This window comes from Streptomyces platensis (assembly GCF_008704855.1).
Classification (GTDB): domain Bacteria; phylum Actinomycetota; class Actinomycetes; order Streptomycetales; family Streptomycetaceae; genus Streptomyces; species Streptomyces platensis.
Genome location: NZ_CP023691.1, coordinates 8,354,192 through 8,411,862, shown reverse-complemented (window position 1 = coordinate 8,411,862; position 57,671 = coordinate 8,354,192). Strand labels below are relative to the sequence as shown.

The window sequence follows — 57,671 nt, the reverse complement described above, 5'->3', positions numbered from 1 at the left end:
GCCAGGCGCCCTCCGGCTGCATGCCGATGATCTCGGAGTGGGAGTGCTGGGCGATCTGGCGCAGCACCATGCGGCGGTAGCCGTCGGGCATCCAGTCGCGCGGCTCGATCTGCCGGCCGGCGGCCAGGAGCGCCTCGAAGTGCGCGTGGAGGTCGTCCTCACTCGGCCCGTGCACAGTACCTCCTTCGTCGGGTGGTGCCGGGTCTTCCCCGGCCCTTCCGTCCGATGGCCCGGCCCGTCAGCAACGGGTTCCGGGGGGACGGCGGGGTGGGGAAGACCTGCTTCACCTGCTCAGGAGTGCGCCGCCCGGGTCGTCTATCCCTGGGCGGTGGGTGACGAAGGCCACGCGGGCCGGACGGAGAGCCGGCCGGCCGCCGCGCCTCTTCTCACGGCAAGGAACCCGCCAAGGAAGGGCAACGCATGAGTACCGTACGGGAGATGCTGGTCGAGCTGACCGGCACTCGGGAGTTCGCCGACGTCCTCGGTGAAGACACCGACCTCAGTGCCAGCGGCATCGACTCGGGAGACCTGGTGCGCCTGGTTCTGCTCATCGAGCAGCACACCGGGGTGGAGGTCACCGGCAAGGATATGGAGGGGCTGACCACCCTCGGCGACTACGAGCGCTTCGTCGCCGAGCGCGGCGGCACCTCCCCCGGCGGCTCGTGATGTGGCTCGCCCAGCTTCTGGAGCGCAACGGGCAGTGTTTCCCGCACCGCACGGCCCTGGTGGACGAGCACCGCTCGGTCACCTGGGCCGAGTTCCGGGACCGGACCGTATGCCTGGCACATGGGCTGGCTGCGCGCGGCATAGGACGCGGCGACCGGGTGGCGGTGCTCTCGCTGGACCGCATCGAGGTCCTGGAGACGTACTTCGCGCTGGCTCGCCTGGGGGCGCTCTTCGTGCCCCTGAATCACAGCCTGACCCCCGCCGAGGTGACGGGCGTCGTGGAGCGCACCGAGCCGGTCGCGGTGATCGGTGAGGCGGCGCTGCTGGACCGCCACCCCGATCTGCCGGTGCGCCTCCGTCTCGCCTTGGACGGCGCGGAGTTCGCCGCCCTCGGCGCGGAGTCCACGGGCACCGAAGCGCTGCCGGACATCCCGGACGACGCGCTCGCGGCGATCCTGCACACCTCGGCGACCACCGGCCGGGCCAAGGGAGTCACCGTCGACCACGCCTCCTTCCGGGCCATCGCCCTCGGCTGGCTGGCCGTGGCCCGGCCCGTCGATGAGATGGTGCTGGTCAACTGCTGCCCGCTCTACCACGGCAGCATGGTGGTGTCGCTGACCTATATGGCCGCGGGCGCCACCGTGGTGTTGCTGCCGGGGTTCACGCCGCAGGCCTCGTTCGCGGCGATCGAGGCCAACCGGGCCACCCACATCTGGCTCGTACCGCAGATGCTGCGCTTCCTGCTTCGGACGAAGGGCTTCGAGCGCACCGATCTGTCCTCCCTGCGCGAGATCCTCTACGGGGCCTCGCCGATGCCCGTCGATGTCTACGCCGAGGCCGCCCGTCGGCTCGGCTGCGGCTTCCGCCAGGTCTACGGCATGACTGAGGTCGGCGGCCCGTTCGTCACCCTCGGCCCGGAGGAACACCCGGCACCGGAGCGCATGGCCGAGCGGCTCCCGAGCGGACGCGTCATCCCCGGGATGTCCGTCCGCGCCCTCGACCGGCGCGGTCGGCAGGTGCCCCCGGGCGCCATCGGCGAAATCTGTGTCCGCGGGCCCGGTGTGATGCGTGGCTACTGGAACGACGAGTCGGCCACCGCCGAGATCACGGTCGACGGCTGGACCCGCACCGGCGACCTCGGCTTCCTCGACCCCGACGGCCGCATTCACCTCGTCGACCGCAGCAAGGATCTGATCATCCGCGCCGGGCAGAACGTCTACCCGACCGAGATCGAACGGGCCCTGACCACTCACCCCGCGGTGCACGAAGCCGCCGTCATCGGCATCCCCGACGACGATTACGGCCAGGTTCCGCTCGCCTTCGTCGTGGCCGACGAAGACGTCGGCACCGCGGAGTTGCTACGGCACGCCGCCGGGCAGCTCGCCCCCTACAAGCGGCCCCGGCGCATCGCCTTCATCGACCAGGTGCCGAGGAACCCGGCCGGGAAAGTGCTCAAGAAGCTGCTCCGGGAGTAGGGCACCGGAGATACCGACCGGGTCCGCCGAGGACCGGGCGCGGGCCGGGCAGCAGCTGCTCGCACCGGCCCGGTCCTCGCCGCATCCGGACTCGCCCTGGGCACCGCCCTCGCCGGGGGGAGCGCGGCTCGGCCGCCGTGCCCGGCTGTCCACCGCTGGAGGTGCGGGTGCATCCGGTCGGGCCCGGTGCCTTCAGCCGGGCCACCACGGAGGAGCGGTGCTTGTGGGGCGGAGGAGCGGTGCTTGTGGGGGCGCGACCGACGGTCGGCCGACGACTACACGGGACGGGCTTCCGCGAGGTCCGCAACGATCCGCCCGACCACCTCCGTCACCGCCTGCTGGAAGTAGAAGTGGCCGCCCGGGAAGAGCCGCAGCCCGAGCCAGCACGTCGTCCACCGCTCCCAGCCGGCCAGCAACGGCGCGGTCACGGCCGGGTCGCCCGCCCCGCCGTACACCGAGAGCGGCACCGCGAGCGGCGGCAGCGCGGTGTCCGGCTGCCAGTGCTCGGCGGCTGCGAAGTCGTTCCGCAGCAGCGGCTCGATCAGCCCCCACAGCGACGGCTCGTCCAGCACCTCGCGGGGCGTCCCGCCGATCCGCGCAAGCTCCTCCTTGAGTTCGCCGTCGGGCAGATGGCTGCGGTGGTGGACGGCCTCGGGGCCGGCGTGCGGCGGTCGCACCGCGGAGATGCCCAGCCAGCGCGGGAGTGCCCGCCCCTCCGCCTGGAGCAGGCGGGTCAGCTCGTAGGCGGCCATCGCGCCCAGGCTGTGCCCGAAAATGCCGAACGGCCGGTCCGACAGGGGCTCTACGGCGTTGGCCGCCCACCGCGCCAGACCGCCGACGGCCGGGTGCGGCGCCAGCCGGCGGAGCCGGCCGCGCCCCGGCGCCTCGATCAGACAGAGCTCCCAGTCGGCCGGTAGGTTCCCGGCCCACTCACGGTAGGCGAGGTGGGAGCCGCCGGCGTGGTGGAGGAGGAACAGGCGCATCACCGGTGCCTCCACCGGCCGCGGCCGGACGACGGCGCCGTCCGGCGGTATGGCGGGGACGGGCGCGCCGGGCGGGTGGGGAGGAGTCATGGATCGATACCCTTCACTGGTGTTCGGCCCGGCTCGGTCATCTCCCGCAGCCGGGCGTCGAGTTCGGCAGCCACGGCCGAGAGCGCCTCGCCACTGAGCACGCCGTGGTGGTCACAGGGCAATGCGTGATTCCTCACCGTGCCCCGGACGAACGGCTTCCACCGCGTCGCGGGCGCCGTCTCCCCAAGGGGGTGACTCTCGACGGCGGTGAAGGCCAGCAGATCGCCCCCGACCGTACCCGGCGCATGGCCGGACAGCAGCCCGACGTTGTGCAGCATGACGTCCGCGATCCGGCGCACCGCCGCCTCGTCGAGCCCGGAGAGCACGCTGCCCGAGCCGCGCAACGCACGCAGCATCGAGGCCCGGTCCCCAGAGGGCTCCTCCGATCCGGCCGTCACGCCGGCGTCGGCCGGCAGCGCCCGCAGGAGGAACGCGTCGACCTCCTCGGCGGTGGGCAGTTCGACACGCTCGTCCGGGGCGGCCGGGAAGGCGTCCAGCACCGCCAGCAGCCCCACTTTTTCCCCGTCCCGTTCCAGCCGCTCGGCCGCCGCGTGCGCGACCAGTCCGCCGAACGACCAGCCGGCCAGTGCGTACGGCCCGGACGGCTGGACGGTGCGGATCATGCGGACGTAGTCGTCGGCCATCTCCCCGACCGTCCGCGGCATGGCGTCCGGCTCGGTGAGCCCCCGGCTCTGGATGCCATAGACCGGGAAGCGTGCGTCGATGCCCGGGAGCAGCTTGGCATAGGGCCAGGCGATGCCGCCCGCGGGGTGGATGCAGAACAGCGGGGTGCCGTCGTCCTGCTTCCCGTCCGAGGCCGGGCGCAGCGGTACCACGACGTCGAGTGCGTTGGAGGGTGCGCCGCTGTCGATGTGCTCGGCCAGTGCGGCGATTGTGGGGTGTTCGACGAGGAGGGCGACGCTCACGGTGGTGCCCAGTGCGGCGCCGATGCGGCTGACGAGTTGGAGCGCCAGCAGTGAATCACCCCGTAGGTCGAAGAAGTTGTCGTGGACGCCGATGCCCTCGATGCCCAGCACGTGTTGCCAGTGCTGGAGGAGGTCCCGTTCGAGGTCGGTGCGGGGCGGTTCGGATTGAGTGTCCAGGGCCGGGCGCCGGGCGTGCCGTTCGGCTGCGGGGGGCTGCGTCACGGCGGTCTCCCCGTCGGGACCGAGCGGGGAGCCGGCGGTCGCCGGGGCGTGTGTGACCGGTGGGGTGCTCCGGCCCACGGCCCGTTCGATCCAGTGCCGGGTCCGCTCGAAGGGGTACCCCGGCAGCGGAACGCGGCGCCGGCCGGCCGGCGGCTTCGTCGTGACGGGCACGCCGGCCGCCCACAACTGTCCGATCCCGTCCAGCAGTGTGCCGGCATCCGAGCGGGTGGCCCGGGCGTGCCGCATCATCGGGACGACGGTCGCCCGCTCCCCCAGCTCGGCCCGCGCGTGCCGGGTCAGGCCGTGGCCGGGGCCGGCCTCGGCGAAGGTGCGGTGGCCGGAGCGGGCCAGCTCGCCGAGCCCGTCCGCGAACCGGGCCGTGTGCCGCATGTGCGTGACCCAGTACCCGGGGTCGGTGGCCTGCTCCGGCGTGATCCACGTGCCGGTGACGTTGGAGAGGTAGGGGATGCGGGGCGGGTGCAGGCTCACCCCGGCAACCGCCGCCGCGAACTCCGGCAGCACCGGGTCGAGCAGCCGCGAGTGGGCGGCCAGGCTCAGCCGGATCCGGGAGCACCCCACGCCGTCTGCCGTCAGCCGCCGCTCCAGTGCGTCGACGGCCTCCTCGGAGCCGGAGACCGTGCACGAGATCGGGGAGTTGACGGTGGCGAGATCCACGTCGCCGCCGTCCAGGTACGGCAGCAGTTCCGCTTCCGCCAGCCACACCCCGAGCGTCGCCCCGCCGGCCTGCCGGGCCAGCTGCTCACGCCGGTGCACCAGGCGCAGCGTATCGTCGAACGACATCACGCCCGCCAGGTACGCGGCGGTGTACTCGCCGAGCGAGTGCCCCAGCAGCGCGGCGGGCGTGACCCCGTGGGAGGCCAGCAGCCGCACCACCGCGCACTCGACGGCCACCAGCGAGGCGAACTCCGCCTGCTCGGGCGGTCGTAGCCCGCCGTAGAGCGCTTCGGTGAGCGCGTAGCCGAGGACCGGGCGCAGCGCGGCCGCGGCACGGTCCATCTCGGCGCGGAAGACGGGCCGGGTGCGGTAGAGCCCGGCGCCCATCTCCGGGTACTGGGCGCCGCCGCCGGGCAGCAGGAACACCGGCTGATGGGCGTCGCCGGACACCGCCGTAGGGGTGCCCGTCACCTCCCGCAGCTGCCGGGCCGCGTCCTCGGCGGTGCGGCCGGCCACCGCCCGGCGGTGGGCGAACACCCGGCGGCCGGTGTCGAGAGTGTGGGCGACGTCCCCGAGCGGCTGTTCCGGGTGCGTATCGAGGTGGTCGGCCAACCGTGTGCAGAGCGCGTCGAGTTGGGACGGGGTACGGGCGGATACGCGCAGCAGCTCGTGATCGCCGGGCAAGGCGTCCTGCGCCGCGTCGGCCGGCCCGGGGCGGGGCGGCTCCTCGACGATCAGATGCGCGTTGGTGCCGCCCACGCCGAAGGAGCTCACGCCCGCCCGTAGAGGGGAACCGTCGGACGACCGCCACGGCATCGCCTCGCCACTCACCCGGAAGGGAGTGGCGGCGAAGTCGATGGCCGGGTTGGGCCGGGTGAACCCCACGGTCGCGGGAACCACGCCGTGCTCCATGGCGAGCAGCACCTTGATCAGACCGGTGACGCCGGCCGCTGCATCCGTGTGCCCGACATTGGACTTCACCGACCCCAGCAGACAGAAGCCCGTGCGGTCCGTGCTCTCCCGGAACGCCCGGGTCAGGGCGGCGACCTCGATCGGGTCGCCGACCGGGGTGCCGGTGCCGTGCGCCTCGACATAGCTGATGCTGTCGGCCGGCACCTCGGCCGCGAGCTGCGCGGCAAGGATGGCCTCGGCCTGCCCCTCCGGGCTCGGGGCGGTGAAACCCGGCTTGCGCCGGCCGTCGTTGTTGATCGCCGAGCCCTTGATCACGCCCCAGACGCGGTCGCCGTCCTGGAGCGCGTCCTCCAGCCGGCGCAGCACGACCGCGGCCACGCCGTCACCGCGGATGGTGCCGCGTGCCTCCGCGGCGAATGCCCGGGTCCGGCCGTCGGGCGACAACACCCCCTGCTCCACGTACCGGTAGCCCCGGGCCGCCGACGGATTGAGCGCCGAGCCGCCCGCCAGTGCCGTGTCACAGCGGTAGTTGAGCAGGTCCTGGCAGGCAAGGTGCACGGCCACCAGAGAACTGGAGCAGGCCGTCTGCACCGACACGCTGGGCCCGGTCAGATCCAGCTCGTACGAGACGCGGGTGGCGAACGAGTCCGGCAGGTTGGCCGACTTGGCGGCCAGCAGGTGCAGCGAGCCCGGCTCGCCCGCGTACCGGGGGTGGATGTGGCTCAGGTAGTACTCGCTCTGGCTCGTGCCCGCGTAAACTCCGAACTGGCCGCCTGAACGCGCCGGGTCGTATCCCGCGTGTTCCAGGGCGTGGTGGCAGACCTCCAGGAAGTGCCGCTGCTGCGGATCGAGCAGCCGGGACTCCGCCGGGGAGTAGCCGAAGAATTCCCCGTCGAAGCGGTCGATGCCGTCGATGGTGGAGGCCATTTTGACCAGGCTCGGATCGTCGAGGTCCGCGGCGGTCCCGCCGGCGGCCAGCAGGGCCGGGCCGGGAATGGGCGTGGCCGACTCGTGCCCGTCCAGCAGGTTCTGCCAGAACTGCCCGATGTCCGCAGCGTCCGCCCACCGCCCGGTCATGCCGACCACGGCGATTCCGAGGCCGTCGCTGTCGTCCCGGTACTCATCCATTGCGGTGTCGGTCCTTTCGGGCGGCGGCTCGGCTGCGTGTGCGTGCCTGCCGCTGGCGGCGGGCCCGCTCGGCACCCGCGGCGGAGTCGAGCGCCGGCCCGGCTCCCTTGCCGAGGTGACGGGCCATGGCGGTGGGCGTCGGGTGGGTGAACAGGTCCGCGAGCTGGAGATCGATCCCGAGCCGCCGGTGGGCCAGGGAACGGACGGTGACCAGCAGGATCGAGTGGCCGCCGAGGTCGAAGAAGCTGTCGTCCGGGCCGACGTCCGCGCGCTCCAGCACCTCGGACCAGATCGCGGTCAGTTCCTTCGTCAACCGGGCCTGTGCTCCGGCGGGCGCCGAGGGGGCGGCCGGTGTGGCGTGCTCCTCCGGTGAGGCGATGGCGACCGCGCACGGCACCGGTGTGCCGAAGGCATCCGGCAGGGTGGTGTCGGCCGGTACGGCTTCCGGACCCTTCGTGCGACCGGTGACGGTCACCGTGGCGGTGAGCCGTTCCAGGGGCAGCGCCGGCCCCGTCGTGTGGGCACGCACCCACGGGGCGGCGGGGTTCAGCCCGATGAGTACGGACGGCAGGTCATGGCCGAGTGCCGGGGCGAGGGAGGCGAGGGCGTCCTCGGCCGGCAGTACGCGGTAGCCGCGGGCCTCGGTCAGCTCCCGCAGGGCGAAGCCGCGACTCATGCCCGTCTCCTGCCACATGCTCCACGCCAGGCTGACGCCGCGCAGGCCCAGCGCGCGCTGCCGTACGGCCAGTGCGTCCAGAGCCGCGTTGGCCGCCGCGTAGGCGCCCGTCGCGGCGCCGCCGAAGAAGCCGTTGACGGAGGAGAAGGAGACGAACGGCATGCCCTGCCGGTGCCGCAGCGCGTGCGTCAGGTGATGGGCGCCGGTCACCTTGGCATGCCAGACGCTCCGCCAGCGCTCCGGTGCGGCCTCGGCGGCGGGGAACTCGGTGCTCTCCCCGGCCAGGTGCCACACCGCGTCCGGCTCCCCGGACTCCCACAACAGGCGGCGCACCTCGTCCGCGTCGCCTATGTCGGCCGCCACGTACCGCACGTCGCCCAAGGACTGAAGGGCGCGCAGGGCCTCGGTCCGGGGGTGGTTCCCGGCCCGGGAGCGGCCCACGAGCGTGAGCCGGACGCCGTGCCGGGTGAGGAGGTGGCGGGCGAGCTCGACGCCGATCCCACCGAGGCCGCCGGTGATCAGATGGTGGCCGCCCGGGACCGGCGCCGGCCCGTCGGGAGCGGGCTCCGCGGGAAGCTCGGTGAGCCGTGGGACCAGGCGCTGTCCCTCCTCGGTGAGGGCCACATGCGGCTCGGCGGAGGGGCCGAGCAACTCGGTGTGGAGCCGCTCGGCCAGGACGTCGACGGCGCCGGCCGGGTCGCCGTGCACCTCGACGAAGCGTCCGGTGAGGCCCGGGGCCTCCTGGAGCGCGCTCTTCAGCAGCGCCGCCTCGGCGGCGCTCTCCGCCCCCGGGGTGCCGACAACGGTGAGGGAGGCGCACCGGCTGCCCGGGGTGGACAGGACGCCGAGCAGCCCGGCGAGGGCGATCGGCCGTCCGGGCGCCGGGGGCTCGCTGCCGGTGGCGTGGTCGTACGCGGCGAGCGCGGTCAGGTCGATGACGTGGGCGGGCGTGTCCAGGGACGGGAGCGACCGGGCGGGCTCCGCGTCGACGACGGTGCTGCGGCCACCGTGCGCGTCGACCAGCCGGGCCAGGGCGCCGGCCAGTGCCCGTTGGCCCGCCGCCAGCAGGACCACCCGCGCGCCGCACCAGTCCGCGGCGGCCGGCAGCGCCTGGGCGGGCTGCCAGGCCGGGCGGTGGAACCAGGAGGGCACGGGGGGCTGCGGGGCCGGGGCGACCGTCACCGTGGCCGTGCCGAGGGACGGGTCGTCGAGCAGGCGGTCGCGCCAGGCGGCCCGCACTCCCTCGTCGAGCACGGGCAGTGCGCTGAGCATCTCGGTGTCCACCGCGCCGTCCGCGGTACGCGGCAGCGTGGAGACCAGCACCACGTGCAGCGGCAACTTCCGGTCGGGCAGGGCACGTTGCGCGGCCTCGGCCACCCGGGCGGCCTCCACGGGGCGTTCGGGCACCGCGTGGACGACCAGACTGGGCAGCCCCGCCGCGTCCGCTCGCCGGGTCACGACGCACTCGCGCACGCCCGGCACGGTGAGGACGGCCGCGGGCACGGCGGTGACATCAGAGGCGTCGTGGCTCTCGGCCGCCGGACCGTGGGGGCCGCCGTCGAGCGCCGACAGCCGACGTGAGGCGTCCTGGGCCACCCCGTCCAGCACCCGGTGGACCAGCGCGACGAGCTGCTCGGCGGTTTCGGTGTCGAAGAGGTCGGTGCTGTACTCCACGGCAAGGTCCAGGCCGTCGGGGGAGCCGTCCGCCGCCCGATGCTCGGAGAAGTTGAACGCGAGGTCGAACTTGGCCACGTCCACATGCATCCGCTCCCACTGGGAGACCGCGTCGCCCAGCTCGACGACGCTGGACGCGGCGTCGTGCAGCCCCAGGGACACCTGGAAGAGCGGGTGCCGGGCCAGGTGCCGGGGCGGGTTGATCCGCTCGACGAGTTGCTCGAACGGCAGGTCCTGGTGGGTGTGGGCGGCCGCGGTGGCCTCCCGCACGCGGTGCAGCAGGTCGGTGAAGGCCGGATCGCCGGAGGTGTCCGTGCGCAGCACGAGGGTGTTGACGAAGAATCCGACCAAGGGGTCGAGCACGGGAACCGGCCGGCCGCCCATGACCGTGCCGAGCGGTACGTCCTCACCGGCCCCGGAGCGGGTCAGCGCAGCTGCCAGTGCGGCTTGGACGACCATGAACAGCGTGGCGTGGTGCTGCCGGGCCAGCTCGGCCAGCCGGCGGTGCAGCTCCGCGTCGCAGGTGCGGTGGATCAGCCGCCCCTGGCGGCTTGGTGTCATGGGGCGGGGCCGGTCGTACGGCAGGGCCAGTTCGTCCGGCAGGCCGGTGAGCCGCCGCTCCCAGTAGGCGAGTTGCTCGGCCGCCCGGCTACCGGGATCGTTCGCGTCGCCAAGGAGCTCGCGCTGCCACAGCGCGTAGTCGGCGTACTGGACGGGCAGGTCGTCCCACGCCGGGGAGCGCCCCTCGGCGCGGGCCGAGTAGGCCGTGGACAGATCCGTGGCCAGTGGGCCCAGGGACCCGCCGTCGGCCGCGATGTGATGCAGCACCAGCAGCAGCACGCTGGTGTCGTCCGGCAGGTGGAACAGGTGGGCGCGCAGCGGTGGATCGGTCTCCAGCGCGAAGCCCAGCCGGGCCGCCGAGCGGAGGTGCTCGTCGAGCAGCCGCTGAGGTATCTCGGCCACGAACAGGTCCGGCTCGGCCTCGTCGGCATCCAGCACCTGCTGGGTGGGCGTGTTGCCGCGTTCCGGGAACAGGGTGCGCAGCGCCTCGTGGCGGGCCACGACATCGGTCAGGGCCTGCCGCAGCACCCGGCCGTCGAGCCGGTTCGGGAAGCGCGCGACAACCGGGATGTTGTAGGTCGGGCCGGGGCCTTCCAGCCGGTCGATGAACCACAGACGGGTCTGGGCGAGCGAGAGCGGCAGCGGCTCGGGACGGGCCCGGCGGGTCAGCGGAGGGTGGCTCGGCTCCGTGGCGCCGGCCTCGGCTAGTTCGGCGATGCTGGGCCGGGCGAACAGCTCGGCGACGGTGAACTCCCGCCCCACGGCCGTACGAATCCTGCCGACCAGCCGGGTGGCGAGCAGCGAATGCCCGCCGAGCGCGAAGAAGTTGTCGTGCCGGCCGACGCGGTCGATCCCCAGGACGTCGCACCACACCTCGGCGAGTGCCTTCTCCAGGGGGGTGGCCGGCTCGCCGTCCCCGGAACCGGCGGACGGGGCCGCCGGGGCGTCGGCGGTCGGCAGCTCGTCGACCCGCTGCACCCGGCACGGCACGGGGGTGCCGAAGGCGTCCGGCTCCGTGAGTTCCGCGGCGGACTCCGGGGCACTGCCCGTGATGTGGCCGACAAGTTCGTGCAGTGGTACGGCGGGCGCGTCGGTCCTGCTGCGGACCCAGGGAGCCGTCGGGTCGAGGCCGACCAGGACATGCCCCGGTGTGTGCAGGGCGACGGCCAGCGACCGCGCCCCCTCGGGCCGGCTGATCAGCCGGAATCCGCGGGCCCGGGTCAGCTCCTTGAGGGCGTAGCCTTCGCTGGCGCCGAGCTCGTCCCACATGCTCCAGGCGACGCTGTGGGCGCGCAGCCCAAGGGCGCGTTGGTGTGCGGTGAGCGCGTCGAGGTAGGCGTTGGCGGCCGCGTAGGCGGCGGCCATGCTGCCGCCGAAGAAGCCGTTGACGGAGGAGAAGGAGACGAACAGCGTGCCCGGCCGGTCGCGCAGGACGTCGGTGAGGACCGCCGCACCGACTGCCTTGGCGGCCAGGACGGCCTCCCAGTGCGCCGCGTCGGCCTCGGCCAACGGCCGTTCGGCGAAGTGTGCGGCCAGGTGCAGCACCCCGTCGACCGGGCCGTAGTCGGACTCCGCCGCGGCGAGGAGACGGCGTACCACCGCGGGGTCGGTGACATCCGCGGTCAGGTACCGCACGTCGCCGAGCGCCGCCAGCGCGTCGAAGGCCGCAGCCTTGTCCGGGGCATCCTCGAGCGGGGTGCGGCCGGTGAGGGTGAGCCGGACACGGTGGCGGGTCAGCAGGGTGCGGGCCAGCTCGGTACCGACGCCGCCCAGGCCACCCGTCAGCAGATAGTGACCGCCCGCGCGGAACACGGGCGCGGCGTCGGTGCCTGCCTCCGGTGCGGGCAGCGGGGCGAGGCGGCTGACGAGGCGGGCGCCGTCGCGCAGGGCGACCAGTACCTCTCCGCCCGGGGCGGAAATCTCGGCGTGGATCGCCTTCGCGGTCTCGTCCGGGCCGTGGTCGAGGAGGGCGGCGTCGGCGACATCGGTCCACCGGCCGGTGAGCCAGGGCAGTTCCTGCACCGCGCTCTTGAGCACGGCCACCGCCGCGGCGCGTTCCGGCAGCACCGTCTCGTCCGGGAGGGCCGCACAGCTGCCGGTGGCGACCACGTCGAGGGTGACGGGCCGTTCGTCCGCGGCGAGCGCGGTGATCAGGGCGGCGAGTCGGCGGGCCGCCGCGCCGGCCCCGGCCGGGTCGAGCGAGACCGGCCGCGGGTCGGCCTCGGTGAGGTCGACGACGCGGGCGACCGGCACGCCCACCGAGCCGAGCAGGCCCTTCCATGCCGCCGCCTCGGTCCATGCCCCGGACTGCTCCGGGACGACGACACTGCTCGTCCCGCCGGCGGCGGCGATCCGCGCGGCCAGCCGGTCGGCCGGTGCGCGCCGCGGGCCCGTGAGGATCAGGGTGTGCTCGGTGGTGCTGCGCGGGTCGGCCGCGTGGAACCTCTCGGCGCGCCGCCAGACCGGCCGGTGGAACCAGTCCGGCACGGTGCGCTCGTTGCCGAGCAGTAGATCCGTGCGGCGCAGCACGTCGGCATACGCACCGTCTTCGAACCGCCGGCGCAGCAACGTGCGCTGGATTTTGCCGATCTCCGTCTTGGGGAGGTCCCGCGCCGTCACCGGCAGGACGACCGCGGGGGTGACGCCGAACTCACGCGCCACCCTGCCGGTGAGCGCGGTCACGGCGCGCCGGGGGTCCGCCTCGGGGGACAGCACACAGAACACGGCGAGCTCATCGGTGGTGGCGGCGGCCGAGGTCCGTACCGCGACGGCTGCGGTGAACGACCGCTCCACACCGCTGATTTCCTCGACCGTCGCCTCGATCTCCTGGCTGGAGTGGTTGACGCCGTTGACGATGATGACGTCCTTCGCCCGGCCGGTGAGGGTGACCGCGCCGTGCCGCAGAAAGGCGAGGTCGCCGGTGTCGAACCAGCCGCCGGCACGGAACGCCTCGGCATTGTGGTGCGGAGCCCGGTGGTAGCCGTCGGTCACGGCCGCGCCGCGCACCTGCATACGGCCCACCCGGCCCTCGGGCAGCAGATTCCCGTCCTCGTCCACCACCCGGACGGCGAAGCCGGGGTGCGGGCGGCCACAGCTGACGTGCGGGTCGTCGTCGCGGCTGGTGCCCAGCGTCAGCACGCCGTCGGTCTCGCCCGAACTGGTCTCGGACATGCCCCACACCGCGTGCATGGCGTCGTCCGGCAGTCCGAACGGCTGGAGCGCGGCCAGGAAGCGGCGGGCCGTACGGGCCACGACGGCCTCCCCACCGTTGACGGCCAGCCGCAGGCAGGAAAGGTCCCAGTGCTGCTCCGGCTCGGCGGCGAGCCGGTCGGCGACCAGCCCGTAGGCGAAGTTGGGTGCCCAGGTGCTGGCGGCACGGTGCCGGTCGACGGCGTCGAACCAGCGCAGCGGGTCCTCCAGCACCCAGGTGGTGGGGGCGAGCACCTGGCAGGCCCCGAGCACCACGTCCCGCAGATGAAACATCACCACACCGCCGACGTGGTCGAGCGGCATCCAGTTGAAGGACGGGTCGGCGGCGGTCAGCCCGTGCTGCTGCACGGCCGAGGCGGTGTGCGTGAGCACATTGCGGTGGCGCTGTTCAACGGCCTTGGGCCGTCCCGTGCTGCCGGAGGTGAGCAGCAGCAGCACCAGGTCGTCGGGGGTGGCCGGGTGCCAGTTGCGGTCCTGCGGGCTGCCGAGGAGCGCGTCGATCGCGGCAACCCTGGGCCGCTCGTCGCTGTGCCGGCCGAGCGCGGCGGCGAGGCCGTCCCGGGCGGTGGCCGGCGCCAGCACCCACGGCTGCTCCAGCGCCGTCCAGGCGTCGGTCAGGCGCGTGAGCTGGGTGCTCTCCCGCTCGTAGCCACCGGGCGGGGCGGCGAGCGGCACAGCCGCCAAACCACCGAGCACACAGGCCCAGAAGCCGGTCACGAACTGCCGGGTGTCCGGCAGCTGGAGGAGCACGGCGTCGCCGGGCCGGGCCCCGGCCGCGCGCAGTCCGTGCAGCACTCGGGAGGCGTCCTCGGCGAGCTCGGCGTAGGACTGCCGCTCCTCGTCGCCGTCGGGGCGGATGTGCACCAGCTCGCCACTGGACTCCGCGGCGGCCCGCAGCGCCTCCCCCAGCGTGCCGAAGGCGGAACCCTTCAGGGGCGGCCCCTCACTCAGCGAGAGCCGGGACTCCCCCGCCGCCTCCGGCCCCGCGCCCGCCTCCGGCCGGCCGGCGCTCTCGTCCGGCGCGCCGGATGCGGTGCCGAGGCCGCCGAGGTGGAGGCGGCCGGGTGCGGGAGGTTCGACGGGGCGTACGGCGACCGCCGTGCCGGTCACCCCGGGCTCCGCGCGCAGCCGCTTCTCCCAGGCGGTGGCCACCTGGCCGTCCGGGACGGGTAGGGCGGACAACGCTTCGGCGTCCACCGCCCCCTCAGCGGTACGCGGCAGCGCCGAGACGAGGACGATGCGCAACGGCGGGGATTCCGGCGGGAGTGCGGCCCGTCCGGCGACGGCGAGCCGGGCGGGGTCGACGGGGGCGTCCGGCACCACATGGGCGACGGGCCCGGGTATGCCGGTGCGTGAGGTGCGCACCGAGACCAGACATTCGTGCACGCCGTCCTGGGCCAGCAGCGCCCGCTCGCACGCGGCCGGGCTTCCGGCGAGGGCGCGCGCCGCTTCCCCGGCCGGCAGCAACCGGGACAGCGCGCGGGCGGGGTCGGCAGCCGCGCTCACCAGGACACTGCGCAGCCGTTCGACCAGGGCGTCGACCGTGGCCCGTGCGAACAACTCGGTGCTGAACTCCACGGAGCCAGTCATTCCGGCGGCCTCGCCCGCCGGGCCGTACCGCTCGGTGAGCGACAGCGTGAGGTCGAACCGGGAGACCCCCACGTCCATGGGCTCCAGCCGCGCCGTGGCCCCCGCCATGTCCAGCTGTGCCTGCCCCGCGTTCTGTAGTACCAGCATGACCTGGAACAGGGGGTGACGGCCCACCGCGCGGGGTGGGTTGAGCCGGTCGACGAGCCAGTCGAAGGGCACGTCCTGCCGTTCGTGCGCGGCGAGGTCGGCGTCCCGCACCCGCTCCAGCAGCGCGGTGAAGGACGGATCACCGGAGGTGTCGGTGCGCAGTACCAGGGTGTTGCTGAAGAAGCCGACGAGGTGGTCCAGGGCGGTGTCGTCCCGGCCGGCGACGGCCGTGCCCAGCGGGATGTCGGTGCCCGTGCCGGACAGCGTGAGGGTGGCGGCCAGCGCGGCGTGCAGCACCATGAAGACCGTGGCCCGGTGCGCGGCGGCCAGGTCGCTCAGCGCGCGGTGCGCCTCGGCGTCGAAGGCCAGCGGCACCGCGTCACCCGCGTACTGGTGGGTGCGCCCCCGCAGCCGGTCGTACGGCAGGTCGAGCTGGTCGGGCAGCGACGCCAGGGTCCGTTCCCAGGAGGCGAGTTGCCGGCCGGCCCGGCTGTCGGTGTCGGCGGGCTCGCCGAGCAGCGCGCGCTGCCAGAGCGTGTAGTCGGCGTACTGCACGGGCAGCGGCGCCCAGCCGGGGGCGTGGCCCGCCACCCGCGCCGTGTACGCCGCCGCCAGGTCCTCGGCCAACGGCACCAGAGACCAGCCGTCGGCTGCGATGTGGTGCAGCACCAGCAGCAGCACGGTGCGGCCGTCGTCGACGCGGAACAGGTGGCAGCGCAGCGGCAGTTCTGTGCCGAGGTCGAATCCGGCGATGGCCGCCGTCCGCACCCGGGAGTCCAGCTCGCCGGACGGCACGTCCACAACCTCGGGTACGGGCCGGGTGCGCGGATCGTCGGGGCCGAGCACGAGCTGCCGGGGGTCGCCCTCGGCATCCGGGAAGAGGGTGCGCAGCGCCTCATGACGTGCGCAGACATCGGCGAGGGCGGCGCGCAGCGCCCCCGCGTCGAGAGCGGTGTCGAGGGTGAGGACGCACGGGATGTGGTAGGTCGGGCCGGTTCCCTCCAGCCGGTCGAGGAACCAGATGCGGGCCTGAGCGGGCGAGAGCGGCAACTGCTCCGGCCGCGCGGCCGGCAGCAGCGGCGGCCGCTCCCCGCCGCCGGCACCTGTGCCGTCCGGCAGTGTGGCGATGAGCCCGGCGAGCGCGCCGGGGCGCGGCGTGTCGAAGACCGCCGTCATGCTGATCTCCACGCCGAGGTCCGCCCGCATCCGCGTCAGCAGCCGGGTGGCCAGCAGCGAATGTCCACCGAGGTCGAAGAAGTCGTCGTCGACGCCGACCGTTCCCTCGGACAGCCGCAGCACCTCCTCGAAGAGCCGGCAGAGCCGTTCCTCGGCCGCGGTGGCGGCGCCCCGACCGCTCGCGGCAGCGGCGAAGTCGGGCGCGGGCAGCGCCTTGACGTCCAACTTGCCGTTGTACGTCAGCGGCAGGGCCGGCAGCAGCACACACGCGCTCGGCACCATGTGTGCGGGGAGCCGGGCCGCCAGGTGGCCGCGCAGCTCCGGCGGTTCGGGAGCGCGGCCGGTCTCGGGCACGGCGTAGGCGACGAGGGTACGGTCGCCGTCGTCGCCCTCGCGGGCCACCACGGCGGCCTGGGCCACGCCGGGGTGGTCCACCAGGACCGCCTCGATCTCCCCGGGCTCGATGCGGAAGCCGCGGATCTTCACCTGCTGGTCGGCGCGGCCGGCGTACTCCAGCGTGCCGTCCGGCAGCCGACGGGCCAGATCGCCGGTGCGGTACATCTGCTCGCCGGGCGCGCCGAACGGGTCGTCCAGGAACCGTTCCGCGGTCAGCCCCGGCCGCCCGAGGTAGCCCCGGGCCACGCCGGGGCCCGCCACGTACATCTCGCCCACCCAGCCGGGCGGTACCGACTGCCGGCAGTGGTCGAGGACGTACACCCGCAGGTCGGGCAGCGCCGAGCCGATGAGGCTAGGCGGCCGCTCCTGCTCGACGAGGGCACGGGTCACGCGGTGGTGGGTGACGTGCACGGTCGTCTCGGTGATGCCGTACATGTTGACCAGCGCCGGCGCCTGGTCGCCGTACCGCTCGACCCAGCCACGCAGCTGCGCCGGCTCCAGCGCCTCGCCGCCGAACACCACATGACGCAGGCCGAGCGGCGGGTGGGTCGCTCCGCGCCGGTGGCACTCACCGTCCGCCCGGATCAGCTGCTGGAAGGCGGAGGGCGTCTGGTTGAGGACCGTGACCCGCTCGTCCCGCAGCAGCTGGAGGAAGTCGGCCGGCGAGCGGGTGACGTCCTCGGGGACGACGACGAGTCGGCCGCCGTGCAGCAGGGCGCCCCAGATCTCCCAGACGGAGAAGTCGAAGGCGTAGGAGTGGAAGAGGGTCCACACGTCCTCGGGGCCGAAGTCGAAGTGTGCGGCGGAGGTCTCGAAGAGCCGGACGACGTTGGAGTGCGGGACCACCACGCCCTTGGGGCGGCCCGTGGAGCCCGAGGTGTGGATGATGTACGCGGTGTCGCCCGGGGTGAGCGGCGCGGTGCGCTCGGCGTCGGTGAGGTCGTCGGCCCGGAGGCCGGCCAGGGCCGACTCCAGGGCGGGGTCGCCGAGCAGCACGGTGGCAATGCCCGTGTCGGGCAGGCCGGGTGCGGTCGGTGTGTCGGTGACCAGCAGTGTGGGCGCCGCGTCGTCGGCGATCGTACGGAGGCGCTCCGCCGGGTAGCCGGGGTCGAGCGGCAGGTAGGCGGCGCCCGACTTGAGTACGGCGAGCAGCGCGGTGGTCAGTTCGGCGGACCGGGGCAGGGCCAGGGCCACGATGCCGCCCGGCCCGGCCCCGCGCTCGACGAGGAGGCGGGCCAGCCGGTTGGCGCGGGCATTGAGCTGCGCGTAGCTCAGCGCGGTGTCCTCGAAGGTGACTGCTGTGGCGCCGGGGCTGCGGGCGGCCTGTGCCTCGAAGCGGGCCGGCAGGGTGGCGTCCGGTGCGGGCGGGGCGCTGACGGCCGAGGAGTACGAGGGTTCCTCGCCGGGCCGCAGCAGTCGCGTACCGGCGAGGGTCAGCTCGGTGTCGGCTGCCGCGAAGAGGTCCAGCAGCAGCAGGAACCGTGCGTGGTGGTCGGTGAGTTGCTCCTCGGTGTAGAGCGCGGGGTTGGCGGCGAACGCGAGATGCAGCCCGCTGCCACCGGACGCGGGCCGCACGGTGAGGGACAGATCCTCGACGGGGCCGCCCGACAGGTGGTGGAAGGTGGCCGGATGGCCGGCGAAGCGCGGCTCGTTGTCGAAGGGCATCAGATTGACGACCGGCCCGTACAGCCGCCGGCCACGGCCCAGGAGCTTGAGGTCGCGGCGCAGGTCCTCGCCTCGGTAGCGCGCGTACCTGCGCACGGTGCGGACCTCGGCCGCGGTCGTCCGCACGAGGGTGCCGAGGGTGGTGTCGGCGTCCATGGTCAGGTGCAGCGGCAGGATGTTGGAGACGACGCCCGGGGTGCGCAGGGCGGCGGAACCGAAGCGGTTCATGGCGGGAAGGCCCAGGACGACATCGGTGCTGCCGGTGACCCGGTGGACGTAACCGGCGGCCGCCGCGAGGATCAGGTCGCCGCGGGCGACGCCCAGACGGGTGGCGGCCGCCGAAAGGCGTTCGGCCGCGTCGGCGGTCAGCGCGGTGGCGCGGCGCAGGACCGTGGGCGAGGGCAGGGCGGTCCCGTCGCTGAGGCTCACGGCTTCGGGCGTGTCGGCGCAGCGCACCGCCCAGAAGTCCCGGTCACGCGCGAGGTTCCCGGAGGTGCGATAGCCCTGCTCCTCGTCGAGCAGCCGTGCCAAGGGCGCAAATCCGCGCTCCGGTTGCCTCCCGCCGGCCAACGCGGTGTACACCTCGGCCACGCGACGGACGACGAGGGAGTAGCCGTAGCCGTCCAGGAGGATGTGGTGGGCCCTCTGATACCAGAAGAACCGGTGGGGGGCGGCCGTGAACAGCGCCTCGGTGAAGAGTGGGCCTTCGGTGAGGTCGACGGGCGTCGCGAGGTCGGCGCGCATCCATGTCTCCGCGGCCGCGCGCGGATCCGGCTCGCTGCTGACGTCGACACGGTGCAGGGGCCAGTCCCCCACGGCCGCGTGGCGGGCGCGGGGGCCCTCGGCGGTGTCGAGGAAGCGCAGCCCGAACGTCTCGGCCTCGGCGATCGTCCACCGCAGCGCGGTTTCGAAGAGTTCGGCGTCGACGGAGCCATGAATCTCCACGTACTCGCCGGTGTTGTAGGCCGCGTTCGCGGGGTCGAGCCTCTGGGCGAACCAGATGCCTTCCTGCGCGCCCGACAGGGGGCGGACGGTGTCGTCGTGAGCTGACATGGCACCAACCCTCAGTAGTAATGCGAGTTCAGACTGAAAGCCGCCCTCGAGAGCTGCCGCACGCGGCGTCGGACGGATGCAATGCGGCCCGGCTCGACCGGCGAAGTGCAGCGGTACGCAGACGTCGGGAACCACAAAGCGCAGGAGGGAAACACTCTTACAGGGGACGACATAACGGGCGACTTCAATGAGGCACCCAACCCCGTCCTTAACCCTGCCGGAAGACAACTGGCCCAGTCAAGTTAGACAATAGAGTTCGCGCCCGCTTATAAGGCACTAACACTTCCTGGGTTACGCTGACTTCGCCTGCGGGGGTGCGTCCTGGCGACGCACCAGGCGATATTGAATGTACGTAATCAATAACTGGGCCCCGATGCGTGTGCCGTCCGCTGCGTATGCATCGATTCGTCAACAACAACGGTTTTCCGGCTGACCACTGATGCATCCGAGCGGTGCGGATATCCGATTCCGAAGCCTCGGGGGCACAGGGGTTCCAGTCGGCCAACTCCAGGAGTTCCGCCCCCGTGATTACCGTGAACAACCCGTCTGCCCTGACCGTCACGGCGCTTCTCCCCCGCGCCCAGGCCGGGGACGGCGGGGCCATGAACGAACTTCTCCGCCACATCACGCCCTTCGTCGGGCGGCTGTGCAGGGCGGTGGCCCGACGGCACAGTTGCGACGCCGCGCAGGAAGCGCTGCTCGCCATCTACCGCGGCATCGGCGGACTGCGCGAGCCCGCCGCCTTCTACGGCTGGGTCCGTGCGGTCACCGTACGGGAAGCGGTGCGCACCTCGAAGCGGCTGAGCCAGGCAACCGCAGATGAACTTCCCGAAATAGCGCAGGACAGCAACCCGTTGACTTTCGTTCATATCTCCGACGTGCTGGATCAACTGTCGGATCAGCACCGCCAGATCCTTGTCCTACGCGCCGTCTACGGCCTTAACGAGAAGGAGATGGCGAACGCGTTGTCCGTACCCGTCGGCACCGTCCGTTCCCGTTTGCACCGGGCCCGCGGCATGTTCTCCGAAGCCTGGCACGAGATGCACGTCTGAAACGCAGCACCCGGACGACACGAGTAATTTTCCGGTTCAGGGAACGGTCGACGACCCACCCCCGCTCGTCGGCGGGAATCAAGCCAACGAGCGGGGGAAGATTCTTGACCGGAGCAAGGGTGTGTACCTCGCCGGACTTTCTTCACCGGCGAGTCGCCACTCCTTTCCGTCGCCGCTTCTTTCCGCCACACGGATTCATCTCCTGCGACCGCGCTTTTCGAGATCCCGACGCACGATGCCGCGCTGTGACCGCATGCGTGCACCGGAAACCCGGTCACGACGGCCGCGGTCCCGCGGCCCGCCGCCCCCTTGGCCAACCACGCGGTCACAGCCCCAGGCGTGTCATGCCGTCTGGTAGAGACGGCCTTCGGACCAGATGGCGGCCACTCCTCCCCACGCGGCGGCCGAGGCCACGTCGGGAAAGAACCCATGGCCCTTGTGGTTGGCGCTGGTGTTGCACAGCAGCGGAATGCCGGACAGTGCCTCGTAGGCGGTCAGCAGTCGGTGGACGAACGGCGATTCCCCGGCGTTGACGGTCTGTAGACGCGCGGTACCGTCCAGATGCACGACCGCCGGGACCTTGTCCGCCCAGCCTGGCCGGGTGTCGTGGTCGAACAGCATGTGCGGGTCGGGGGTGCCCGGCGAGAACAGCTCACCCGCCCGGTGTTCGAGGCACACGGGGGCAACGGGCCGGTAGTGCTCCCGGTCCTTGATGCGGTTGAGGTGTTCCTTCATCCGGGGGTCGACGGCCGGCGCGAAGATGCTGCGGTGGCCCAGCGCCCGTGGTCCCAGCTCAGCCCGCCCGGTGAGCACCACGACGGGCTGACCGCTCTCGTGCAGCACCCGCGCGAGACCGTCCACATCGCAGGGCCGGGAGGTCCAGCCTGGCGGGTCGCTCTCGGCCGGCAGCAGGCGCGGGCCCTGGTAGACGTCCCAGTCGAGAACGGGCTGTCCGCTGCTCCGGGTCCATTCCAGAACGGCGGCACCCAGGGCGGCCCCGGAATCATTGGGAAAGGGGGGCACCCACACCTCCTCGAAGAGCTCCGAGGAGCGAATGCGGCTGTTCCACTTGATGTTCAGCGCACAACCGCCACCCACACACAGCCGGGGCGGCAGGCCGCGGTCCGCCATCAGCGCGGTCAGGGCGGCAAGGAGACGGCGGCCGAGATAGCCCTGGAAGGCGGCGATCAGGTCGGCATCGTCGAGCCCGGCCCCTTGACGGGTGACGTGGTCCGTCAGCGCACGCGCGAGGTAGTCGCCCATGGTGTAGGACAGCTGCCTACCGCCCAGCAACTCGGTGATGACGGAGTCGAGTTCGGGGCGGTCCTCGCCGAGCGCCGCGTACGCCATGGCCTTTCCGGCCACGTCCAGGTTGCGCGGCATGGCCTGCCGCATCGGCCCGGCCTTCGCGGCTGCGGCCCGGAACGGCGCCAGCGCGGCGCAGAAGTCCGCAAAGATGCTGCCGTAGAGCGGGAACAGTTCGCCCACCCGCGTCACTTGGAGCGGCTCGGGCCGCACGTGGTACAGGACGGGTGTCATGCCGCCGTCCCACACCAGAACCAGGGCGTCCTGGCCCTGCCGAGGGAACGGGCTGGTGGCGTAGGCGCCCATCAGATGCTGAGCACTGTGGTGGTAGCCGGCGTATTCCTGCCCCTGGGCGTCGGCCCACGGCAGACCGGTGAAGGTGTGACGCGCCAGGACCTCGGCAACAGGCTCTTCGAGGTAGGGGGCGACGGGCAGTTCGACAGCGCGGCCGTGGTGGGTCACGCGAAGAGTGGGGTGCTGCGGGTCCTGGTGCAGGCGGGGGAACCAGCCGTCGATCACGAAACGATCGATGTCATCCGTCCGGGCTCCTTCCCGGGACAGGACCTCTTCCGCCATCTCCAGGCGATCGAGGGGCTGGAACCGCTTGTTGTTGTGCAGCTTCTCCATCTCCACCGAGGTCAGGAGCCGGCCGTCCTCGATAAGGGCCAGGCCTCCGTCGTGCGTCAATTTCAGACCGCATATCAGCATGTGTGTCAGCTCTCGTTCTACGCGGGGCGGTGGGGCAGCGGAATGAGAGGCGGAGCCCTGACGCGACGTCCGTGAGGCACTCTGCTGTCGCCCACCAAGGGAACTACACGGTCGCTGATCGCATCATCAAGGTCGCCATATACCGTATGTGACGAGCCATCACCGTAAGGTCTCCACAGGCACCTCCTCCTGCCTTTACCGGCAAACCATGCGGTCTGCTGATTCATGGGAAAAGAGGAGAACACCGCGACACACACTCCCCACTCCATGGGTGATCTCCGTCACTGGAGTTGGCGGCCGGACGGGCTCTGCGCCCCACGAAAGCCGCGAGGCGGCCTCGCGGTTCGTTGTCCCAACGAACCCACGAGACCTCGCTTCATGCACCCCGGAGGCTTCTGACCTACGCGTCCAGGGGGTTGCGCTGGCCGGCACCGAGTAGGCCCCTGCCAGCACCTGGCCGACGGCGGTCCGAAAGCCCCTGCCGCACCGCCCCCTGGGCATGACACGTGCGTACCAGCGACGGCTGCCCCGCCGAGCTCGACTCCGTTGCCGGCCCCGCCGGCCCGCGGGGCCGGGTGTCCTCTCCGCCCGTGCCGAATTCCGATCCTGGACAGCCCTGCCGGCCACCACGCGCTCCTGGTCGTCGCAGCAGACCTGCTCCAGGCCGCCTTCCGCGGCGACCACCCCGAATTCATTGACCCCTGCGCGTCCTCGTCACGTCCATGGCGCGTGGCCAAGACCAATCCTTGCCATCGCCTGCTCGCACGCCACCAGCCCATTGCTGACTTGAGGGAGCACAACGCGTTGCGCCGGCGGCCGCCACGTTCGGAATCCGGAATGGAGGAACGCCGGCCAGCTGAAGTGCATCGCGAGTCGTCAATACTTTCCGGTCTGTTGTCCCGCATCACCGCATCTCGGGCGACCAGGGTTCGGGAGCAACCAGCGGAACGGGTCCTCCGGTTCTCGCAGGGCGGCGTCCGTGGCGCAAGGCGGAACCGAGATGCGTTGCGCAACGTGGTTACGGGAATACGCTGAGAGGGTTCGACGTCCGCTATGTCTGTCTGGCCCGGAGAGAGCGGGGGAAGATGTTAACTGAGGCACTGATGGCGCTAGCTGCGGCGGGCGGCGGCGCCGTGGTCCAAGCCGCTGACACGGACCTGTGGGCGGGTTTTAGTCAGCGAGTTGCGCGACTTTTCAGCCGAGGGGACACCCAGCGAGAACAGGCTGAGTTGGAGCGCTTGGACCGGACCGCCGCCGTCGTGCGGGCGGTGGGACAGGACGTGGAACAACGGGGCCAGCAGGCCCGGCAAGATCCCCACGGCTGCCATATTCGCAGGTCAGCGAGCCGCTTGCGCTGTACCACCAGCAGACGAAGAACCTGCTGGGCTCTCCACGCATGTGGCCGAGCAAGCTCGCTTGGCACCACGAAATTCCCGGAAACCTGCCACACCTGCGTCGCCGGCAGACCATCTGACCAGCAATGCATAGCGACTGATGCCCCGTCAGAATGAGCGTCATTTCAGCGCCAAGATATCACCCGTAACGCCCACACCGCACATGATGCACATCAACAAAACCGCAGGTCAGACACCCTTAGTCGCCTTCTCCAGCACCACAACGCACTCCACATGATGCGTCATCGGGAACAGGTCAGGGCAATTGCGTCCGCGCTTTCACCACTCGCACTCCGAGCACCACCACAATGATGCCGACCGACACGGTGTCGCGGGCCCGTCCGCGTTCCGACGAAGGGGCACAGGGGCGTCCGTAGCCTTCCCAGACAATCCCTCCTGCGCTCCGCTGCGGGACTCAAGATGTGTCGAGACCGTCCAACAAGTCAGTCACCACAAGCACGGAGCACGCCGAATGGGATCTCAATGTTCGAGCTACTTCCATTCAGGCACTGGCTTGAGCGCCACCGTCACACCATGGCGACTATCTGCGCCACGACGGCAACGACCGTGCACGCCTTGCCACTTCCGAGCAGCCAAGGGATAAGCCGAATCGGCCAGCAGAATGCTCAATGGCAGCCCTTGATACCCCGTAGCCAGCACCAGACCAGCACGGGACAGGTGATGACAGGTGCTGAGGGGTGCCTCCAGGTCAGCACCGAGCCAGCACCCCTCAAGATCCACCCCAGATGCACACCGCCCTCACCTGCGCGTTTGCCATATCACCGCTGCCGCGGTAAGGAGCCAGCACTAAAAGGTGGGCCGGAAAGTCACGTGAGGATGCGGCGACCCCGGCTGTGCTCTCCGCGCAGGCGGAGGTGGGCCGGATCTCCGCGGCCATCCCCACCTCCAGCGCCAGTGCTCTCCGCGCAGGCGGACGTGAACCGAGGGCGGCGTTGGCGAGGATCTGTTCGGCGGTGTGCTCTCCGCGCAGGCGGAGGTGAACCGCTCTAGTTGGTGTGGTTCTCTCGCGCTTGACGTGTCAGTGCCCTTCGGCAGACTTGGCCGAGAATGCGGCAGTGGATCGCGGGAGCCGCCCGGCTTATGCCAGCTGCACCGATGGGGGACGCAGAACATGAACCAGGACGACACACCGGGCGGGTACGCGGGACGTTCGGTCGCCGCCGGGCGTTACCAGCTGCGTGATCTGCTCGGCCAGGGCTGCATGGCTTCGGTCCATCTCGCCTACGATTCGGTACTCGACCGGCAGGTGGCGATCAAGTTGCTGCATACCGAGCTCGGGCGGGATCAGGTCTTCCGTGAGCGGTTTCGGCGCGAGGCCAAGGCCATGGCGAAACTCAGGCACACGAACATCGTCTCGGTCTTCGGCATAGGCGAGGACGATCTCGGCGGCGTGACGACGCCGTATATCGTGATGGAGTATGTCGAGGGCAAGCCGCTCGGCTCAGTGCTCGAGGCGGAGGTCGCGCAACACGGCGCGATGCCGGCCGACAAGGCCCTTAAGATCACCGCGGATGTGCTCGCGGCCCTGGAGACTGGCCATGAGATGGGCCTGGTCCACCGGGGCATCAAGCCGGGCAATGTGATGATGACGAGACGGAACGTCGTCAAGGTAACGGACTTCGGCATCGCCCGCGCCATGCAGTCCGACGTCACATCAATGACCCAGACCGGCATAGTGGTCGGCATGCCTCAGTACCTCGCCCCGGAGCAGGTGCTGGGCCGGGGCGAGGATGCACGGTCCAACGTGTACTCGGTCGGCGTCATGCTGTTCCAACTGGTCACGGGGCGGCTGCCGTTCGACAAGGACTCGCCGCTGGCAATCGCGTACGCGCATGTGCAGGAGGAGCCTGTTGCACCATCCTCGATCAACCGTTCGCTGCCGTCGGCCGTGGACGCGTTGGTCGCCCGTGCGCTGGAGAAGAGCCCGAACGAGCGTCTTCCGAGCGCCATGATGCGCGGCGAGTGTCTGCGCGTAGCCCAGTTGCTGCGCCCGGTGGCGCCCAGCATCGTGCCGGGTGCGCAGACGCCGAACGACCCGGGTGTCGGCTCCGCCGGATTCCCCGTTGGTTCCATCGACTGGCAAACCGTGATGGTCACCATGGCGCTAGCTCCGTTCGTGCAAGCGTTGGCGTCGAGCTTTGGTACTAAGCTTGCGGGAGCGATCGACCACGCAACTCGTTCTGCCGTGCGGCGTTTTGTGAGGGGGCAAGGCGAGTCAGCTGCGGTCGACGCCCAATCCGCGGGCCAAGTCATGCTGTTGCTTGAGGAACACGGCGTCCGAGTCCACCTTTTCGAAGGCACGCCGGCTGAGGCCCTGGGGCAATTGCCGGCGGTCAATTTCGCCCAACTTGAGGGATTCTCAGAAAGTTGCCCTGTTGTGTCCTGGTTCGAGGATGCCTGGTGTGCCAGAGGTGATAGGGGAGGGTCTCCACTTGTCTCGGCTTGGGATCCTGCTGCCGGTCGATGGAGCCACCGAACACGTACTGACGGATGACAACTGAGACTGTGTCAAACATGCTCAGTTTGAGAAGCCGTTTGCACAACAGAGAGCGGATGCCAGTCCGAAAAGGGCCAGGTAATTGCCGGGTTTACGCTAGTAGCGGTGGTTGAGACGGCGGTAGCCGGTCAGCCAGGACATGGTGCGTTCGATGGGACTGCGACGCGGTCTGCATCCCCGGCGGCTTCGGCGACCGCGGTGTCGACGGCAAGGTCGGCGCGATCACCTACGCCCGGGAGAATAAGCTCCCGCTGCTCGGCCTGTGCCTGGGCCTCCAGTGCGTGGTCATTGAGGCGGCCCGCAACCTGGCCGGGATCCAGGGCGCGAACTCCACCCCCTCGGTGCACGGCTGTCCGAGGAGCCGGAGCGGGCCGACCGGCGGGAGTTGCTCCGCGCGATCGCGGCCGCCGGGCACGCGGAGTGGGTGCTGGACTTCATCGCCGGACACCTGGCCCTGCCCGGTCTGCTCGATACGGCTGTCCCCCGTCGCACGCGGGCATCTCTTGGCGGCCGCGGCGGTGAGGTACGCCGAACTCGGTGAGGAGGCTGCGGCGTTCGCCCTGTTGCCCGGGATTCCCTTCGCCACCGAGCGGTCGCACGCACTTGCCGGCATGGCCGAGTTCCTTCCGGCCGCGAGCCTCCGCCGGTGGGCTGAGTACGTCACGGCTGAGATGGGCGGCTTCGGCTCCGGCGCCTTCGGACGGCGTGCGGTCGTCTGGGCAAGGGCGCCCAAAGCCACGTTGCGAATGCGTGAGGCCGGAAGCCTGCCGGGATGCCATTAGATCGGAGGGGACCTGGCAATCTCCATGAACTACGACTTCCCCCTGCCCGACAAGCTGCCGAAGACTCCCTACGAGAAGACGAAGGACATCAGCTTCACGGTTGAGGACAACAAGATCGATCGCCTGACGCTCACCATGGGGCCTGAAAACCATGGATGGGAGAACCCCTGGTACGGGGTGGCAGACATCGTCTTCGAGCACGACGGGACCAAGACCACTGTCGGCCCCATCGTCGTGGTCGACACAGGAGGCGATGCAGAGTTCTACCCCAAGGACGACACCTGGGTCATCGAGAACGTCACTCGCCCTGCCTGCTTGAACGAGACAGCTGCCCTGGTGAACCGCCTCATGGCTATCCCTGATGTCACTGTCTCGAAGGAATCGACGTCACTACGAGACAAGCTCAGTTCCATGGGCCACTGATCTCCCACAACTGCCGCCATCGTCTAGTACTCCAGTCAGAAATCGTTGCCTGAGCTGGTTCTTCTTCGGTAGTGGCAGTGCCGGACTGTGGCTTGGTGACGTCTGCGCCAGTGAGACCAGCTCAGGCGTGTGCGATGGGGCCGTTGCGGGGCTCGGGGCGGGGAAGCAGAACGTCCAGGAGTCGCCCGACCTCTGCCACGGTGAGAGCGCTGGTGCTGGTGGTGTCGTTTCTGCGGCCCCTTTTTCGGTGGTCCTGGCCGCGAGGGCGGAAAGGAAGGCGTGGGCGGGCATGGCCAGGGTGATGTGCCGGTACCAGCCCGGATATCGGCGGACTTCGTACTGGTCCAGGCCGCATTCGTCCTTTGCCGCCTGGAAGGCTTCCTCGATCGCCCATCGTGAGCCGGCGACCCGCACCAAGTCGCCGACCGTGGTGCCGTTGGGCGCGTAAGCCATGTAGTAGGCGGTCTCCTCCGGCCTGGCCAGGTTGCGGCGGGCCAGCATCCACCGATCGTGCGTCGGTGCGTCGCCGTCGAAGACATCGATGGCCGGCGGGCGGGCGGAAGCACAGTCGTAGAGTCGTGGACCCTTCGCGCCGTCGCCGCAGGACAATCGTCCCCAGGCTTCCTGTGGTGCCTGGGCGATGGCGTGGTCGATCCGTCCGTAGGGGGCGTGAAGCGGCTGGGACTTCGGCACCGCCAGGACGTAACCGACACCGGCTTCTTCCAAAGTGCGGCGCATGCGCCATTCCTGGCCGTAGGCGCAGTCGCCGGTCACCCAGGCAATGGGCAGGGGCGAGGCCAGGGCTCGCAGGATCACCGCCCGGGCCAGCTCGCCCTTGGTCGCGAAACCCCGGTTCTCGGGTTCGCCCGCCGCCCGGCACCGGTCCGTGTCACCCGTCCAGGACTTCGGCAGATAGAGCTCCCGGTCGACCAGCGCCCGGCCCTCGAACCGGAGGTAAGACTTCTCGTCTCACGGGCGTCTCACCAACAGCGTCGATGCGCTTGGGCTACGAATATCTGACCTGCGCTAACGCTCTCCACGTGGACCACCTGGACCGCACGAGACGCGGTCTACCACATGCGCCAGGTTGGCCCCCGAGGCCAGCGGTCCTCCTGCTCGTGCTCTCCATTGCGTCAGGTCACCGGCCGTCTGCTCACCTCCAACACGACTGACCACGAGGGGAGCGTGCGCCTCAAAGCCGTCCGCACACGGCGGTCACTCAACGTGCCTGCGGCAAGTCGCCGCTCCCGCCTCGCCGCCGCCCGTGATCGTGACGCTCCCTGGGGAGAATCTGGGGAGTATCTGAGCCGCTGGGGAGCGCGTGGGGAGAATCAGGCGCATAACCCGGCAAGGACCTGAAAGACGCTGAAAGGATCATTTGCGCAGGTGCCCGCCCCATTCCCATCTTTCGTAGGCGAGGCGGCGTTCTTCGTCTGCCTGTTCCTGCGCGAGGCGGGCGAGGCGTTCGGCTTCGGCGCGTTCTGCGGGTGTGGGCGGGGGCGGCTGCTTGCGGGCGTAGTCGTGCCAGTAAGCGGCGATCGCCGAGGTCTGGCGCAGGACGCTGTCCGGTTCGGGCGGAGCGGGCCAGAACTGCAGCAGATAGCAGTCCAGTTGAGGCTCATGGTCCAGCCGGGTGTCCCGCTGGTCTGCCTCGTCCATGCCCTTGGCGCAGTAGCGCACCCGGTAGTCGGTCTCTTCCAGATCCAGCTCCCAGGAGTCCTCGCCCGCCCATCGCACGAGCGCGCTGCTGCCTGAGCGGGGGCGGAAGGACACCTCCACGACGTCCTCCCAGGCCGCATCCAGCGGCGGGGCCTGATCATGCACTTCGACGGTGAAGCCGACGTCACCTGTGTGCAGTCCGGTCGTCAGCCACAACGCACCGGGGACCGCCGCCCCGCACAGCCCCCCGCTCTGCCCGGCGAACGCCTCCGCGAGGTCCGGGCCGAAGCTGTCCGGATCGCTCTCGACATAGATCTGGCCGTAGTGAACATGAACCTCGCCCTCGACCGGCCTGCGCACCATTTACTCCCGTCGTCTCCCAGAACGAGCCGTCCTTGACAGCCTACGGAGCAGCACTGACAGTGCGACCGGGGCCAGGTGTCCCGGACGGAGACTGCCGGCGCACCAGTCCTTGCTGAAGGACTGTCTGCGCTCACTGCGCGAGGTCTGGTGGAAGCCTGCGGGGTGGCGTGGTCGCAAAGAAGGCACGCAGGGGTCACCGACGGTGCGGCCACGGTCGGTGTCACCGGCCGCCTCGTCGACTACCTTCCAGAGATCTGCGGAGTTGAAGGGTGAGGACAAGCCAGCGCAGGATGACCTGCAAGGTGAGTTTCCGCAGTCGATGGCGGTGCGTGCGGGCGAGGGCGGGCTCGCGCCGGCCGGGGCGACGTAGCAGCAGCCCGGCTCGCGCCGGCCGGGGCGACATACCAGCAGCCCGGGCCCGGGCGCGGGCCGGGGCGACGTACCGGCTGCCCGGCTCGCGCCCGGTTGTAGGCCGACGGGCTCTGATGAAAACGTGGATGAAGATGCGGCTGGTGAAGCGCGCGTGAGCATTGCCTGTGCGCCGTGCAGGGCCAGGCAGCCGTCTGTGGAGTGCTGGTCATGGGCGAGCTTCACACCCCGCAGGGAGCGGCCTGTGGTTCAGGCGGCGCGTCGGGCCGACCTTGCTGTCGGTCCGAAGGTCTGCGTGCAAGGGCCTGTGGGGACCCCACCACGGGGAGTGATATCCCGCCATGATGGCGGCGTTCGGTGCGCTCTCTCAGACGCGCAAGCGACCTGCGGATACCGAATTCGCCTCACGGGGCAGGGTCGTCCGCCGGCCGATGGCCGAAGGTGGCCCCCGTGAGGCCACGGCCGCTGAGCGGCATGTTTGCATGTATGGGTGATCGTTAACGCACAGGAAATATCCGAGCCGCGGACGTACGTGGACCGCATTCTGGAGCACTGGAACACGGACGAGGACGCCGAGGCGCTCGTCCAGGGGACGCAGCGGCTGACCAGAGGGGAGGCCCGGCGGGAGCTGTTCAGGCTGGGGCATGCGCTGCGCGGGCAGGGGCTCGCGCCCGGCGACGGAGTGGGGCTTTTTCTGGCCAACCGCGTCGACTCGGTCCTCGTACAGCTCGCCGTCCATCTCATCGGCTGCCGCGTCGTGTTCCTGCCGCCCGAGCCGGGGCCCGGCGAACTCGCCGCGCTCGTCGAGCAGTCCCGGGCGCGCGCCGTGGTCACCGACCCGCTCTTCGCCGGGCGGGCCGCCGACGCGGCCGGCCGCAGCGTCCACGCCCCCGCACTGCTCAGCCTCGGGCCCTGCGAGCAGCAGTGCACCGACCTGCTGGCCCTGGCGGCCAAGTGCCCGCACGCGCGCCCCGACGGCGTGCCCGCCCCGGGAGCGGACGAAGCCGTCACCGTCTTCTACACCGGCGGAACCCTGGGCCGCCCCAAGCTCGCCGCGCACACCCACTGGCTCTACGACACTCTGGTCGACCTGGTGACGGACTCCGCGCAGGACGCCGGCCCCACGTTCTTCCCGACCATGGACCCGAGCACGGACAGGGTGCTCGCCGCCACGCTGCTCACGCACGGCAGCGGCCACCTCACCTCGATCCAGGCCCTGGTGACGGGGTCCACCCTCGTCGTGCTGCCCGAGTTCGAAGCGGGCGCGGCCCTGACGGTGCTGCGCGAGGAGCGGATCACCGCCACCATGTTCGTACCGCCCATGCTGTACGCGGTGCTCGACCACCCGGACTGCAGGCCGGGCGTCCTGCCCGCGCTGCGGCGGATCGTCGTCGGCGGCGCGGCCACCTCGCCCAGCCGGCTGCAGCAGGCGGTCGAGGTCTTCGGGCCCGTGCTCAGCCAGGCGTACGGGCAGTCGGAGGCGCTCGGTATCACCGCGTTCGCCGCGGAGGAGCTCGCCTCGGAGGGCCCCCGGCGCCCCGAACTCTGGCGCAGCTGCGGTCGCGCGATACCCGGCGTCCAGATCGAGATCCGCGGTGAGGACAGCGCGGAGGCACTGCCCGTCAGGCAGGTCGGCGAGGTCTGCGTCCATGGCGAGACGGTGATGCTCGGCTACTACGAGGACCCGGAGCGGACCGCGGCGGCGCTGCACGACGGCTGGCTGCGCACCGGGGACATGGGATATCTCGACGCCGAGGGGTACCTCTACCTCGTCGACCGGGCCAAGGACATCATCGTCACCGGCCACACCAGCGACAACGTCTACTCCAGGGTCCTGGAGGATTTCCTGCTCACGCTGCCCGGCGTGCGCAATGCGGCGGCGCTGGGTGTGCCGGACGAGGAGTACGGGGAAGCGGTACAGATCTTCCTGGCCGCGGCCGAGGGCGCTGACATCGACCCGGAGGCGGTCGGCGTAGCGGTGACCGCCGAGCTGGGCGAGTTGTACAGGCCCCGGAAGACGGTGCTGCTTGACCAGCTCCCGACCACCAAGGTCGGCAAGGTGGACAAGAAGGCGCTGCGCGCCGCGTGGACGAGCAGCGCTGGCTTCATCGAGCAGTAGTGGGTCTAGCTCAACAACTGTGGAGCCGCCACTGAGAGTGACAGGTGGCAGTCGCCGCAGTCTCCCGGAAGTTGCCCGAAAATGATCAGCCCCGGGTTCGGTGGGGATGACAGTTCCGGCTCGTGGAAGATGTGGTGCTCCGGCTGGAGCAGCTGTTGTTCCCGTCGATCGCGGATGTCGCGGTGGTGTCGGTAGACGTGAACAACGAGACGGTACGTATTGAAGCCTGCTGCACGGCTGTCGGGGCCGTATGCCCGGCCTGCGGCGTCCGGTCGAGCCGGGTGCACGGCTCCTACCTGCGGTTTCCCGCTGATTCACCCAGCGCGGGAAGACGGGTGGTGCTGTGTTTGAGGGTCCGCCGATCCACGTGCGGGAACCCCTCGTGCGATCGGCGGGCCTTCGTCGAGCAGGTGTCGGGCTGACCCGGCGGTTCGGTCGGTGGACCGAGGGTTGCGTTCGACGCTGGCCGCTGTCGGCCTTGCGCTCGCAGGCCGATCCGGCGCCCGCATGGCCGGTGTCTTCGGGGTCTCTGTCAGCCGCAGCACGGTACTTCGGATGGTCTCTGCCCTTCCCGTACCGGAACCACCGGCCCCGCGGGTGGTCGGCGTTGATGAGTATGCAACGCGCAAGGGCCGGAGGGCTGGAGTAACGCATGGAAGCTATGGGAAGAGATCGTGCCGCTCGGCTACAAGGGAACCTACGGGATTGTCAACGCCTACATCAGGAAAAAGCGCACGTCACCGCAACCGGTGACGGCAAAGCCACCGTCGCCCCGAACGGTCTCCAAGGGATCCTCAGCCGCCCCGAAACCCTCACCGAAATCGAGCAGTTGCGGCTCAAGATGGTCCTTGCTCAGTGCCCCGAACTGGAGGCCCTCACCGGACACGTCCGATCCTTCGCGACCATGCTCACCGAGCGCCAGGGCGAACGACTCCCGCAGAGGCTCGACGCCGTCCGGCAAGACGACCTTCCCAGTCTCCACACCCTCGCCGCAGGCATCGACCGCGACCGTCAAGCCGTCATCGCCGGCCTCACGCTTCCCTGGAACTCGGGTGTCGTCGAAGGTCACGTCAACCGGATCAAGATGCTCAAACGCCAGATGTTCGGCCGGTCCGGCTTCGCCCTCCTCCGAAAGCGAGCCCTGCTCGCGCCATGACACCGGCTGTCCGCTCAGAGGCCGAGCCGCACCGGCTCTGCTGGAACACCGGAGGTGATCAATGCCGTCAAAGGAGTCGCAAGGTCGCGGGGGGAGAACAGGTCGGGACCGCCATAACAGGCGACTTCACGCGGGTGCCACCACTTCAGACCGCTGATGTTCTCCGCGGCGAGCTCGTCGTCGGACAGAGCCCCGCGCGGATCGAAACCGGCAGTGCGCACGAGGAAGTAGTCGTTAATGACGCCGTCGTAGCCCGCGGCGTGTCCAGGGGCCACGACTTCCTGGTGCCAGACGTGCGGCGGAGCGGTCCTGATGGCAAGGCCCACCTCTTCCTGCAGTTCACGGCGCAGCGCGGCAAGTGGTGTCTCGCCCGGCTCGATCCCTCCGCCGGGAGCTGCCCACACCACTGTTCCCGCTGGCTCTGGAATCGCGAACCGGCAGAGAAGGATGCAGTCGTGCTCGTCGAGGATGATCGCGCGGACTGAATGACGCAGGTTCACGGACGGCATCCAGACACGCTAACCGCCCGCGGCAAGGGTGGTGTGATCGGACAGGTGGGCCAAGCCCATAACTCCCTGACACCGACCACAGAACCTGAGCCAGAACCTTGTGTCATCGATAAAGCCACTGGCCAACGGTGATGACGACCGGGTCCTGCGACAGTGGAACCTGCGCACCCAGAGAACTACCACCGCTCTCTCGAACCCACCAACCAGGCGGTGATCCGGGCGTCGCCCAGACCTGTGAACGACTGACTTGACGACTCATGAAGTGCCAGCCTGCGGTTCCTCGAACCACGGCCTCGCGAGCATCCGGCGCCCGGTGCGGCGCAGTCCGCGGCCATCGCCCACGACAACGTGCCAACTGCACTGCCCGGCCGGATAATCCAAGTGCCGTCCGGTCGTCCCCCGTGGTACTCCTCCCTGCTATGGGCGATCTTGTGACAGCGCGGCTCGTGCTTCATCCGATGACCGTCAGCGAAGCTGAGCAAGTGGTGGCGGGCGAGCTGGACGGCAGTGCCCGATGGGTGCCCGGATATCCCACCGATGGGGACGTGACCGCCGCCAGGCGCTTCCTGGACACCTGCGCGAACACCGGTAATCCCCAGCCGTTCGGCAACTATGAGATCCGTCGCCGCGACAACGGCCAGGCCATCGGTGGCCTGGGCTTCCACGGACCTGCGGACGAGAACGGCAGCGTCACGATCGGCTACGGCCTCATCCAGTCAGCGCGAGGCAAGGGATACGCCTCCGAGGCCCTCCGCGCCCTGCTGCTGTTCGCGCAGGCACACGGCGTCACCTGCGTGAAAGGCGACGCTGACCACGACAACCTCGCCTCCCAGCACGTCATGACGGCAGCGGGCATGCGGCCGGCCGCAGAAGACGAACGCGTCAAGTACTTCGAGGTCACCTGGACCGGAACGACGGCGAATACGGACCCACATTCCTAGCGTCAGAAGTCAAGCGAAAGCCGCCGGGTGGTGAGTGCTCGCATCCGTGCTTCCCACCACGCACCGGCCAAACAGCACCCAAAGCGCCCATCACGAAGTCGTATCGGCCCCCGGGCGCGGAGACAACAGCGCCCGCCGCTGACTCCCCACCCGGCACACCTCGAACGCGACGCAGAAACCGGCTACCCCTGACCGACTGAAAGTCTCCCACCTGCCAATGTCCAGCCAGGTGGCTACCAGGAACACGACACCCTCCTCCCAGGAAACGAAGTCCACAGTGACCACCGCCAAACCGTGGAGTGACCAGACTGAAACACGCACACAGCCCGCACACCCCAGACGGAACCGGGAGGAACGCTCCGGCCCCGGAACTCACCCAGCCACAGCAGCCCAAGACGCGGCACAAGCAGCCTCCCCCCCACCGAACAGGAAACATCCGGTAATCAGTGGCATCACTGCGACGAGACAAGCGGGGTGAGATGCACCGTGACTCACCCACCGAATCCTGAGAAGGGCGCGAACTACCCCAGGGCTGTCGACGTTGAGGTCCGGTTCGCCGGTTGGGGTTCGATTCTCGATGCTTCACATTGGCCGAAGGATGCCGGCTCCCGAGGAGGGCTTCTCCACACGTAACCCTGTGGTTCTACCCAAGGCGGGCGGAGTCCTCAACGGGCGTTGTGGTGTCGGCGGTCTCGGCGCGGCCCGCGGCGACCCGCAGCGTCAGGGCAGCCGCGGCTCCCGCCACCAGGCCGCAGGTCAGGGCGGCCGGGACACCCTCACCGATGCCGGCGGACAGGTGCAGCAGGTCCCAGCGGAGGCTGGAGCCCACCCCGTCCACCGCCACCCTCAGCAGCTGGCTCGCCAGCAGCCCGAGGACGGTCGCGCAGACCGCGCCGGCCGCCATCGCGGGGACAGTGGCCCGGGTGAGCAGTCCGGGCAGCCGCCGCAGAACCCACCACACCACGGCGAGCAGCAGCACGTCGCCGGCGCGATACAGGAGCCAGGAACCGAGCGGCCCGCCCCCCGGGCCCGACCAACCGCCGAGCAGCAGCCACTGGCGCAGAAGGTCGCCCGGTTCGGCGAACATCCCGATGTTCGGGGAGACTTGCTGGAGGGCTGCGGCGACCGGAAGGTACGAGAGGACCACCAGGGACAGTGCGATCACGGCGGTTCCGACGGTGGCGGCCAGACGGGCGGCGCGTGCCGGGACGGCTTCGTGCGACAGCGGACCGGTCCCCTTGGCGGCGACCCGCGCTATGAACACGGTCAACGCTGCCGCGACCAGCGCGGTCACCACCAAGACCTGCCGCCCGGAGGAGATGACGCCCGCCAGCCGGGGCAGAAAGCGGAAACTGCCGTTCCCTCCCGAGGCGATCAGCCACGGCGCGGAGACCGTCACCGCCAGGGTCCCGGCCACCACGCCCCAGGCCCATATCGCGAGCAGAGCCGCCGGCATCCGGCCGTGCACCGGCGGCAGCCTGCGGACCAGGAGCAGCGCCCCAGGTACGAAGAAGGCGAAGACCGCGCCGAACCGGATCTGCATCGCGGTGGTGTACAACGCAAGGTAGTTAGTGCCGGCGGCCCCGGCTGCGCCCCCGCTCCCTCCAGACACCTCGGTGCCGAACGTGGCCGAGGCCGGCGGGTGGTACGACCAGGGGGTGAGCCAGTGTTCCAGCTCGGCGGCGACCTGGCCGTTGAGCATGCCGGTGGCGCCTGGCAGGTGCAGTGCGTGCGCGCTTGCCCCCGCCCACCACAGAAGGACCGTGAGCAGCAGCCCCCCAGCTAATGCCGGCATCACCGCACGCCTGTATGTCACGACTTTCCCCCGTCTTTGTCATGCATCCTCTGAATCCCCTGCGCGGGGGAGATTACGGGGTGTTGATTACATACAGGTCACGAACAGAGCAGGCAGGCCCCAATCGGCCATGCGCGGGGGCGCATTGCCGATGCGAAGCCTGCGGCGAGCTGGGTGAGGGTGTCGGGCTTGCGGAGATACACGAGTGTGGGCAGGGCCCGCTGGTGGGGGGAGCTGCAGTACCGGGTCACCCCGCGGGTGACGACCAGCATCGTCACCCACTCCACCAGGGCGTGGCGAGACGTCGAGTACGCCACGACAGGGGACCATCAAGGCTTCTGCGCCGAGGAATGGGGACGTGGCACACCTCCCTCAGCTGCACTGGCGGCTGTGCCCGTTTCGGACTCCTGGAGGAGGTGGCCGAGCAGGGAGGGCCCGCGTGGGCTAATCGTCAATGCACTTGGGGTACTTCGAGCCCCGGTTGCAGTCGTGGTAGTCGTACTTGCTGACCCGGAACTTCTTCTCCTTGCCCTGCTTCGTGGGATCGACGACCAGGTAGAACTTCTTCCCGTCCTTGGTCTTTTCAGTGACCCGGCCTTCCGGGCCGTGGCCGAAGTCCTGCGCGCACCCGGTGAGTGCGAGGGCGGCGACTGCCACGAGGACGGGGGCGAGGGTGAGGCGACGCATGTCGTGCTCCGATCAAGACTTGGGACGAGGGCAGTCTAGGAGGCCGCGCTGCCGGCAGAGCAGGCAGGGCGGCTCGTTTCTGCCAGCGAGAACCATTCGACATAGAGCGAGAAGGCAGGGGGCGAGCTCCCTTGCCGGCCAGTCCTGCGCTTCTCTCGCCTCCTGCATCTGCGTCGATACGACATTCGACCAGGAACTGTCGCGTAACGGCTGGTCACGGCCTACTGGCTTACCTGGCGCAGGAACTTGACGCCGCGTCAGCAAAGACCCGCCCGCCGCCCACTCCACCACTCACACAATCGCAGTTCGCCCTCACGTGAGGGGCAAGAACACCGACGCGTATGGAGCAAGCGAGTTGGAGGTGGCACCGTGATGCAGCATCTGGTCGCGATCATCCGCCCTGACCGGAGCGATCTCCCCCTCGCGCCAGGGGCGTGGTGGCCCAGCCACCTTCCAGCAGGGCTAACAAGTCGCGCATGGTCCGGGGCGGGTCTTCGCTTGCTCGGGCGATGCTGGGGGCTTCCAGGGCGAAGCGTGCCAGGCCGGTGACGGCGGAGGCGTCCGGAGCGAGCCCGGCCGCTTCGGCGAGGGTGGCGGCCAGCGTCTCCTCGTGGCGCAACCACATGCGCCGGGCGTAATCCCGCAGCGCCGGGGTGGATTCGACGAGGACGAAAGTGGGGTCGTCGGTCCGCACTGCGGTACGGGTGTGCACCATGTGGTCGCGCAGGGCATGCAGCACGGACTGGCCGGGGGCCCGGTCGCGAACGGCGGCGACCACGGCGCTCTCGACGTCCGCGTCCAGGTCGAAGACCGTTGGAACCATTCCGTAAGGGCCGTGACCCCGCTCCCCCACGGCACCGCACGCCTGCACCACCACGACCACACCACCGAGGACTTCGACCTGGTCATCGGCGCCGACGGTGCCTGGTCCCGGGTGCGCCCGGCACTCTCCCACGGCCAACCCTGCTACGCCGGTGTCACGATGGTGGAAGCCCACTTCGACGACGTCGACCACCGTCACCCCGGCATCGCCCACCTGGTCGGCCGCGGCACCATGTCGGCTAAGGCAGGCGGTCGGAGCTTGGTGATGCAGCGCAACAGCAACGGACATCTTCGCGTTTACGTCACCTTCCGCGGCCCCCAGGACTGGCATGCCGGCCTCGACCTCGCAGACACCGAAGCAGTACGCGCCCGCCTTCTCACCCGGTACCAGGGCTGGCACGAGAGCCTGCTGGACGTCCTGCGCGACAGCGAAGGGGGTTTCATCAACCGGCCGATGTTCGTCCTGCCCGTCCCCCACTCCTGGCAGCGCGTCCCCGGCATCACCCTGCTCGGCGACGCCGCCCACCTGATGCCGCCCGTCGGCGTCGGTGCCAACCTCGCCCTGCTCGACGGCGCCGACCTCGCCCGAGCGGTCATCGAGCAACCCATCCCCGACGAAGCCCTCGACGCCTACGAAAGCGTCATGCTGCCCCGCGCCCTCGACCACGCGAAGACCGCCCAGCAGATGCTCGCCACCCTCATGCCCGACAGCGACTCCGACACCGACGACGCCGCATTCCCCGACGCCCTCTGGCCTGCCGTCGCCCTCCCCGACTCCTCCGCCACGCACACCAGCTGAAGGCGACAGTGCCGACGAACCCAAAGGCTGCGCCGTAACTGTGAGCCGGCCCAAAGCTGAGCCGGCTGCCTTGGTACCGGTCTTGCAGCGGATGCGACTCAAGCTGGAGCCCACTCGGCCGCTGTACGCCGAGGCCGCTGCCGACCATGGCAGTTTCCTCAGCACATGCCTTGGGCCGGGGCGCTGCGCGAAGCATCCCGCTCGATGCGCCAGGCCCGGGCCTGGCGGACAACGGGCCCTGGACGAGAGCTCTTTCCCTTGTCCGGAGCAGGGCATCTTGTCCAGAGCAGGGCGTCCGGGCGGTGGCGACTTGCGCCAATGGCTTGCGCTATCCGGTCGAGGGGACTGCCCAGGCGGGCATCGAGACTCTTCCTGCGGACGCAACCGCCACGCCTACCAGCGGAGTTGGGCCGGAATCGCTGGTGGGCGTCGCTCCGTCATGTCCCTTGCCCGCTCACGCCCCGGCGGCGCACTCAGGGCACAACCCCCGGTAAGTCACCTCGGCGGCCAGGACGGTGAAGCCGAAGCGTTCGTGGGTAGGGAGGGCGGAGAGGGGGTCGTCGGTGGGGTGGACGTCCCGGATGGTGCCGCAGGTGGAGCAGAGCAGGTGCTGGTGGGGGCGGTGGGCGTTCGGGTCGTAGCGCTTGGCGCGGGCGTCGGTGGCGACCTCGACCACTTCGCCGAGGGAGACCAGTTCGCCGAGGGTGTTGTAGACGGTCGCGCGAGAGATTTCCGGCAGTCGTGCGGTGGCGCGTGCGAGCACTTCGTCCGCGGTGAGGTGGATGTGCTCGCCGTCGAGTACCTCGGCGACCACCCGGCGCTGGGCGGTCATCCGCCAGCCGCGTCCGCGGAGCCGGTCCAGCAGGTCACTCATGCCCACCAGCCTAACTGTGCGTCGTTGGATGAACGGTTCCGTACGGATCTGACTGTTGTATTGACTTGGACTTGGTCCATCGTAAGATCGGCTCCGGCGACAGCCAAGGGACAGGACAACAGCAGGGACACGCCCGTGATGCAGGAAACGGGTCCGCTCACCACCGCATCCGGTGCCCTGGTCGCGGACAGTCAGAACAGTGAGCAGGTCGGCGTCGGTGGCACCTCTTCGCTCCGGGGCCGGGTCCCGCTGGAGACCCGCACCGGCCGGATCCGCCCTCGCGCCGCGCAGGCCGTGAATGCCGCCAGGTATGCCGCCCACCGCCGGGCCGCGTAGGTCGCGCATGAGGCTCTGTGCAAGCGCTCACCGCACCGCTCCCCCGGCCACCACCGCTCTCCGCCCCCACAAGGCCGCCCCCATCGGGCCCCCGTGCCCGGCCGTTGACCGTACGCAGTTTCTGAGCAATGTGATCCGCCCAGCCCGGAAGGATTCCCATGTCTGAGAACCACGACGCCATCGTCACCGACCCCGAGCCCGAGGAGGCAGGCGGCTGCCCGGTCGCCCATGGCCGTGCGCTCCACCCGACCCAGGGCGGTGGCAACCGCCAGTGGTGGCCGGAGCGGCTCAATCTCAAGATCCTCGCCAAGAACCCCGCCGTGGCGAATCCGCTCGGCGAGGAGTTCGACTACGCGGAGGCGTTCCGGAGCCTTGACCTGCCGGCCGTGAAGCGGGACCTCGCCGAGGTGCTGACCACCTCCCAGGACTGGTGGCCGGCCGACTTCGGTCACTACGGCCCGTTCATCATCCGGATGGCCTGGCACAGCGCGGGCACCTACCGCATCAGCGACGGCCGCGGCGGCGCCGGAGCCGGCCAGCAGCGCTTCGCCCCGCTCAACAGCTGGCCGGACAACGCCAACCTCGACAAGGCCCGCCGTCTGCTGTGGCCGGTCAAGAAGAAGTACGGCCAGAGCCTGTCGTGGGCCGACCTGATGATCCTGGCCGGCAACGTCGCGCTGGAGACGATGGGCTTCCAGACCTTCGGTTTCGGCGGCGGCCGGGAGGATGTCTGGGAGCCGGAGGAGGACGTCTACTGGGGTCCCGAGACCACGTGGCTCGACGACCAGCGCTACAGCGGTGACCGGCAGCTGGAGAACCCGCTGGGTGCCGTGCAGATGGGTCTGATCTACGTCAACCCGGAGGGCCCGAACGGCACCCCCGACCCGCTCGCCGCGGCCCGCGACATCCGTGAGACGTTCCGCCGGATGGCGATGAATGACGAGGAAACCGTCGCGCTCGTCGCCGGTGGCCACACCTTCGGCAAGACGCACGGCGCAGGCCCCGCCGAGCACGTCGGTCCCGACCCGGAGGCCGCCTCGCTCGAAGAGCAGGGCCTGGGCTGGTCGAACACCTACGGCACCGGCAAGGGCGCCGACGCCATCACCAGCGGCCTCGAAGGCATCTGGACGAACACCCCGACAGCCTGGGACAACAGCTTCTTCGAGATCCTCTTCGGCTACGAATGGGAACTGTTCAAGAGCCCGGCGGGCGCGCACCAGTGGCGGCCCAAGGACGGCGGCGGAGCCGGTACCGTCCCCGACGCCCACGACTCCGCCAAGAAGCACGCCCCCACGATGCTGACCACCGACCTCGCGCTGCGGACCGACCCGGCCTACGAGCAGATCTCGCGCCGCTTCCTGGCGAACCCGGATGAGTTCGCCGACGCCTTCGCCCGCGCCTGGTACAAGCTCACCCACCGCGACATGGGCCCGGCCGTCCGTTACCTCGGTCCCGAGGTCCCCGCCGAGACACTGCTGTGGCAGGACCCGCTGCCCGCCGTGACGCACCCCCTCGTCGGCGCCGAGGACATCGCCGCCCTCAAGGGCCAGGTCCTCGCCTCGGGTCTGTCGGTGTCCCAGCTGGTGTCCACCGCCTGGGCGTCGGCCTCGACGTTCCGCGGCAGTGACAAGCGCGGCGGCGCCAACGGTGCGCGCATCCGTCTCCAGCCGCAGAACGGGTGGGAGGTCAACGACCCCGATCAGCTGGCCGCGGTCCTGCGCACCCTGGAAGGCATCCAGCAGTCCTTCAACGGCTCCCACCAGGGCGGCGCCCAGATTTCCCTCGCCGACCTGATCGTGCTCGCGGGCGGCGCGGCCGTCGAGCAGGCCGCCAAGAGCGCCGGTTTCGATATCGAGGTCCCCTTCACCCCGGGCCGCACCGACGCCTCCCAGGACCAGACCGATGTGGAGTCCTTCACGGCTCTGGAGCCCGCCGCTGACGGCTTCCGGAACTACGTCGCCAAGGGCAACCGCCTGCCCGCCGAACACCTCCTGCTCGACAAGGCCAATCTGCTGACCCTCAGCGCGCCCGAGATGACCGTTCTCGTCGGCGGTCTGCGCGTCCTGGGCGCCAACCACCAGCAGTCCTCGCTCGGCGTCTTCACCACCACCCCCGAGACCCTGACCAACGACTTCTTCGTCAACCTGCTCGATCTGAACACGACGTGGAAGGCGACCTCCGAGGACTCCCACACCTTCGAAGGCCGCGACGCCGCCACCGGCGCGGTCAAGTGGACCGGCACCCGCGCCGACCTCGTCTTCGGCTCCAACTCCGAACTCCGCGCCCTCGCCGAGGTCTACGGCAGCGATGACGCCAGGGAGAAGTTCGTGCACGACTTCGTCGCGGCATGGAGCAAGGTGATGGAGCTGGACCGCTTCGACCTCGTCTGAAGTTCAGAAGGTGATGTCCGGGCCGGCCGGCCCGCAGCACTCCGGCCGGCCCGGACACACCCGTGGAACAACCTCCGGCACGCGGGCGCCCGCCACCCCGCAATCAGCGGCACTGGGCAAGCCCGGTGCCGCGTGGCACGATCTCTTGAGTGACCAGCAAAGCCGACCCGGCGCAGCATCTGCGCGATCTCGCGCGGCTGCGCCGTGTGCGGGACCGGATCGACCGTGAGTACGCGCAGCCGCTCGACGTCGAGGCCCTTGCGCGCGGTGTGAACATGTCAGCCGGACACCTCAGCCGCCAGTTCAAGCGCGCCTACGGCGAGTCGCCCTACGGCTACCTGATGACGCGCCGCATCGAACGTGCGATGGCGCTGCTGCGACGCGGCGACCTGAGCGTCACCGATGTCTGCTTCACCGTCGGCTGCTCATCGCTGGGCACCTTCAGCAGCCGCTTCACCGAACTGGTCGGCGTGCCGCCCAGCGTCTACCGGCGCCAGGCCGCGCAGGCCACCGCGGGCATGCCGTCGTGTGTGGCGAAGCAGATCACCAGACCGATCAGGAATCGAGAAGCGCCGGCCCCGCCCCGGCTCTAGCGTGACTGCCATGGACATCACCATTCACGCAAGCTTCCTCCCGCACAACGACCCGGACGCCGCACTCGCCTTCTACCGCGACACCCTCGGCTTCGAGGTCCGCAACGATGTCGGCTATCAGGGAATGCGCTGGATCACCGTCGGCCCCGCCGACCAGCCCGGCACCTCCATCGTCCTGACACCGCCGGCCGCCGATCCCGGCGTCACCGACGAGGAGCGCCGCACGATCACCGAGATGATGGCCAAGGGCACCTACGGCGCCATCCTTCTGGCCACCCCCGACCTCGACGACACCTTCACACGACTGCAAGCCGGCGACACCGAGATCGTCCAGGAACCCACCCAGCAGCCCTACGGCATCCGCGACTGCGCCGTCCGCGACCCCGCGGGCAACCTCATCCGTATCCAGGAGCGGCCCGACGCCGGCTAGTCGTGCAAGCGCTGACCGCCCCGCGAGCCGGTGCCGGCGCGGACGACGCAGCCGTGGGCGCGGGCGGCGGCACCGGGTCCCCCTCGGTGCCGAGCCCGCCCCCGGCCGAGCCCCCACCAGCCGCAACACAGGAAAACCCGCACCACCCCTGCCGGACCGTACACAGCAATCCAATCCCCCGCCGACAACCACCGCCGAAGCGGCCCGCGTAACAGATGGAGACACGATGAGCATGGCCCCGAGGACGGACGCGCAGTCGCCTGCGGCCCACGTCGCCGACCGCCACGATCTGATCCGCGTGCACGGCGCGCGGGTGAACAACCTCAGGGACGTCAGCATCGAGATCCCGAAGCGCCGGCTGACGGTGTTCACCGGCGTCTCCGGCTCGGGCAAGAGCTCGCTGGTGTTCCACACCATCGCCGCGGAGTCGCAGCGGCTGATCAACGAGACCTACAGCGCGTTCGTGCAGGGCTTCATGCCGACGCTGGCGCGGCCGGAGGTCGACGTCCTCGAAGGGCTGACCACGGCGATCATCGTCGACCAGCAGCGGATGGGGGCCGACCCCCGTTCCACGGTCGGCACCGCCACCGATGCCAACGCCATGCTGCGCATCCTCTTCAGCCGGCTCGGAAAGCCGCACATCGGCCCGCCCAGCGCCTACGCCTTCAACGTCCCCTCGGTCCGGGCGAGCGGTGCGATCACCGTCGAGCGCGGCGCGAAGAAGACGGTGAAAGCGACCTTCTCCCGCACCGGTGGCATGTGTGTGCGGTGCGAGGGCCGGGGCACGGTCTCCGACATCGATCTGACCCAGCTCTACGACGACTCCAAGTCGATCGCCGAGGGCGCGTTCACCATCCCCGGCTGGAAGTCCGACAGCTTCTGGACCGTGCGGGTCTACGCCGAGTCGGGTCTCCTCGACCCGGACAAGCCGATCCGCAAGTTCACCAAGAAGGAGATGCAGGACTTCCTCTACCGGGAGCCGACCAAGGTGAAGGTCGAGGGGGTGAACCTCACCTACGAGGGACTGATCCCCAAGATCCAGAAGTCGATGCTGTCCAAGGACAAGGAGGCGATGCAGCCGCACATCCGGGCGTTCGTGGAGCGGGCGGTCACCTTCGCCACCTGCCCCGAGTGCGAGGGCACCCGGCTCAGCGAGGGGGCGCGGTCGTCGAAGATCAAGCGGATCAGCATCGCGGACGCCTGCGCAATGGAGATCAGGGACCTGGCCGCATGGGTCGGCGGCCTTTCCGAGCCGTCGGTGGCACCGCTGCTCACATCGCTGCACCAGACCCTGGAGTCGTTCGTCGAGATCGGCCTCGGCTATCTCTCGCTCGACCGGGCGGCGGGCACGCTCTCCGGCGGCGAGGCGCAGCGCGTCAAGATGATCCGCCACCTCGGCTCCTCGCTCACCGACACCACCTATGTCTTCGACGAGCCCACCGCGGGCCTGCACCCCCATGACATCCAGCGGATGAACGACCTGCTGCTGCGACTGCGGGACAAGGGCAACACGGTGCTCGTCGTGGAGCACAAACCGCAGACGATCGCGATCGCGGACCATGTCGTCGACCTCGGCCCCGGTGCCGGTACGGCGGGCGGCACCGTCTGCTTCGAGGGCACCGTCGAGGGGCTGCGGGCCGGCGGCACCATCACCGGCCGCCATCTCGACGACCGGGCGGGCCTCAAGGAGACGGTGCGGACGCCCACCGGCATGCTGGAGATCCGCGGCGCGACGACGCACAATCTGCGCAATGTCGACGTCGACGTCCCGCTCGGGGTGCTCTGCGTGGTCACCGGTGTGGCGGGCTCCGGCAAGAGCTCGCTGCTCCACGGCTCCCTCCCGTCCTCGGCAGGGGTGGTGTCGGTGGACCAGGCTCCGATCCGTGGCTCGCGGCGGAGCAACCCGGCGACGTACACCGGGGTCCTCGACCCGATCCGCAAGGCGTTCGCCAAGGTCAACGGTGTGAAGCCGGGACGTTTCAGCGCCAACTCCGAGGGCGCCTGCCCCACCTGCAACGGCGCCGGCGTCATCTACACCGACCTGGCGATGATGGCCGGTGTCGCCACCACCTGCGAGGACTGCGAGGGGAAGCGGTATCAGGCAGCGGTGCTGGAGTACCGTCTGGGCGGCCGCGACATCAGCGAGGTGCTGGCGATGTCGGTGGCCGAGGCCGAGGAGTTCTTCGGTGCCGGCGAGGCGGGCACACCGGCGGCCCACCGGATCCTGAAGCGGCTCGACGACGTCGGGCTCGGCTACCTCAACCTTGGCCAGCCGCTCACCACGCTGTCCGGCGGCGAGCGGCAGCGGCTCAAGCTGGCCACCCACATGGCCGAGAAGGGCGGCGTCTACGTGCTCGATGAGCCGACCGCCGGCCTGCATCTCGCCGACGTCGAGCAGCTGCTCGGTCTGCTCGACCGGCTCGTCGACTCCGGCAAGTCGGTCCTCGTCATCGAGCACCACCAGGCGGTCATGGCGCACGCCGACTGGATCATCGACCTCGGCCCCGGCGCCGGCCACGACGGCGGCCACATCGTCTTCGAGGGCACCCCCACCGACCTCGTCGCCGCCCGCTCCACCCTCACCGGCGAGCACCTCGCGGCCTACGTCGGCAGCTGACCGCGGCCCTTGCGGCTCTCGCGTCCGCACGGCGCCGCGGCGTCTGAGGCCCAGCCGTGAAGGGTGCCTCAGTGCGCAGGCTTCATGATCATCAAGTGCTCGGGGTCAGGGACCGTGACGAAGCCGACCTTGGCGTAGACGTCGTGGGCATCGAGGGTGGCCAGCAGTGTCCGCTTGAGCTGGTAGGGAGCCAGGTGGTCACGGACCGCGGCAGCGAGCCAGGTGCCGAGGCCTTTGCCGCGGTGCGTGGGAGCGACGTAGACATCACAGAGCCAGGCGAACGTCGCCAGGTCCGTGACGACACGTGCGTAGGCGACCTGGGCGCCGCCGGCGTCGTAGAGGCCGAAGTTGAGAGACCCGCGGATGGACTGTTCGACCGTTTCGCGGCTGCGGCCCATGGCCCAGAACGCGTCGGTCGAAAGCCAGTGGTGCACCAGGTCGATGTCGAGCCGGCCCGGGTCGGTGGCGACCTCGTAGCCGTCTTCCCTGCGAGTGATCATGCTCGTGGATGGTAGAGCTGAGGGGTGCCGGGCAGCCAGCGGTTTTGGGCCTGCGGACGGTTGCGCCGGTGCGGTGCACGCCCAAGGGGCGCGGGGCGCGACATCAGCCCTTGCATCAGCGTTCGAGGCCGGCAACCGCCATCGGACCTGCACGCTTCTTACACGACGACGGACTCGACGAGCTTCGCCATGGCCTCCACGGCCGTCTGTTCATCGTGCCCGTTGGCGACGATGACGATTTCCTTGCCGTGGCTCATCTCCAGCATCTGTAGGCTGAACAGGCTCTTCGCGCTGGCTTCCTTGCCGTCGACCAGGAACCTGATGTCCGAGACGTAGCCCTTTGCTTCCTGCACGATCCGCGACGCCGGGCGCACCCGCAAGCCGCCCGGCGAAGCGATGGTCACGGTCGTCTCCGCCATGAAAAGACTCCTCAAACCGACAGCCACGTGAGCCGGCGGCGCGCTCTGTTCGCCCCCGGTCCGGGCGTATGCCGCGTCCGGAGGATGGTCGCCCACCGGGCTCACCCTCGTACGAAGACGACGGTAAGGCAACTCCGGTGTGGCTGCGTGGCGTTCCGCTGCAAAGGCAAGGAGGAGGAAGGTGAAGGGCTGTGGTGGGGCGGTGCGGGTTGTGGGTACCAGATGTCGCCGGCGTATCCGGCGAGGTGGCTGTTCCCTTTGCCGGCTTGTCGGCGGAGTCGGTTCAGATGCTGTCGGCGAGGTCGGAGTGACCTTGGATGCGTGCGCAATGAGCGCAGCAGAAGAACTTGCCGCCGGCTTGGAGGCCGTGGCCGAGCATGCGGCAGCCGCAGTTGTCACAGATGGGCGCGAGCTTGTGAGCGGCGCACTCGAAACTGTCGAAGGTGTGAACGGCACCCGCCGCGTGGACCTCGAAGGCCATCTCATAGTCGTTTCCGCAGACCTCACAAACAGCCATCACGCACTCCTTCGTTGACTGGCTTCGACGGCTCCCGCGCGAAGGCGGCTCTCCCATCACCTCATGGGGCCGCGCTCCCGGCACGCCACAGGAGCCAGATGGCGCAGTGCGGGCACAGATGCGGAGAGCTTGCCAGGCGGAAACGCCGCCGGTTCCCCACGGGCCATCAGCTCTGAGAGGATCCCGGGACTGTCCGCAGGCATAGGGGGAACATGACCGTTCTGGTATTGCGGGGGGGGCGCGGCCGGTTCGCGGTCGGGTAGCGCTCGGTTAGAAGTCAGCTCGCGGTCGGTTAGCAGTCAGTTCGCCGTCAGGACTTCGCGGGCCGCCCGTTCGCCGGAGCGCACCGCGCCTTCCATCAGTCCGTGCATCAAGGTCGCCGATTCCGTGCTCGCCCAGTGGATCCGGCCCACGGGTTCGCGCAGCGCGCTGCCGTAATTGGTGAGTGCGCCCGGCGGGAAGTGGGCGACCATGCCGCCCAGCGACCAGGGTTGCTCGGACCAGTCGGTCTCCAGATACGCGGTGGGACGGCGTGCCTCCGGGCCGAAGCGTTCGGCGAGCGCGTCCAGCCAGATGTCCCGTCGCTCCTTGGGATCCAGACGGCCCAGCCGTACGGCCCCCGCTCCGAACGCGTAGCTGCTCAGCACGCCCGGCTCTCCCGAGCGGGGAGTCTGGTCGATGGTGATCGGTACCGGCGACCGGGGCGCGAGCGTCTGGCCCGACAGTTTCTGGCCCCGCCAGAACGGCTCGGCGTACTGCGTGTGCACCCGGATGACCGCCCCGGGCACCAGGCGTTGCCGCAGGTGGCTGTGGGCGGCGGGCAACGGCGGATCGAAGTGGATCCGGCCGGCGAGCACGGGCGGAGTGGCCACGATGACGCGCCGTGCCCGTACGGCGAACGCGTCGGAGGCGACCTCTACGCCGGTCGTGTTCTGGACGATCCGACGGACCGGGCTGGACAGATGGACCGCCGTGCCCAGGCGCGCGGCCATCCGCCGGGCGAGTTCGGGGGCTCCGCCGTCCACGAGGTGGGATTCGGTCTTCCGGGTGTCGGTGTAGTAGCCGAAGCCGCTGCCCCCGCCGCCGCGTGCCAGGACGAGTGCGCCCAGCAGTGAGACTTCCGCCGGGTCGGTGCAGAACAGCAGGTTCATCGTCGACTGGAGGAGGGTGTGGGCGGTGGTCGAGGGCACGTTGAGCGGGTGCGAGAGCCACTGGCCGAGCGTGCGGGCGTCCCAGGCCCGTGCGCGCCGGGCCTGCCAGGGAGCGTCCTTCGGAAGCCGCCGCGCCATCAGGTTCAGGCGCAGGAACGCCCACCCGAGGGTGGCGAGTGCCGCCGGGCCGGTCTTGGGGATGCCGCGGTGACGGCGGTTGCGCCCGTCGAGGCAGATCAGGTGATCGCCGTCGTCGTGCTGCGGGTAGACCTCGAGCCCCAGCTCGCGGCAGAGCTGAAACATCCGTTCCTGGCCCTTGCCCAGCCAGGTGCCGCCCGCGGACACCACGGTGCCGTCGGGCAGCTCCCGGTTCCAGACCCGTCCGCCCACCCGGTCCCTGGCCTCGAGCACCACGACCTCACGCCCGGCCGCGGCCAGCTGCCGCGCGGCCGCCAGCCCCGCGAATCCGGCGCCCACGACGCACACGTCCGCTGTCACCTGTTCCATGACCTACCTCCACAGAGCAGCCTCGCTCGCCGGGGCCCGCGGCGCCCGGTGGGTGACTCGGCCGGGCGGCGTGGGGGGCCGGCCGAGTGACCCGCGGGGCGGGGTCAGCTCTGGAGGAAGACGCCGACACCCGACGGATCGTCGTGGGTGGCGAGCCGCTGCCGACAACCGCAACGACTGCCGTGCTGGAGCGAGTACGGCGCGCAGGAGGCCGTGGGGATCACTGCGGCGATCGCCGACAGCGGCCGCATCGGCACCGGCCTGACTATCCCTAGCTTGCTAGTATGCTAGCATCGCGCTCGTGGGTGATAAGGAAGTCAAACAGTTCAACGTGTACCTGCCGATCGAGCTGATCAAGCAGGTCAAATACCGCGCCATCGAGTCGGGCATGTCGTTGTCGGCTCTGGTCGCTGACGCGCTGCGCACCTACCTCGACGACGCCCATGGACACGAACAGCGATCGACTGAGAAGGAGACCTGACATGGCGACCGAAGGTATCGAGGCCGTGTTCCTTACGACCCACAACTGGGGTAAGGCGGCGAAGTTCTTCCAGACACTGGGTTACGAGTTGGAGTTCTCGACCGACCACAACTCCGGCCGGCTCCGCAACGGCGACGGGCCGTACGTCTTCATCGCCGAGATCCCCGAGGACCAGGCGCCCCAGACGCAGATCGTGCTGAAGGTGCCGGACGCAGACGCGTTCCGTCCCGATCCCTCCGTCGAGGTCGTCACGCCGTTCGAGGACACCCATTACGGAACCAGGGAGATGGCCGTCCGTGACCCCGACGGACGTCTATGGAGCCTCCAGGCTCCCGCCAAGAACTGACCACCACGAAAGGGGAACGCCATGACAGACGAGCGGACCGAGGCACCGGACAGCACCGCGGTGCGGACCGCACTCTGGCGCGCCCTCCACGTCCAAATCGACCCACCGCCGCATGTACTCGACGACGAGGTCGGGCTACAACTGGCCGCCCCCGACGGCAACTGGCGCCGCCGCCCCGACATGGACCCGCTCGCCACCAGCGCATTACGGGCGGCCATCGTGGCCCGCTCTCGTTTCATCGAGGACCTGATCGCTGAGCAGGCCGACCGCGGCGTCACCCAGTACGTCATCCTGGGAGCCGGCCTGGACACCTTTGCCCAGCGCAGGCCGGAGGTCGCCTCCCGCCTACAGGTCTTCGAGGTCGACCAGCCCAGCCCTCAGGCATGGAAGCGCCATCGCCTGGTCGAACTCGGTTACGACATCCCCGACTGGCTGCACCTGGTGCCGGTCGACTTCGAGGCGAGCGAAGACTGGCTGAAGCAGCTGGCCGCTGCCGGCTTCGATGCCGGCCGGCCCGCGGTCATCGTCTCCACCGGCGTCACCATGTACCTCACCAAAGACGCCACGGCGGCCACCCTGCGCCAGATCGCCGCTCTCGCCCCCGGCTCGATACTCGCCATGACCTTCCTGCTGCCCACCGAACTCCTCGACGACGCCGACCGCCCCGGCCTCCGAGCGAGCAAGGAAGGCGCGCAAGCATCCGGAACGCCGTTCATCAGTTTCTACCCCCCGCCCGAGATACTGGCACTGGCCAGCGAAGCCGGCTTCAAAGACGCCCGACACCTGTCGGGAGCTTCACTTGCCCACCGCTACTTCGCTGATCGCACCGACGGACTCCGCCCCTCAAGCGGCGAGGACATCCTCCTGGCCGCAACCTGACTCTCGTCACGCGGCATACCCGCCTGCGGGCAAAGGGCCCGGGCCGGGCTTCCACCCACGGTCCGGGCACCTTCGCCTACTCACCGACTGCGACACCGTCGCTGTCGCTGTCGCTGTCGCTGTCGCCGGGCACCGACTACCGCTCCGGCCACTGCTACGGCTCAAGGAGAATCCTCGTCCCGCCGTTGCCCTCGATCGCCTGCTCGCTGTACAGCAGCGGGAAGTACTCCCCCGCGCTCCACTTGTCATGCAGGTCGCTGTAGTGCTTGCTGCGCTGATCGCCGGACTGGCCAGGGGCGTTGATGACGCGCGAGTTGTCCCATCCGCCGACGTCGATGGCCATCTTGAAGGTCGCGCCGACGACTTCCGCGTACGGATACTCGGGGTAGTGGAAGTACGAGGCGCAAACCGTGTCGAAGGTCCCGCCTCTCTCGGCGGGTCCCACATTCGGGCCGCCGAGCGGGTGGATGAATACGTGGATGTGCATCGCGCCCCACCGCCACGCGCTTTCGTCGGCGCCGAGTCTGGAGGCGACCTCGGTGTAGGCCTTCGGGAGCGTGCCGAGCAGCAGTTCGTCCCGCTTCCGCGCGCCGTTGGTCCCGAACCAGTCGTCGGGGCGGACGAATGAGTCGTTCAAGAGGCGCAGATCGAGATCGATACTGATGCCCACGAGCTGATCGGCCGCCGGCTCGGGCAGCAGGAGCTGGGCCCACGCGGGATACAGGAACCGCATGACCCACGTCTCGAAAAGGGCCGCTGCGGCCGAGTCCTTATCGGCGACACCGTCATAGCCGGACAGCAGCCGCAGCGCCTTGGCCGTCGTAGGGTCGGTCGACCGCAGATTCTTCACATACGGCAGGAACTGCCGGGCCACTCCCGACTTCACGTCGTTCTGAAGTGCCAGGGTGTCAGCGAGGGAGGTGCGTCGCTGCTGGGAAAGGACCTCGTGGATCCGGTCCTTCCGATAGGCCGACTGCCACTGATATGTCGGCGTCGGATAGCCCGCGGGGAAGTTGTGCTCATTGGCCGACACGAAGAAACCCGCCCGCGGATTATGCGAGGTGGGCAGCTGCGCGTTCTTGTAGAAACCGTCCCATTCGAAACGCCCGTCACCGGGCACCGGAAGCAGTCCGTCATACCCACTGCCCGTGCGCCGGGGAATGAGCGCTCCGGGAACCCAGCCGATGTCGCCCTTGGTGTCGGCGTAGACCAGGTTCGAGCCGGGAGTCTTCCATGTGCTGATGGCCTCGACGAACTCGCGTGAGTCCCCGGCACGCTGGTAATTGAGGCTGCCGAGATACGGCGAGGTGCCTGGTTCCGTCCAGACAGTGCGCACCGCATAGGCCTTGTGGTTCTTTTCGTCAATCTTGACGACCGGGCCGTGTCGGGTGAACGAGAGCTGAGCCCGGCGGGGTTCACCACCGGCCACCGGTATGTGTTCCGTGACCGTGGTCAGCTTCTCCCAGCCCTCGCCGTAGCGGTATCTGCTGTGGTCGTTCGGATCGAGCTCGTAGACGTAGAGATCCGCCTGGTCGGCGGGGAGATTGGTGAGACCGAACGCGACATTGCCGTTGTGCCCCGTGCTGATGCCGGGATTCCACGGTTCTCCGGCACCGATGATGTTCAGTCCGGGAGCGCTGAGATGGGCGATATAGCGGTTGGCGGGCAGGGTGTAGTCCTCCCGGTGCGGATCGCCCGCGAGGATCGGCCGGCCGGTCGCCGTACGCGTCGGCGCCACCGCCCAGGCATTGCTGCCGGTCGCGCTCTCCCGCAGGACGTTCTGCTCGTCCGACATCCTGCGCAAGGTGCCGTTCGCGAACACCATGGGGGATGTGGCCAGGCTGTAGACCTCCAGGACATCGGCGGGAATGAGGCTCAGATCGAGCCCCTCCGGCACCGTTACCGAGTGCTCGGGTTCCAACTTGCGGAAGTAGCCGCTCGCCTTGTTCCCTCCGACGCTCATCAGCCGGGCTCGGGCGACCTGCGAACGGAGGTTGTTCCCGATTCCGTGGGTACGGATGCGCACCACGTCCTCCGGGCTCCAGCGCGCGGGCCGGTAACCCAGCTTCTGGAATTCGGCGGGTAAGGCCTTGGGGTGGTCAGCGAGCCAGTCGAGGTAGCCGTTGATCCCGGCGACGAAACGCGTTGCCGCCTCACGCGCCTCGGGACCGTAACTCGTCCACTCCGCCGCCATGTCACCGCGGTAGAGAAACAACCGCGCGGCCCTGTCCTGTTCGACGTAGGAAGCACCCAGCACCTCGCTGCAACGGCCCAGACCACGCCGCCGCCAGGTGTCGATCTGGAAAAGCCGCTCCCGCGCGACATTGAACCCCTGCGCCTGGAAGAGATCACCGACGTTGTCGGCAAAAATATGCGGCACACCCCAGACATCGACCGTCACCCGCACCGGCCGCTTCAGCCCGGGTACGGCATATCTCTGCCCCTCGTCCTCCTTCCACCGCGTACCCCATGGCTGGGCAACCGCCGTACCACCGGCCGGCAGCGTGCCGGTCAGCGCGGCAGCAGCGCCGACAAACCCGGTACCCAGCAAGGCCCGGCGGGAAGGAGAACGTGACATGGCATTCCTCGAAACGAGTTCGGCGAACGGTCAGTGACCCGAGGCGGCATCACGCGCACGGACATCACACCCCTTCCACCGAGGAGTCGAGGCCAATGCCCCCGCACGGGAAAGCTATCCGGCCCCCAAGCGCCATCACACCCGTAACCTCCCCCTAATCTCCGGGGGGTCGTTCGCAAACCCTAGGGCGAATGACCGAATCAGGACCTCGACGTAACAGCGGCTGAAGGCCCGAAGCACTGCATCATCTGCCGCATGACGGCGACGGGGAGGGTCGGGTGACGGGCCGCCGGCTGTGCGGTGTCGGTGTCCCGTAGCAGCTGGATCAGCACTCGGGCCGGCAGGTGGGGGTGCCGGGCCGCGGCATGACGTATGTGCTCGCGGGGGGCGTCGAGCATCCGCACGGCCGAGGCAGTGGTCAAGCGGGGGTCGGTTGCTGCCCGCGGTCGTACCTCTGGGCCGCTGTCCCGGCTGAATCGCTCCACCACTTCGGGTGCCGATTCCGGGTCATCGAGGGCGAGTTGGCGCATGCGTGGGTTCGGGTCCTCGGTGTAGCGCAGGAGGCCGCGGCGGGGGAAGTTCGGGCGGCCGCGGGGGCGGTCAGGGGTGCTGAGGCTGCCGGTCCACCATCGCCACACCGTGAGCAGCATGTGAGGGGGTGCGTCGTCGCAGGATTCGGCGAGGAAGAGCTGGACGACACGGTCCTCGTCCCGGGCGAGGCGTTCGATGACGTCCGGCGGGAGGTGCTTGGCGCGGGCGACGCTGCGGCGTACGAGGGGGTGGCACGAGGCGGCCAGGCGGCGCATGGCGTCGTACGGTTGCGCCGAGGCCGAAGCCGTGCTGGATGAGAGGGTCAACACCGACTGCCGCAGCGGTAGTTGATTCCGACCCCGGGATCCCGCACAGCTCCAGCGGGACCGCCCCTTCCGGCCCGGGGAACCTTCTCCCTCCTCGACTCGTCAGTCACCACGTGTTTGGACCTTGGAATGACATTGACGAGTTCACCAGCCGGATCGAGAACATCCTCGGTGGCTACCCCACCGGGGACCCGTGGGCGACGATTGAGCTCTGCAAGGGCCAGCTGGAGGCCGATGTGGACAGTGATGCCACGGTCTACTGGGTCCTCGGAGTCGCCGCGGTCGGGCCGTGGATGGAGTGGTGTGACGAGCGGCCGGACCTCGTGCGGCGGGCGGAGGAGGCACTGGAGGGGGCGGTTGCTGTCCTTCGCGAACGCGAGGGCGCCTGTACGCATGACGCCCATCCGTGGGATGGAGGGCCGTTCGGCGTCCCGGACGATCTCACGGCGTTCATGTACGAAATCCAGGAAGCGGACGAGTGGGAGCCCGACCCGGAGGACCCGGACGACGAGGCGCCGTACGGTGCGGACTTCGGCGTACGCATGCGGTGCCCGCGCAATGTGGCCGCGTTCGCAAGGAACCCGGCCGCCCTCCCGGGGATCGCGTCCGGCCTCGACTGACCGGACCGCTATTCGCGAACGGGCCCGGTCGTGTCGGGGTGGGAGGCGGCGGTGGGCTGGAGGGCGGAGGCTGTGGTGATGGCTTCGTCGAGGACCTCGCGGGAGCGGATCAGGTCGGTGATCAGGCGGTCGATGCGGTGGCGTTCCGCGGTGAGTTCGGTGACCAGCCGTGGGGTGGCGATCTCGGACGGGCCGCCGTCCGTATCCCGCATGCAGGGCAGCAGTTGCGCGATCTTCTTGCTGTTCAGCCCTGCGGCGTAGAGCGCCTGGATGCGGATGACCCGGTCGACCGCCCAGTCGCCGTACTGCCGTTGGCCGCCCGGAGTGCGCTCGGACCTCAGCAGGCCCTGAGTCTCGTAGTAGCGCAATGAACGCTCGCTCACCCCGCTGCGCCGGGCCAGTTCGCCGATTCGCATTCCCCACCCCCACATGGCGCTGTCAGACTTGAACCTGACATTGATGTCAACTTCTACCGTACCGGCATGACGCACACACCGGCGATCTCCCGCCTCTTCGAACCTGCCCGCCTGGGCCATCTGCGGCTCCCGAACCGCCTGGTGATGGCGCCGTTGACCCGCAATCGTGCGGACGCCGACGGTGTTCCGCAGCCGATGATGGCCACGTACTACGCACAGCGCGCCTCGGCGGGGCTGATCATCGCGGAGGCTGCCACGCCGAACGCCGTGGGGCAGACCTATCCGAATATCCCCGCGATCCACCACCAGCGGCACGTGGCCGGGTGGCGGCACGTCACCGAGGCGGTGCGGGCCGCGGGTGGCCAGATGTTCCTGCAACTTCAGCACGGCGGACGGGTCGGTCATCCCGACAACAGTGGGCTGCTACCGGTGGCGCCCTCGCCGGTCCCGCTTCCGGAGACGATCCACACTCCTACCGGACGCCAGGATGCCGTGGTGCCACGGGAGATGACCCTCGACGACATCCGGTCCACCGTGGCTGACTTTGCCGCCGCGGCCCGCAACGCCCTCGACGCCGGCTTTGCCGGGGTCGAAGTACATGCCGCCAACGGGCACCTGCTGCACCAGTTCATGGCGCGGGGCACCAATCACCGCACCGACGGCTATGGCGGGTCGGTCGGCGGTCGTATCCGGTTCGCTGTCGAGGTGGCACAGGCGGTCGCCGAGGCCATCGGCCCCGAGCGGGTGGGCCTGCGCATCTCCCCCGGAAACACCGTCAACGGCATCGACGAGGGCGACACCGAAGACCTCTACCCGGCGCTCATCGAGGCGCTGGCGGACACCGGCCTGGCCTATCTGCATCTCGTGTTCGCCGACCCGGACCAGGCACTCTTCCATGAGATCCGCAGGTCCTGGCCCGGCACACTGATCGCCAACCCGGCGTTGGGATGGGGCAGCCCCCTGCCCGCCGACGGTGGCAAGCTCGCGGGCGAGCGGCTGCTGGCCGCGGGGGCCGATCTGATCTCTCTGGGCCGCGCGTTCCTTGCCAACCCCGATCTGGTGGAGCGGCTGCGTATCGGCGCACCGCTCAATCCGGTACGCGACGCGCACATGATGTACGTCGGCGGAGAGACGGGGTACACCGACTATCCCGTGCTGGCTTCGGTCCTCCGGCACCGAGGCGAGACACCCGAATCCGAGACCCCATCCGATGTCGTATCCGCGCCCGCGCCCATGCCCACCCCCGCACCCGCACCCGCACCCGCACCCGCCGGACCGTGATCCTTACGGACCGGCAGGCAGTTCCAGGGATCGGAACCGCCGCCACGGAACGGACCACGCTCCGGCGGCGGCCTCCTCCCCCTCAGCTCAGCTGCGTCGTGGCGTACGCCTCGATGGCGTCGCGCTGATACGCGGCCAGGCCCGGTGCGATCGTCTCGTATGCCGCGTGCCACTGTTCGTTGTCCACGCAGGAACGGCCGATCGCCCGGTACTCCTCGGCAGAGGCGGGCCGGAGTTCGGCCAGCGCCCGGTACTGGGCGTCGATCTCTGCCTGCACCGGGGCGGCGTCGGCCGGTATACCGGCGGCCAGCAGTTCGGCCAGCCGGATCATCTGCGCCGTGCGCTTGCGGTGCCCGGCCTCGATCTCCGCCTCGCTCATCGCCGAGGTGCGCCGCTCGATCTCCGCCGCCAGTTCCGGGAAGGCACGCAGGCTCTCCTCGTACTGGGCTGGCTGGATCCCTTCGAAGAGGTTCTCCGGTCTGTTGATGCCGGTCATGGGGCTGCCGTCCTTCCTGGACTGCTCCAGTTCGGTGATCGTGCGGGAGACGGTGCCGGCCAGGGCGTCCAGCCGGTCGCGCTCGGCGAGCAGCCGGCGGTGGTGGCCGCGCAGGGCCGCCAGCTCGTCGATCTGCGCGGCCAGCACCCGGCCGATCTCGGTCAGCCCCAGGCCCAGTGCCCGCAGTACGAGGATCTGCTGCAACCGCAACAGCTCGCGCTCGTCGTAGTAGCGGTGGCCGCTGGTGCCGATCCGGGCCGGCGGCAGCAGTCCGATCTCGTCGTAATGCCGCAGCGTCCGGGCCGTCACACCCGACATCCGGGCGACCTCCGCAATCGGCCAGGCCATCGCCGCCTCCTCACACGTGTGTCACCGGGCCGCTCTCTGCGGCCTTGGTCAGGACGGTAGAAGCTGCCGCAGGGACAACTTCAAGCCCCGGATTTCACGATGACGGTAACGACCCGGCGTGCGGCGGCCGGACCACCGGTCAGGCGGTCCCGTGCAGCGCCCGTCGTGGGCGGTGCACGGGCACCGCCGGTCGTGGGCAGCCCGCCGAGGCCGCCATCGATCCCGCTCGTGTCGTGGGCAGCCCGCCGAGGCCGCCATCGATCCCGCTCGTGTCGTGGGCGGTCCGCCGGGGCCGCACCGATCGCCCTCGTATCGTGGGCGCGCTTCGTCCGGCCGCTCGGGAGTCAACCGCCGTGCGGAAACTTCCTGTTCGGGGCCGGGCCGCCGCCGGTCAGATGCCTTCCGGGAC

General features: G+C 70.0%; 41 protein-coding genes and 4 pseudogenes (2 of these 45 running past the window's edge). 21 read left to right on the top strand and 24 right to left on the bottom strand.

Annotated features, from left to right (window positions below; translation table 11 throughout):
• Positions 1–175, bottom strand: the 5' end (the start) of a protein-coding gene (paaA, locus tag CP981_RS37125) for a 1,2-phenylacetyl-CoA epoxidase subunit PaaA (protein ID WP_085926377.1). 824 nt of this gene lie to the left of the window's left edge; only the first 175 of its 999 coding nucleotides appear in the window; it begins with the start codon at positions 173–175; the stop codon falls past the left edge of the window.
• Positions 176–420: 245 nt separating this feature from the next.
• Here paaA and CP981_RS37120 point away from each other — a divergent pair, with 245 nt between their 5' ends.
• Together CP981_RS37120 and CP981_RS37115 are read left to right on the top strand one after the other, a co-directional pair.
• Entirely contained in the window at positions 421–666 is a 246-nt protein-coding gene (locus tag CP981_RS37120; RefSeq protein ID WP_085926378.1) for an acyl carrier protein, read from the top strand.
• Positions 666–2,141 carry a class I adenylate-forming enzyme family protein gene (locus tag CP981_RS37115; RefSeq protein ID WP_085926379.1) on the top strand — a complete coding sequence of 492 codons (1,476 nt, stop codon included), beginning with the start codon at positions 666–668 and terminating at the stop codon, positions 2,139–2,141. Before CP981_RS37120 ends, CP981_RS37115 begins: the two co-directional genes overlap by 1 nt.
• 275 nt (positions 2,142–2,416) lie before the next feature.
• Here the strand turns inward: CP981_RS37115 and CP981_RS37110 are convergent, their stop codons facing one another.
• Genes CP981_RS37110 through CP981_RS37100 form a run of 3 tightly spaced genes read right to left on the bottom strand, consistent with a single transcriptional unit; the run spans position 2,417 to position 19,225 of the window.
• Positions 2,417–3,214 carry a thioesterase II family protein gene (locus tag CP981_RS37110; protein ID WP_244329974.1) on the bottom strand — a complete coding sequence of 266 codons (798 nt, stop codon included), beginning with the start codon at positions 3,212–3,214 and terminating at the stop codon, positions 2,417–2,419.
• Complete coding sequence (locus CP981_RS37105) at positions 3,211–7,077, bottom strand: type I polyketide synthase (RefSeq protein ID WP_143658967.1); 3,867 nt, start codon at positions 7,075–7,077, stop codon at positions 3,211–3,213. The genes CP981_RS37110 and CP981_RS37105 overlap by 4 nt, the downstream gene beginning before the upstream one ends.
• Positions 7,070–19,225 (bottom strand): non-ribosomal peptide synthetase, encoded by a 12,156-nt coding sequence (locus CP981_RS37100; RefSeq protein WP_085926381.1) that lies wholly within the window; start codon positions 19,223–19,225, stop codon positions 7,070–7,072. The genes CP981_RS37105 and CP981_RS37100 overlap by 8 nt, the downstream gene beginning before the upstream one ends.
• Before the next feature lie 524 nt (positions 19,226–19,749).
• On the opposite strand from CP981_RS37100, the gene CP981_RS37095 reads away from it, so the two are divergent.
• On the top strand, positions 19,750–20,277 hold the full coding sequence (locus CP981_RS37095; protein ID WP_244329973.1) for an RNA polymerase sigma factor: 528 nt from the start codon (positions 19,750–19,752) through the stop codon (positions 20,275–20,277).
• Between the two features lie 342 nt (positions 20,278–20,619).
• Here CP981_RS37095 and CP981_RS37090 read toward each other — a convergent pair whose 3' ends face one another.
• Positions 20,620–22,290, bottom strand: a complete 1,671-nt coding sequence (locus tag CP981_RS37090; protein WP_085926382.1) for a carbamoyltransferase N-terminal domain-containing protein — start codon at positions 22,288–22,290, stop codon at positions 20,620–20,622.
• A gap of 2,526 nt (positions 22,291–24,816) precedes the next feature.
• Between CP981_RS37090 and CP981_RS37080 the strand changes: the two genes are divergently transcribed.
• Positions 24,817–26,199 carry a protein kinase domain-containing protein gene (locus tag CP981_RS37080; protein WP_244329972.1) on the top strand — a complete coding sequence of 461 codons (1,383 nt, stop codon included), beginning with the start codon at positions 24,817–24,819 and terminating at the stop codon, positions 26,197–26,199.
• A gap of 19 nt (positions 26,200–26,218) precedes the next feature.
• On the opposite strand, the pseudogene CP981_RS39655 reads toward CP981_RS37080, so the two are convergent.
• A pseudogene (locus tag CP981_RS39655) lies at positions 26,219–26,367 on the bottom strand (IS5/IS1182 family transposase); the annotation flags it as partial.
• Between CP981_RS39655 and CP981_RS37075 the strand changes: the two are divergent.
• Both CP981_RS37075 and CP981_RS37070 read left to right on the top strand, forming a co-directional pair.
• A pseudogene (locus CP981_RS37075) lies at positions 26,358–26,537 on the top strand (glutamine amidotransferase-related protein); the annotation flags it as partial. The pseudogenes CP981_RS39655 and CP981_RS37075 overlap by 10 nt on opposite strands.
• Positions 26,538–27,008: 471 nt before the next feature.
• The gene (locus tag CP981_RS37070) at positions 27,009–27,407 is read left to right on the top strand and encodes a hypothetical protein (RefSeq protein WP_085926384.1); all 399 of its coding nucleotides are present in this window, start codon (positions 27,009–27,011) and stop codon (positions 27,405–27,407) included.
• Between the two features lie 132 nt (positions 27,408–27,539).
• Here the strand turns inward: CP981_RS37070 and CP981_RS37065 are convergent.
• Together CP981_RS37065 and CP981_RS37060 are read right to left on the bottom strand one after the other, a co-directional pair.
• A pseudogene (locus CP981_RS37065) lies at positions 27,540–28,355 on the bottom strand (IS701 family transposase); the annotation flags it as partial.
• Between the two features lie 426 nt (positions 28,356–28,781).
• Positions 28,782–29,429 carry a hypothetical protein gene (locus CP981_RS37060; RefSeq protein WP_244329971.1) on the bottom strand — a complete coding sequence of 216 codons (648 nt, stop codon included), beginning with the start codon at positions 29,427–29,429 and terminating at the stop codon, positions 28,782–28,784.
• 859 nt (positions 29,430–30,288) lie between these two features.
• On the opposite strand from CP981_RS37060, the gene CP981_RS37055 reads away from it, so the two are divergent.
• From CP981_RS37055 to CP981_RS39650, 3 genes are all read left to right on the top strand, one after another.
• A complete protein-coding gene (locus CP981_RS37055) occupies positions 30,289–31,917 on the top strand; it encodes a class I adenylate-forming enzyme family protein (protein WP_244329970.1) in 1,629 nt (542 codons plus the stop codon).
• Between the two features lie 122 nt (positions 31,918–32,039).
• A complete protein-coding gene (locus tag CP981_RS38295; protein ID WP_085926386.1) occupies positions 32,040–32,339 on the top strand; it encodes a transposase family protein in 300 nt (99 codons plus the stop codon).
• Positions 32,340–32,569: 230 nt separating this feature from the next.
• The gene (locus CP981_RS39650; RefSeq protein WP_208853036.1) at positions 32,570–33,073 is read left to right on the top strand and encodes a transposase; all 504 of its coding nucleotides are present in this window, start codon (positions 32,570–32,572) and stop codon (positions 33,071–33,073) included.
• 14 nt (positions 33,074–33,087) lie between these two features.
• Here CP981_RS39650 and CP981_RS37045 read toward each other — a convergent pair whose 3' ends face one another.
• Positions 33,088–33,582, bottom strand: a complete 495-nt coding sequence (locus CP981_RS37045) for an NUDIX hydrolase (protein ID WP_085926387.1) — start codon at positions 33,580–33,582, stop codon at positions 33,088–33,090.
• A 419-nt stretch (positions 33,583–34,001) separates the two neighbouring features.
• Here CP981_RS37045 and CP981_RS37040 point away from each other — a divergent pair, with 419 nt between their 5' ends.
• Positions 34,002–34,523: a GNAT family N-acetyltransferase gene (locus CP981_RS37040; protein WP_085926388.1), complete on the top strand. Its 522-nt coding sequence runs from the start codon at positions 34,002–34,004 to the stop codon at positions 34,521–34,523.
• 643 nt (positions 34,524–35,166) lie between these two features.
• Here the strand turns inward: CP981_RS37040 and CP981_RS37035 are convergent.
• The 4 genes and pseudogenes from CP981_RS37035 to CP981_RS37025 all read right to left on the bottom strand — a co-directional run bounded on the left by CP981_RS37035 (position 35,167) and on the right by CP981_RS37025 (position 37,828).
• A complete protein-coding gene (locus CP981_RS37035) occupies positions 35,167–36,318 on the bottom strand; it encodes a hypothetical protein (RefSeq protein WP_208853035.1) in 1,152 nt (383 codons plus the stop codon).
• 155 nt (positions 36,319–36,473) lie between these two features.
• Positions 36,474–36,648 (bottom strand): annotated as a pseudogene (locus tag CP981_RS39065) (helix-turn-helix domain-containing protein); the annotation flags it as partial.
• A gap of 114 nt (positions 36,649–36,762) precedes the next feature.
• Positions 36,763–37,005: a hypothetical protein gene (locus CP981_RS37030; RefSeq protein WP_085926391.1), complete on the bottom strand. Its 243-nt coding sequence runs from the start codon at positions 37,003–37,005 to the stop codon at positions 36,763–36,765.
• A gap of 391 nt (positions 37,006–37,396) precedes the next feature.
• Positions 37,397–37,828 (bottom strand): TetR family transcriptional regulator, encoded by a 432-nt coding sequence (locus CP981_RS37025; RefSeq protein ID WP_244329968.1) that lies wholly within the window; start codon positions 37,826–37,828, stop codon positions 37,397–37,399.
• A gap of 12 nt (positions 37,829–37,840) precedes the next feature.
• On the opposite strand from CP981_RS37025, the gene CP981_RS37020 reads away from it, so the two are divergent.
• Complete coding sequence (locus CP981_RS37020; protein WP_244329967.1) at positions 37,841–38,626, top strand: FAD-dependent monooxygenase; 786 nt, start codon at positions 37,841–37,843, stop codon at positions 38,624–38,626.
• A 454-nt stretch (positions 38,627–39,080) separates the two neighbouring features.
• Here CP981_RS37020 and CP981_RS37015 read toward each other — a convergent pair whose 3' ends face one another.
• Entirely contained in the window at positions 39,081–39,500 is a 420-nt protein-coding gene (locus CP981_RS37015) for a Fur family transcriptional regulator (protein ID WP_085926425.1), read from the bottom strand.
• Positions 39,501–39,635: 135 nt separating this feature from the next.
• Here CP981_RS37015 and CP981_RS37010 point away from each other — a divergent pair, with 135 nt between their 5' ends.
• From CP981_RS37010 to CP981_RS36990, 5 genes are all read left to right on the top strand, one after another.
• Positions 39,636–39,836: a hypothetical protein gene (locus CP981_RS37010; protein WP_143658968.1), complete on the top strand. Its 201-nt coding sequence runs from the start codon at positions 39,636–39,638 to the stop codon at positions 39,834–39,836.
• 158 nt (positions 39,837–39,994) lie between these two features.
• A complete protein-coding gene (gene katG, locus CP981_RS37005; RefSeq protein WP_085926393.1) occupies positions 39,995–42,226 on the top strand; it encodes a catalase/peroxidase HPI in 2,232 nt (743 codons plus the stop codon).
• A gap of 149 nt (positions 42,227–42,375) precedes the next feature.
• The gene (locus CP981_RS37000) at positions 42,376–42,819 is read left to right on the top strand and encodes a helix-turn-helix transcriptional regulator (protein WP_085926394.1); all 444 of its coding nucleotides are present in this window, start codon (positions 42,376–42,378) and stop codon (positions 42,817–42,819) included.
• Positions 42,820–42,829: 10 nt separating this feature from the next.
• On the top strand, positions 42,830–43,249 hold the full coding sequence (locus CP981_RS36995; protein ID WP_085926426.1) for a VOC family protein: 420 nt from the start codon (positions 42,830–42,832) through the stop codon (positions 43,247–43,249).
• A gap of 226 nt (positions 43,250–43,475) precedes the next feature.
• Positions 43,476–45,866, top strand: coding sequence for an ATP-binding cassette domain-containing protein (locus tag CP981_RS36990; protein WP_085926395.1), 2,391 nt, complete (start codon positions 43,476–43,478; stop codon positions 45,864–45,866).
• Between the two features lie 68 nt (positions 45,867–45,934).
• Here the strand turns inward: CP981_RS36990 and CP981_RS36985 are convergent, their stop codons facing one another.
• The 5 genes from CP981_RS36985 to CP981_RS39645 form a co-directional block, all read right to left on the bottom strand.
• Entirely contained in the window at positions 45,935–46,366 is a 432-nt protein-coding gene (locus CP981_RS36985) for a GNAT family N-acetyltransferase (protein WP_085926396.1), read from the bottom strand.
• A gap of 158 nt (positions 46,367–46,524) precedes the next feature.
• A complete protein-coding gene (locus tag CP981_RS36980) occupies positions 46,525–46,785 on the bottom strand; it encodes an HPr family phosphocarrier protein (RefSeq protein WP_085926397.1) in 261 nt (86 codons plus the stop codon).
• A 283-nt stretch (positions 46,786–47,068) separates the two neighbouring features.
• A complete protein-coding gene (locus CP981_RS36975) occupies positions 47,069–47,302 on the bottom strand; it encodes a hypothetical protein (protein WP_085926398.1) in 234 nt (77 codons plus the stop codon).
• 299 nt (positions 47,303–47,601) lie between these two features.
• Complete coding sequence (locus tag CP981_RS36970; RefSeq protein ID WP_085926399.1) at positions 47,602–48,960, bottom strand: flavin monoamine oxidase family protein; 1,359 nt, start codon at positions 48,958–48,960, stop codon at positions 47,602–47,604.
• Between the two features lie 104 nt (positions 48,961–49,064).
• Positions 49,065–49,217 (bottom strand): hypothetical protein, encoded by a 153-nt coding sequence (locus CP981_RS39645; protein ID WP_158092668.1) that lies wholly within the window; start codon positions 49,215–49,217, stop codon positions 49,065–49,067.
• Between the two features lie 44 nt (positions 49,218–49,261).
• Between CP981_RS39645 and CP981_RS36965 the strand changes: the two genes are divergently transcribed.
• From CP981_RS36965 to CP981_RS36955, 3 genes are read left to right on the top strand one after another with little or no spacing between them, the layout of a single operon-like run.
• The gene (locus CP981_RS36965) at positions 49,262–49,441 is read left to right on the top strand and encodes a ribbon-helix-helix domain-containing protein (protein WP_085926400.1); all 180 of its coding nucleotides are present in this window, start codon (positions 49,262–49,264) and stop codon (positions 49,439–49,441) included.
• Position 49,442: 1 nt separating this feature from the next.
• Positions 49,443–49,787: a VOC family protein gene (locus tag CP981_RS36960; protein ID WP_085926401.1), complete on the top strand. Its 345-nt coding sequence runs from the start codon at positions 49,443–49,445 to the stop codon at positions 49,785–49,787.
• Positions 49,788–49,808: 21 nt separating this feature from the next.
• Positions 49,809–50,666, top strand: a complete 858-nt coding sequence (locus tag CP981_RS36955; protein ID WP_085926402.1) for a class I SAM-dependent methyltransferase — start codon at positions 49,809–49,811, stop codon at positions 50,664–50,666.
• A gap of 154 nt (positions 50,667–50,820) precedes the next feature.
• On the opposite strand, the gene CP981_RS36950 is transcribed toward CP981_RS36955, so the two are convergent.
• Positions 50,821–53,244 carry a penicillin acylase family protein gene (locus CP981_RS36950; protein WP_085926403.1) on the bottom strand — a complete coding sequence of 808 codons (2,424 nt, stop codon included), beginning with the start codon at positions 53,242–53,244 and terminating at the stop codon, positions 50,821–50,823.
• A 200-nt stretch (positions 53,245–53,444) separates the two neighbouring features.
• The gene (locus CP981_RS36945) at positions 53,445–54,050 is read right to left on the bottom strand and encodes a hypothetical protein (RefSeq protein ID WP_107429555.1); all 606 of its coding nucleotides are present in this window, start codon (positions 54,048–54,050) and stop codon (positions 53,445–53,447) included.
• Positions 54,051–54,214: 164 nt separating this feature from the next.
• Here CP981_RS36945 and CP981_RS36940 point away from each other — a divergent pair, with 164 nt between their 5' ends.
• Complete coding sequence (locus CP981_RS36940) at positions 54,215–54,721, top strand: hypothetical protein (RefSeq protein ID WP_085926404.1); 507 nt, start codon at positions 54,215–54,217, stop codon at positions 54,719–54,721.
• 8 nt (positions 54,722–54,729) lie between these two features.
• Here the strand turns inward: CP981_RS36940 and CP981_RS36935 are convergent, their stop codons facing one another.
• Positions 54,730–55,137 carry a MerR family transcriptional regulator gene (locus tag CP981_RS36935; protein WP_085926405.1) on the bottom strand — a complete coding sequence of 136 codons (408 nt, stop codon included), beginning with the start codon at positions 55,135–55,137 and terminating at the stop codon, positions 54,730–54,732.
• A 66-nt stretch (positions 55,138–55,203) separates the two neighbouring features.
• On the opposite strand from CP981_RS36935, the gene CP981_RS36930 reads away from it, so the two are divergent.
• On the top strand, positions 55,204–56,418 hold the full coding sequence (locus CP981_RS36930) for an alkene reductase (protein WP_085926406.1): 1,215 nt from the start codon (positions 55,204–55,206) through the stop codon (positions 56,416–56,418).
• A gap of 82 nt (positions 56,419–56,500) precedes the next feature.
• Here the strand turns inward: CP981_RS36930 and CP981_RS36925 are convergent, their stop codons facing one another.
• Positions 56,501–57,262, bottom strand: a complete 762-nt coding sequence (locus tag CP981_RS36925; RefSeq protein WP_085926407.1) for a MerR family transcriptional regulator — start codon at positions 57,260–57,262, stop codon at positions 56,501–56,503.
• Between the two features lie 391 nt (positions 57,263–57,653).
• On the bottom strand, positions 57,654–57,671 hold the 3' portion of the coding sequence (locus CP981_RS36920) for an ATP-binding protein (protein WP_085926408.1). It continues 3,162 nt past the right edge of the window; only the last 18 of its 3,180 coding nucleotides appear in the window; its start codon lies beyond the right edge, outside the window; its stop codon occupies positions 57,654–57,656.

Coding starts and splice junctions, on each gene's coding strand:
- CP981_RS36985 (WP_085926396.1), bottom strand. CDS start 46,366: ATGATCACTCGCAGGGAAGACGGCTACGAGGTCGCCACCGACCCGGGC.
- CP981_RS37115 (WP_085926379.1), top strand. CDS start 666: ATGTGGCTCGCCCAGCTTCTGGAGCGCAACGGGCAGTGTTTCCCGCAC.
- CP981_RS36935 (WP_085926405.1), bottom strand. CDS start 55,137: ATGCGAATCGGCGAACTGGCCCGGCGCAGCGGGGTGAGCGAGCGTTCA.
- CP981_RS37015 (WP_085926425.1), bottom strand. CDS start 39,500: ATGAGTGACCTGCTGGACCGGCTCCGCGGACGCGGCTGGCGGATGACC.
- CP981_RS37110 (WP_244329974.1), bottom strand. CDS start 3,214: ATGACTCCTCCCCACCCGCCCGGCGCGCCCGTCCCCGCCATACCGCCG.
- CP981_RS36930 (WP_085926406.1), top strand. CDS start 55,204: ATGACGCACACACCGGCGATCTCCCGCCTCTTCGAACCTGCCCGCCTG.
- CP981_RS36925 (WP_085926407.1), bottom strand. CDS start 57,262: ATGGCCTGGCCGATTGCGGAGGTCGCCCGGATGTCGGGTGTGACGGCC.
- CP981_RS36975 (WP_085926398.1), bottom strand. CDS start 47,302: ATGGCTGTTTGTGAGGTCTGCGGAAACGACTATGAGATGGCCTTCGAG.
- CP981_RS37035 (WP_208853035.1), bottom strand. CDS start 36,318: ATGCCGGCATTAGCTGGGGGGCTGCTGCTCACGGTCCTTCTGTGGTGG.
- CP981_RS37080 (WP_244329972.1), top strand. CDS start 24,817: ATGAACCAGGACGACACACCGGGCGGGTACGCGGGACGTTCGGTCGCC.
- CP981_RS36990 (WP_085926395.1), top strand. CDS start 43,476: ATGAGCATGGCCCCGAGGACGGACGCGCAGTCGCCTGCGGCCCACGTC.
- CP981_RS36980 (WP_085926397.1), bottom strand. CDS start 46,785: ATGGCGGAGACGACCGTGACCATCGCTTCGCCGGGCGGCTTGCGGGTG.
- CP981_RS37045 (WP_085926387.1), bottom strand. CDS start 33,582: ATGCCGTCCGTGAACCTGCGTCATTCAGTCCGCGCGATCATCCTCGAC.
- CP981_RS37090 (WP_085926382.1), bottom strand. CDS start 22,290: ATGCTGATATGCGGTCTGAAATTGACGCACGACGGAGGCCTGGCCCTT.
- katG (WP_085926393.1), top strand. CDS start 39,995: ATGTCTGAGAACCACGACGCCATCGTCACCGACCCCGAGCCCGAGGAG.
- CP981_RS37070 (WP_085926384.1), top strand. CDS start 27,009: ATGAACTACGACTTCCCCCTGCCCGACAAGCTGCCGAAGACTCCCTAC.
- CP981_RS37030 (WP_085926391.1), bottom strand. CDS start 37,005: ATGCGTCGCCTCACCCTCGCCCCCGTCCTCGTGGCAGTCGCCGCCCTC.
- CP981_RS37040 (WP_085926388.1), top strand. CDS start 34,002: ATGGGCGATCTTGTGACAGCGCGGCTCGTGCTTCATCCGATGACCGTC.
- CP981_RS37120 (WP_085926378.1), top strand. CDS start 421: ATGAGTACCGTACGGGAGATGCTGGTCGAGCTGACCGGCACTCGGGAG.
- CP981_RS36945 (WP_107429555.1), bottom strand. CDS start 54,050: ATGCGCCGCCTGGCCGCCTCGTGCCACCCCCTCGTACGCCGCAGCGTC.
- CP981_RS39650 (WP_208853036.1), top strand. CDS start 32,570: ATGGAAGCTATGGGAAGAGATCGTGCCGCTCGGCTACAAGGGAACCTA.
- CP981_RS36995 (WP_085926426.1), top strand. CDS start 42,830: ATGGACATCACCATTCACGCAAGCTTCCTCCCGCACAACGACCCGGAC.
- CP981_RS37105 (WP_143658967.1), bottom strand. CDS start 7,077: ATGGATGAGTACCGGGACGACAGCGACGGCCTCGGAATCGCCGTGGTC.
- CP981_RS36950 (WP_085926403.1), bottom strand. CDS start 53,244: ATGTCACGTTCTCCTTCCCGCCGGGCCTTGCTGGGTACCGGGTTTGTC.
- CP981_RS36960 (WP_085926401.1), top strand. CDS start 49,443: ATGGCGACCGAAGGTATCGAGGCCGTGTTCCTTACGACCCACAACTGG.
- CP981_RS36970 (WP_085926399.1), bottom strand. CDS start 48,960: ATGGAACAGGTGACAGCGGACGTGTGCGTCGTGGGCGCCGGATTCGCG.
- CP981_RS36955 (WP_085926402.1), top strand. CDS start 49,809: ATGACAGACGAGCGGACCGAGGCACCGGACAGCACCGCGGTGCGGACC.
- CP981_RS37060 (WP_244329971.1), bottom strand. CDS start 29,429: ATGGTGCGCAGGCCGGTCGAGGGCGAGGTTCATGTTCACTACGGCCAG.
- CP981_RS37025 (WP_244329968.1), bottom strand. CDS start 37,828: ATGGTTCCAACGGTCTTCGACCTGGACGCGGACGTCGAGAGCGCCGTG.
- CP981_RS37100 (WP_085926381.1), bottom strand. CDS start 19,225: ATGTCAGCTCACGACGACACCGTCCGCCCCCTGTCGGGCGCGCAGGAA.